This is a genomic window from Clostridium vincentii, assembly GCF_002995745.1.
Classification (GTDB): domain Bacteria; phylum Bacillota; class Clostridia; order Clostridiales; family Clostridiaceae; genus Clostridium; species Clostridium vincentii.
Map to the genome: position 1 here is coordinate 1 of NZ_PVXQ01000028.1, position 45,373 is coordinate 45,373.

Annotated in this window: 37 protein-coding genes and 1 pseudogene; 34 read left to right on the forward strand and 4 right to left on the reverse strand. The window is 30.6% G+C overall.

All coding sequences use genetic code 11. From position 1 onward, the window contains the following. Nucleotides 1-122: 122 nt before the first annotated feature. A complete protein-coding gene (locus CLVI_RS18115) occupies nt 123-347 on the reverse strand; it encodes a DUF2922 domain-containing protein (protein ID WP_106060364.1) in 225 nt (74 codons plus the stop codon). A 149-nt stretch (nt 348-496) separates the two neighbouring features. On the opposite strand from CLVI_RS18115, the gene CLVI_RS11980 reads away from it, so the two are divergent. The 10 genes and pseudogenes from CLVI_RS11980 to CLVI_RS12025 all read left to right on the forward strand — a co-directional run bounded on the left by CLVI_RS11980 (nt 497) and on the right by CLVI_RS12025 (nt 11,725). Then, entirely contained in the window at nt 497-1,147 is a 651-nt protein-coding gene (locus tag CLVI_RS11980) for an FMN-dependent NADH-azoreductase (protein WP_106060365.1), read from the forward strand. A 62-nt stretch (nt 1,148-1,209) separates the two neighbouring features. After that, nucleotides 1,210-1,341: pseudogene (locus CLVI_RS11985) on the forward strand (ACT domain-containing protein); the annotation flags it as partial. Nucleotides 1,342-1,642: 301 nt separating this feature from the next. Continuing rightward, complete coding sequence (locus CLVI_RS11990; protein WP_106060366.1) at nt 1,643-3,544, forward strand: sigma-54-dependent Fis family transcriptional regulator; 1,902 nt, start codon at nt 1,643-1,645, stop codon at nt 3,542-3,544. 250 nt (nt 3,545-3,794) lie between these two features. After that, nucleotides 3,795-4,850, forward strand: a complete 1,056-nt coding sequence (locus CLVI_RS11995) for an NAD(P)-dependent alcohol dehydrogenase (RefSeq protein WP_106060367.1) — start codon at nt 3,795-3,797, stop codon at nt 4,848-4,850. A gap of 241 nt (nt 4,851-5,091) precedes the next feature. Then, nucleotides 5,092-5,853 carry a DeoR/GlpR family DNA-binding transcription regulator gene (locus tag CLVI_RS12000; protein WP_170065657.1) on the forward strand — a complete coding sequence of 254 codons (762 nt, stop codon included), beginning with the start codon at nt 5,092-5,094 and terminating at the stop codon, nt 5,851-5,853. 257 nt (nt 5,854-6,110) lie between these two features. Continuing rightward, complete coding sequence (locus CLVI_RS12005) at nt 6,111-6,860, forward strand: N-acetylmannosamine-6-phosphate 2-epimerase (protein WP_106060369.1); 750 nt, start codon at nt 6,111-6,113, stop codon at nt 6,858-6,860. A gap of 1 nt (nt 6,861) precedes the next feature. Beyond that, nucleotides 6,862-9,141 (forward strand): pyruvate formate lyase family protein, encoded by a 2,280-nt coding sequence (locus CLVI_RS12010; RefSeq protein WP_106060370.1) that lies wholly within the window; start codon nt 6,862-6,864, stop codon nt 9,139-9,141. Between the two features lie 62 nt (nt 9,142-9,203). Then, nucleotides 9,204-10,103, forward strand: coding sequence for a glycyl-radical enzyme activating protein (locus CLVI_RS12015; RefSeq protein ID WP_106060371.1), 900 nt, complete (start codon nt 9,204-9,206; stop codon nt 10,101-10,103). A gap of 187 nt (nt 10,104-10,290) precedes the next feature. Next, entirely contained in the window at nt 10,291-10,899 is a 609-nt protein-coding gene (locus CLVI_RS12020; protein ID WP_106060372.1) for a metalloprotease family protein, read from the forward strand. Nucleotides 10,900-10,927: 28 nt separating this feature from the next. Continuing rightward, entirely contained in the window at nt 10,928-11,725 is a 798-nt protein-coding gene (locus CLVI_RS12025; RefSeq protein ID WP_106060373.1) for a nitroreductase family protein, read from the forward strand. 130 nt (nt 11,726-11,855) lie between these two features. On the opposite strand, the gene CLVI_RS12030 is transcribed toward CLVI_RS12025, so the two are convergent. Then, nucleotides 11,856-12,818 carry a glycoside hydrolase family 73 protein gene (locus CLVI_RS12030; protein WP_242980684.1) on the reverse strand — a complete coding sequence of 321 codons (963 nt, stop codon included), beginning with the start codon at nt 12,816-12,818 and terminating at the stop codon, nt 11,856-11,858. A gap of 193 nt (nt 12,819-13,011) precedes the next feature. Then, nucleotides 13,012-13,929: a metallophosphoesterase family protein gene (locus CLVI_RS12035; protein WP_106060374.1), complete on the reverse strand. Its 918-nt coding sequence runs from the start codon at nt 13,927-13,929 to the stop codon at nt 13,012-13,014. 500 nt (nt 13,930-14,429) lie between these two features. Between CLVI_RS12035 and CLVI_RS12040 the strand changes: the two genes are divergently transcribed. The 14 genes from CLVI_RS12040 to CLVI_RS12105 all read left to right on the forward strand — a co-directional run bounded on the left by CLVI_RS12040 (nt 14,430) and on the right by CLVI_RS12105 (nt 33,746). Then, complete coding sequence (locus CLVI_RS12040) at nt 14,430-15,155, forward strand: amino acid ABC transporter ATP-binding protein (RefSeq protein ID WP_106060375.1); 726 nt, start codon at nt 14,430-14,432, stop codon at nt 15,153-15,155. A gap of 52 nt (nt 15,156-15,207) precedes the next feature. After that, on the forward strand, nt 15,208-16,065 hold the full coding sequence (locus CLVI_RS12045; protein WP_106060376.1) for a substrate-binding periplasmic protein: 858 nt from the start codon (nt 15,208-15,210) through the stop codon (nt 16,063-16,065). A 53-nt stretch (nt 16,066-16,118) separates the two neighbouring features. Beyond that, entirely contained in the window at nt 16,119-16,826 is a 708-nt protein-coding gene (locus tag CLVI_RS12050; protein ID WP_106060377.1) for an amino acid ABC transporter permease, read from the forward strand. Between the two features lie 48 nt (nt 16,827-16,874). Further along, the gene (gabT, locus tag CLVI_RS12055) at nt 16,875-18,215 is read left to right on the forward strand and encodes a 4-aminobutyrate--2-oxoglutarate transaminase (protein ID WP_106060378.1); all 1,341 of its coding nucleotides are present in this window, start codon (nt 16,875-16,877) and stop codon (nt 18,213-18,215) included. A 73-nt stretch (nt 18,216-18,288) separates the two neighbouring features. Next, nucleotides 18,289-19,380: an Ldh family oxidoreductase gene (locus CLVI_RS12060; RefSeq protein ID WP_106060379.1), complete on the forward strand. Its 1,092-nt coding sequence runs from the start codon at nt 18,289-18,291 to the stop codon at nt 19,378-19,380. A 339-nt stretch (nt 19,381-19,719) separates the two neighbouring features. Next, a complete protein-coding gene (locus tag CLVI_RS12065; protein ID WP_106060380.1) occupies nt 19,720-21,435 on the forward strand; it encodes a methyl-accepting chemotaxis protein in 1,716 nt (571 codons plus the stop codon). A 231-nt stretch (nt 21,436-21,666) separates the two neighbouring features. Continuing rightward, nucleotides 21,667-22,236: a TetR/AcrR family transcriptional regulator gene (locus tag CLVI_RS12070; RefSeq protein ID WP_106060381.1), complete on the forward strand. Its 570-nt coding sequence runs from the start codon at nt 21,667-21,669 to the stop codon at nt 22,234-22,236. Nucleotides 22,237-22,337: 101 nt separating this feature from the next. Further along, entirely contained in the window at nt 22,338-23,783 is a 1,446-nt protein-coding gene (locus tag CLVI_RS12075; protein WP_106060382.1) for an MDR family MFS transporter, read from the forward strand. 194 nt (nt 23,784-23,977) lie between these two features. Continuing rightward, on the forward strand, nt 23,978-26,026 hold the full coding sequence (locus CLVI_RS12080) for a methyl-accepting chemotaxis protein (protein WP_170065658.1): 2,049 nt from the start codon (nt 23,978-23,980) through the stop codon (nt 26,024-26,026). A gap of 51 nt (nt 26,027-26,077) precedes the next feature. Then, nucleotides 26,078-26,779 carry a hypothetical protein gene (locus CLVI_RS12085; RefSeq protein ID WP_106060384.1) on the forward strand — a complete coding sequence of 234 codons (702 nt, stop codon included), beginning with the start codon at nt 26,078-26,080 and terminating at the stop codon, nt 26,777-26,779. A gap of 194 nt (nt 26,780-26,973) precedes the next feature. After that, nucleotides 26,974-27,819, forward strand: coding sequence for a BglG family transcription antiterminator LicT (gene licT / locus CLVI_RS12090; protein WP_106060385.1), 846 nt, complete (start codon nt 26,974-26,976; stop codon nt 27,817-27,819). A gap of 118 nt (nt 27,820-27,937) precedes the next feature. Continuing rightward, the gene (locus CLVI_RS12095) at nt 27,938-29,311 is read left to right on the forward strand and encodes a sucrose-specific PTS transporter subunit IIBC (RefSeq protein ID WP_106060386.1); all 1,374 of its coding nucleotides are present in this window, start codon (nt 27,938-27,940) and stop codon (nt 29,309-29,311) included. Nucleotides 29,312-29,360: 49 nt separating this feature from the next. Beyond that, nucleotides 29,361-31,229 carry a sucrose-specific PTS transporter subunit IIBC gene (locus tag CLVI_RS12100; RefSeq protein ID WP_106060387.1) on the forward strand — a complete coding sequence of 623 codons (1,869 nt, stop codon included), beginning with the start codon at nt 29,361-29,363 and terminating at the stop codon, nt 31,227-31,229. Nucleotides 31,230-31,556: 327 nt separating this feature from the next. Further along, on the forward strand, nt 31,557-33,746 hold the full coding sequence (locus tag CLVI_RS12105; protein WP_106060388.1) for a sensor domain-containing protein: 2,190 nt from the start codon (nt 31,557-31,559) through the stop codon (nt 33,744-33,746). A gap of 121 nt (nt 33,747-33,867) precedes the next feature. Here the strand turns inward: CLVI_RS12105 and CLVI_RS12110 are convergent, their stop codons facing one another. Beyond that, nucleotides 33,868-34,470, reverse strand: coding sequence for a CHAP domain-containing protein (locus CLVI_RS12110; RefSeq protein WP_106060389.1), 603 nt, complete (start codon nt 34,468-34,470; stop codon nt 33,868-33,870). A 200-nt stretch (nt 34,471-34,670) separates the two neighbouring features. On the opposite strand from CLVI_RS12110, the gene CLVI_RS12115 reads away from it, so the two are divergent. The 10 genes from CLVI_RS12115 (at nt 34,671) to CLVI_RS12160 (ending at nt 45,236) form a co-directional block, all read left to right on the forward strand. Then, nucleotides 34,671-35,516 (forward strand): hydrogenase small subunit, encoded by an 846-nt coding sequence (locus CLVI_RS12115; protein ID WP_106060390.1) that lies wholly within the window; start codon nt 34,671-34,673, stop codon nt 35,514-35,516. Nucleotides 35,517-35,532: 16 nt separating this feature from the next. Further along, the gene (locus tag CLVI_RS12120) at nt 35,533-36,939 is read left to right on the forward strand and encodes a nickel-dependent hydrogenase large subunit (RefSeq protein ID WP_106060399.1); all 1,407 of its coding nucleotides are present in this window, start codon (nt 35,533-35,535) and stop codon (nt 36,937-36,939) included. After that, on the forward strand, nt 36,939-37,418 hold the full coding sequence (locus CLVI_RS12125) for a hydrogenase maturation protease (RefSeq protein ID WP_106060391.1): 480 nt from the start codon (nt 36,939-36,941) through the stop codon (nt 37,416-37,418). Before CLVI_RS12120 ends, CLVI_RS12125 begins: the two co-directional genes overlap by 1 nt. Further along, complete coding sequence (locus CLVI_RS12130) at nt 37,402-37,653, forward strand: hydrogenase maturation nickel metallochaperone HypA (protein WP_242980685.1); 252 nt, start codon at nt 37,402-37,404, stop codon at nt 37,651-37,653. The genes CLVI_RS12125 and CLVI_RS12130 overlap by 17 nt, the downstream gene beginning before the upstream one ends. A 1-nt stretch (nt 37,654) precedes the next feature. Continuing rightward, nucleotides 37,655-38,305 carry a hydrogenase nickel incorporation protein HypB gene (gene hypB / locus CLVI_RS12135; RefSeq protein WP_106060393.1) on the forward strand — a complete coding sequence of 217 codons (651 nt, stop codon included), beginning with the start codon at nt 37,655-37,657 and terminating at the stop codon, nt 38,303-38,305. Between the two features lie 24 nt (nt 38,306-38,329). Further along, entirely contained in the window at nt 38,330-40,609 is a 2,280-nt protein-coding gene (gene hypF / locus CLVI_RS12140) for a carbamoyltransferase HypF (RefSeq protein WP_106060394.1), read from the forward strand. A 141-nt stretch (nt 40,610-40,750) separates the two neighbouring features. Continuing rightward, on the forward strand, nt 40,751-41,269 hold the full coding sequence (nuoE, locus tag CLVI_RS12145; protein ID WP_242980686.1) for an NADH-quinone oxidoreductase subunit NuoE: 519 nt from the start codon (nt 40,751-40,753) through the stop codon (nt 41,267-41,269). Further along, nucleotides 41,266-41,667, forward strand: coding sequence for a (2Fe-2S) ferredoxin domain-containing protein (locus tag CLVI_RS12150; protein WP_106060395.1), 402 nt, complete (start codon nt 41,266-41,268; stop codon nt 41,665-41,667). The genes nuoE and CLVI_RS12150 overlap by 4 nt, the downstream gene beginning before the upstream one ends. Nucleotides 41,668-41,681: 14 nt before the next feature. Further along, nucleotides 41,682-43,475 (forward strand): NADH-quinone oxidoreductase subunit NuoF, encoded by a 1,794-nt coding sequence (gene nuoF, locus CLVI_RS12155; RefSeq protein WP_106060396.1) that lies wholly within the window; start codon nt 41,682-41,684, stop codon nt 43,473-43,475. A 24-nt stretch (nt 43,476-43,499) separates the two neighbouring features. Further along, on the forward strand, nt 43,500-45,236 hold the full coding sequence (locus CLVI_RS12160) for an NADH-dependent [FeFe] hydrogenase, group A6 (protein WP_106060397.1): 1,737 nt from the start codon (nt 43,500-43,502) through the stop codon (nt 45,234-45,236). The last annotated feature ends 137 nt before the right edge of the window (nt 45,237-45,373 follow it).

Sequence of the window (45,373 nt, forward strand, 5' to 3'; positions counted from 1 at the left end):
CCAGATTTATTTAAATCACTATTTCCATGGAGTAATCTTCCTGCTGAATGCTATTTAAATAAAAAGGATTGAAAATAAGCGGTTAATGACTGTCAACGTGACGAGTTATTAACCGCTTACTTTTAAAACTTAATAATAGTAAATTTAGTACCTTGCTTCTGAGTCAAGTAAGCATTATACTTGCCGGTTAACAAACCATTTGTAGTCTTGACTACATTTTTTCCGATTACAGTGTCCATTAGAGTAGTAACCTCTTCTGCGGAAATAGTTGGACTAACGGAATCTATGCTAATTGAAGACGTTTTTCCATTATCACAAAGAAAAACTAGGGTTAATATATAATCCATGATATATCCGCCTTTATAGTATTTAATCTTATATATATGTATTCATTAGAATAATTAGATGAATTATCAAAAATAAATATAAATAGAAAGAGTAAGTAATTAAATGAGTGGAATACTAATAAGTGAAGTAACTATTAGAGGTGAAAGAAATGAAAAAATTATTGTATATAACAGTAAATTCAAAACCAGAAGAAATGTCAGCAAGTAAAACAGTAGGAAGGGCTTTTGTAAACAGATTTATAGAGATACATAGTGATTTTAAATTAGAGGAATTAGATCTTTATGATTGTCATATACCACGTTTAGAATATCAGTATTTTGAAAAAAGAAATGCAATGATTAATGAAGAAGATTTTAATAAGCTAGATAAAAAGCAGCAAGAAGAAGTACATAAAATAGTTAAGCTTACTGATCAATTTAAAGAGGCTGACATGTATGTTATTGCAGCTCCTATGTGGAGTTTATCATTTCCAGCACCACTTAAAGAATATATAGATTGTATTGTTATGGATGGAAAAACTATAAGTATTAAAGAAAATAAAATAGAAGGATTATTAAATGATAAGCCAAGAGGAATGGTATATATTCAATCTTCTGGAGGAAATATACCTTGGATTTTAAGAATGGTGCTTAATAAGGGCTTAAACTATGTACATGATATAATGAGTACAATGGGTATAAAGAGAATTGAAGAGTTACTAGTTGATGGAACTGGTTTTACAGAAGAAGAAAAAAATGAGGCTATAGAAAAAGCTAAAGATAAGATAGATAATGTAATAGATGAAGTTTGGAGAGAATAAAAATAATTGCATTGGAACTGAAGAGAAGTATATTATTATGATATTGACAAGGATAATAAATTTTGTTATTCCAGATGGGAATAAGTATATTTGCTATTTCTACATATGATACGGATTATATACTTGTTAAAGATAAAGATATAGAAAATGCAATAAAAGCATTATCTAATGAAAGATATGAAATTATAGATTAATTATCAATATAAAAAAGTGTTGCACAACATTATTATAAAAATACAAAAGTCAGTAATGAATTCATTCATTACTGACTCCAGGACATACTCCGGGTTCTGTGTCATACTTGGTTAATGATAGTATTCTATTTACTGGAGATACATTGACTATACGAAATGGTAAAGTGAAACCATTCTTTATGTTGCAAAATATGAATACAAGATTGCAGAAAGAATCAATTAAGAAGATTTTAAAAATAGAAAACATAGAATTTATATGTACAGGTAATACTGGATATTTGAATTAGGGAGGTAATATTAAATGTTTCAGATAGATATATATCATGAAATAATCAATAGTTCCCATAATAGATGTAGTAAATATGGTGTAGAAAAAAATATATCATGTCCTTCAAGGATACTTGAAAAGAAAGAATTTAATATAACTACAAGAAGAAATAGCCAACTAATAAAAATAGCTAGACCATTTATGGAAATACTTTATGATTTTTTAAAAGGATCAGGATTTTCATTGTATCTTACAGATAAAAATGGGGTTGTTCTTACTATTATAGGTGATGAAGATATAATAGAAGACCAGACCAAAATGGGAATTGTAGAAGGGTCAGATATGAGTGAAAAAAGTGCGGGTACTAATGGCATTGGCACTGCTATTTATGAAAATTGCTCGCTTCAGATTGTTGGAGAAGAGCATTTTATAAAGGTTTTTCATGTGTGGACATGCTCCTCAGCTATTATCCATAGTGAAGAAGGGGATATAATTGGATGTCTTAATCTAACTGGAGGGCGTCAATTAGCACATCCTCATACTTTAGGACTTGTTGTGGCAGGTGTAAAATCCATAGAAAATCACTTGAAGGTTGAAAAGACTCAAAAGGAGCTCTTTAAGGCCCATCAATATTTAAATAAAGTTATGAACTCCTTAAATCTAGGAATTTTTACTGTTGATACTGAAGGAATAGTAAAAGCTATAAATAATAGCGCCTGTGATATGATGAACATTAAAGAAGAAGAGGTTATAAATAAAAATGTAGATATTGTATTAGATAACTGGAAATATATACTCGGGCAACTTAAGAGTGGACAATCATATGAAGACAGGGAGATTATATACTCGGATAAAAAGAAAAGGTTTAACTTAAATGTATATCCTATAAAAGATAAGGATGAAAATATAACTGGTATGGTAGGGATATTTAAGGATATGCAAAATATATATAATTTGGTTAACAAGTATATAGGTAGAACAGCTAAGTATACATTTAAGGATATAATTGGCGGCAGTGAAGAAGTTTTAAGATTAAAAGAACAATCAAAGAATATAGCTAATAGCCCATCTACGGTACTTATTCAGGGAGAAAGTGGAACAGGAAAAGAACTTATTGCTCAGTCTATTCACAATAATAGTGATAGACGCAACAATAGTTTTGTAGCAATAAATTGCGGAGCTATACCTAAGAGCCTAATAGAAAGTGAACTCTTTGGATATGAGGAAGGCGCTTTTACTGGTGCAAAACGAGGGGGTTGTGCAGGGAAATTTGAACTTGCAAGTGGAGGAACATTGTTTTTAGATGAGATAGGTGAGATGCCACTAGACATGCAGGTAAACCTCTTAAGAGTACTTCAGGAAGGGTGTATAACTAGAATAGGTGGCAATAAGTGTATTAATGTAAATGTAAGAATTATTGCTTCTACTAATAAGAATTTGAAAAAAGAAGTGGAAAAGGGAACTTTTAGGGATGATCTATATTACAGATTAAGTGTAATTCCAATATATATACCACCGCTAAGAGAAAGATTGGGAGATATAGAAATTCTTATACAGCATTTTTTGAAAATTAAAGCAATTAAACTAGGAAAATCTATTCCAAGAATAAGAGAAAATATATATGAACAGCTTTTAAATTATAATTGGCCAGGAAATGTTAGAGAACTAGAAAATTGCATTGAAAACATCGTAAATATGGATGGAAATACTTCCTTTAGTTTTGATAATAAAGCTTTAGTAAGAGAACGAAACAATTCTAGTAGTATAAACTTAGAATATGATATGTGTTCACTTGAAGAATTAGAAAAAAGAGCAATAGTAGTTTGCATAGATAACTGTGAAGGGAATATTACTAAATCTTGTAGAATATTAGGAATAAATAGAAGTACTTTGTATGCAAAAATAAAGAAATATAAGATTACGCACAGTGTATGAAAACACAACAGTGTTGTAAAATAAAACAATATTTATTCTAGAAGTGTTGTTTTTTACAACACTTTTTTTAAAAATTGTAACCTTAGAAAAATATAATAAAGATTGAAATTTATATTATATTTCTAATTATGGTACTTGCTTGTATAGAAAATATGTAAAGCCAAAAATAAGTTTTAAAAGGATATCTGGCATGATAGTTGCTTATATATATAACAAGTCAGTATTCCTAAATTAGAAGGAGGCTTTTATTATGAAAGGTTTTGCAATGTTAAGTATTAATAATGTAGGGTGGATTGAAAAGGAAAGTCCAGTTGCAGGTCCGTATGATGCAATTGTACGTCCTTTAGCTATATCTCCATGTACATCGGATATACATACTGTTTTTGAAGGTGCAATTGGAGATAGGCATGATATGATTTTAGGCCATGAAGCAGTGGGTGAAATTGTTGAAATTGGTAGTGAAGTTAAGGATTTCAAAGTTGGAGATAGAGTTATAGTTCCTGCGATTACTCCTGATTGGAGGTCATTAGAAGCTCAAGCAGGTTTTCACCAACATTCAAATGGTATGCTTGCAGGATGGAAATTCTCGAATTTCAAGGATGGAGTATTTGCTGAGTATTTCCATGTGAATGATGCAGATATGAATCTTGCATTTTTACCAAAGGAAATATCTTTATCAAGTGCAGTTATGATAACGGATATGATGACAACTGGTTTTCATGGGGCAGAATTGGCAGAGATACAAATGGGATCCAGCGTTGTAGTAATAGGTATTGGACCAGTTGGATTGATGGCAGTGACAGGTGCTAAATTACGTGGAGCAGGTAGAATTATAGGGGTAGGAAGCAGAACAGCTTGTGTTGAAGCAGCTAAATTTTATGGAGCAACAGATATTGTAAATTACAAAGATGGTGATATAGTTAAACAAATTATGGCGTTAACTAATGGACATGGTGTTGACCGTGTAATCATGGCAGGTGGCGGTACTGAAACGTTAGGACAAGCAGTAGCTATGGTTAGACCTGGTGGAGTAATTGCAAATATTAATTATCACGGTAGTGGAGAATATCTCCAAATACCTCGTGTAGAATGGGGATGTGGTATGGCACATAAGACTATAAAAGGTGGACTTTGTCCTGGGGGACGTCTTAGAATGGAAATGTTAAGAGATTTAGTATTATATAATCGTGTTGACTTAAGTAGATTAGTTACACATGAATTTAAAGGTATTGAAAATGTAGAAAAAGCTCTTTTATTAATGAAGGATAAACCAAAGGATTTAATTAAAGCAGTAGTTATTGTATAAAAATACAGTTTGGTAAAACAAATGTATAAGGCAAAAAAACAAATAATATATAAGGAACAATTTATAATATATATAAATTGTTCCTTTTTTGTAAGATGATGGACCTAATTGGAATTTCAAATTATTCTACTTAAGATCTCTTTCATTAGTGAGATGATAAAGGTAATTGAAAATATAATACAAAAAAATGTTTGCCTTTGATAAAATTATAAATTATAATTTTATCAAAGGGAGTGTTTATATGATAGCTTCAGAGCGAAGAATGTATATAATGAAAGTTTTAAATGAAAAAGGAATAGCTAATTTAAAAGAAATAGCAATTACATTAAATATATCAGAAGCTACTGTAAGAAGAGATTTTGAAACACTTGAGAAAGCTGGCAAATTAAAACGGGTTCTTGGAGGAGCAACTTTATCAGAGGATTTACTTTATTCAGAAGATAGTGCAGAACTTACAATGAAAGAAAAAATGCTATCTAATATAAATATGGATAAAAAAAATCAAGTGGCACAATATGCTTCACAATATGTTAAAGATGGAGATTGTGTTTTTATAGATGGAGGAACAACATTAGTTCCGTTAATTAATTATTTAGCTTGTAAAAAAGTTAAAATTGTTACTTATAATCATTTAATTATTAATAAAATAAAAAATCCGATTGCAGAAATTTTTATTGTTGGAGGCGTATACTTACCTTATTATAGTATGAGTGTAGGGCCCATTGCACAAGATGTATTAAACCATTTTCACTTTGATCATGCCTTCATTGGATGTGCAGGAATTGATTTAAATGAAAACACTGCGTATACTACAGAAATTGAAAGTCTTACTATGAAAAACATAGCTATGAAAAACGCAAAACATAGCTATTTATTAATAGATTCAACTAAATTTGAAGCAAGAGGATTTTATAAATTTAAAACTCTAGATTCTTTTGATTATGTTATCTGTAATGATTTTTCAAATGAGAAAAATATTCCGGGAAATTTTATATTAGTATAGCAGTAGATATTATAATAAATTACTAAAGGTAAATACTTCGATTTGATAAAACAAATGTGAGTATTTACCTTTATTTTCTGTATAATGGAATTTTTAACTTTATTAAGCCAAACTGTGGTAACATTTAAAAAAATGTTTAAAAATGATAAAAAATGATTACAAATGAAAATAAAGCTGATATAATTAAGACAAGAACAAATTAATTATGAAATTGCTTTGAGATATATTCAAGATTATTAATAAGGGAGAGATGTTAAATGAAAACAGTAAATAAGAGAAAAAGAGAACTTATTGAATCACTAAAAGATGGACTAATAGTATCTTGTCAAGTACAAAAAGATGATCCAATATATACTGATGATATAGTAGTGAAAATGGCAGAGGCTGCTAAATGGGCTGGCGCAGTAGGCATTAGAGCAAATTCACCAGAACAAATTAAAGCAATTAAAGAAAAAGTAGATTTACCGATTATAGGATTATATAAAATATGGAATGATGATACAGATGTATTTATCACTCCCACATTAGAATCAGCAAAACAAGTTTGGGAAGCAGGAGCAGATATTATAGCACTTGATTGTACAAGCCAAATAACTCATGAAAAAACAAAGGCTTTTGAATTATTACAAATAGTAAAAAAGGAAATTCCAGAGGCTATAATTTTTGCAGATGTTTCAAATTATGATGAAGCAAAAAGAGCAGTAGAATTAGGGGCTGATATAGTAGCACCGACTTTATATGGATATACAGAGGAAACAAAAAATATAGAAGAACCTAATTTAAGAGAATTTGCAAGAATGTGCAGGGATTTTAAAGATGATGCATATGTCATGATGGAAGGTCATTTATATACACCGGAAGATGCAATGAAATGTATATATTTAGGCGCTCATTCGGTAGTTGTTGGTAGTGCTATAACAAGACCACATTTAACTGCTAAACGTTTTGTTGATTTATTAAATGGATATCAATCAAATTGGAGAGAGGCAGAAAGGAGCAAACATTAATATGGTGAAATTCAATGTAGATGGAATTCAGAATGTTGAAGTTAGCAAAAAATTACCTTGTGAAAAATCTTTGGTAAAGCAATTAGAAATTATGGAAAAATACACAGAGACTCATAAAAATACATTAAATATGCCAAAGGAAATTAGAGAGATAGAATGTCTGAAAGTATTATATCCAACACTTTTCCGCCAAATAGAGGATAATGACAGAATTATAGGTAGAATAGATTTTTTACCAATAGGTTTTGGATGTGTAACATCTATAGGGGGAGTAGGTCATTACTGTGTTTTTAATAAATTAAGAGAATTTCAAAAACAATTTGATGATGAAAGTATGAAAAAACGTATTGATGATTTATATAACTATTGGTTAGATCATGATGTGAAAACGTTATATTGTAAAGATGTTTTAACTGAGGACACAATAGGGAGATTTATAGATTGTGAATATCCACTAATAGCAACTGCAAGACTTAGTGGAATGATGTTAGATTATCCTAAATTATTAGATTTAGGAATTGGTGGATTAAGAAAATTAATTAATGAAAAATTAGAAAATGACAAAGAAAATAATTTCTATATTGCTTCTTTGCAAAGTTTGGAATTATTTGTGAAGTCAGCAAGTTATCTTCAAGTTATGTTGCAAAGCCATATGGAAACTGCTGATGAAAAAAGAAAGAAAGAATTAGAAACTATTTATAATAGTTTAGAAAATATAAAAGATAATAAACCAAAAACTTTCCATGAAGCACTTCAGCTATTTTGGTTATATGCATTATTAGCTGGTGTTATTAACTATGGCAGATTAGACGATTATTTAGGACCATATTTGAAAAATGATTTAGAAAATAATGTAATTACTGAAGATGATGCTTATGAATATTTAAAATCCTTATGGACCATGATTGAAAACAGAAGAACTACAGTAAATGGAAGAATAATTACTGGTGGAAAAGGAAGAAAGAATCCTGAAGCAGCAGATTTATTTACAAGAATTGCACTTAATGTAACCAAAGATTGTAAGTATGTTGAACCACAATTTACATTAAGGATTTATAAAGATACTCCAGAGGATATTTTTGATTTAGCCTTAGATTCATTAGGACAAGGTGCAACTTATCCTACTTTGTATAATGATGATGTAAATATACCCGCAGTTATGCATTCAATGAATGTTGATGAGAAAACTGCAGAACAATATGTTCCTTTTGGATGTGGAGAATTTGTAATTCAAGGTCAAAGTACGGGAACACCAAACGCTTGCATAAATTTGCTGAAACTTTTAACTATTGCATTAAATGAAGGTGTTGATCCTGTAGATAATAAAAAGAAAAGTGGAGCAATAAAAATAAAACCACTATCAGAATACAAAACATTTGAAGATTTATATAGTCAGTATTTAGAATTATTAGACTATTATTTTGACTTATCAATAAAAGCACAAAAATATTCTTATAGATTAATGAATAAAGAAATATCATTTTTATTTACAAGTATTTTAATGGATGACTGTATAAAAAGGGGAAAAGCAGTCCTTGATGGAGGTATAAAATATTTAGGAGGAACAAATGAAACTTATGGTAATATCAATACTTCTGATTCATTATATGCAATAAAACATTTAGTATATGAAAAGAAAAAATATACCCTTGAGGAATTGCACAAAGCAGCTTTGGCTAACTTTGTAGGATATGAAGAAATTAGAAAAGACTTATTGGATTGTGATAAGTATGGTAATGATTTGGAAACAGTAGATAGTTTAGCTATTGATTTCTATGAATATGTAGCAAAGGGAATTAGAGATAGAGGGCTTAAAAATGAAATGGATTATTACTTAATTGTTATAAGTAATAATCAATTAAATACTGAATGGGGTAGTAGAACTGGGGCCTCCTTAGATGGAAGATTAGAAGGTATGTATATGAATCCAGCTAACAATCCCCAAGGTGGTGCTGATAAATCTGGACCAACAGCTACATTAAATTCATTAACAAAGTTTAATGCAAAATATCATGGTGGGTCAGTTCAAAATATTAAATTTACACCAACTATGTTTAATGACGATAGAGAAAAAATAAAATTTCTACTTAGGACATATTTTAAAAAAGGTGGATGTCAACTGATGGTAACTGTTGTTGATAAAGGAATTTTAGAAGATGCAGTAATTCACCCAGAATTATATCCGAATTTAATTGTTAGAGTTAGTGGGTTTAGTGCGATTTTCGTAAATTTAGGTGCAGATATACAGCAAGAATTATTAAGTCGTGTTTTATATGGATGAAACAATATAACAATAGAAGTTTTAAATTCAAAACTATCCTTTAAATAAGGGGATGATTTACCATGTTAAGAGTTATGGAAATTGAGAGGTTTGCGCTTCATGACGGACCAGGAATAAGAACAGTAGTATTTTTGCAAGGCTGTCCTTTATTTTGTCCTTGGTGTGCTAATCCTGAATCACAAATTATTAGAAAACAATTGATGTATTTTGAAGATAAATGTGCGAAATGTAAAACATGTTTAGTAAATTGTCCTAAAAAAGCAATTGAATTTATAGACAATGAGTTAGTTTTTAACCAAAATCTGTGTGGAGAATGCCAGGTATGTGGAGATGTATGTCCTAAAAATGCTATACACTTCTCTGGACAAAACAAAAGTATAGATGAAATTATGCTTGAAGTTATGAAAGACAAAGATTATTATGATGATTCTAATGGGGGGATAACAATTTCTGGTGGGGAACCATTTGTTCAATATGAAGGTTTCTTAAATTTGTTAAAAGAAAGTAAAAGAAAAGGGCTGAATATTGCAGTAGAAACAACAGGAAATGTAGATCTTAGCAAAATAATAGAAGCAGAACCATATATAGATTTGTTTCTATTTGATATTAAACATGTTGATAAGAAAAAGTTATTTAAAATTACAGGGGGGGACTTAGAAAAAATCCTTAGTAATTTGGAGTATATATCATCAAAAAATCCAAATAAAGTTATTATAAGAGTTCCGGTAGTTCCTAAATTTAATTATAATGATAAAACATTAAATGAGATTATTGATTTAGCATGTAAATATAAAATAAAGGAACTCCATCTGTTACCTTTTCATAATCTAGGTAAAAATAAATATGAGCAAATAGATAGAAAATATCAATTTGCTGATATGAAAATGTTAGATAAGAAGGAATTAAATAAGTATTTAGGTATTGGAGAAAATAAAGGAATCACTATAAAAATCGGAGGCTAGCATAATATAAATGTAAAGGCATTAACTAATATAAAGTTAATGCCTTTTTTCTAAGTGAAAAAACATGGGAAATATAATTTAACAAATGGAAAAATATGCTACAATAAGGATATGTATTTGAAAATTAATTCACAAGTTTACTAGAGTTTAAATATTTTTAGTAATCCTATAATAAAGGAGTAAGAATATGAAATTTGTTAGAAAAATTCCAGCCACAGATAAGAGATTATCAGAAAAATTAGTAGCTGATGGTTGGACAAAAATAAAAGAGCCTAAAAATCTATTTACTGCTATTTTAGCTTCTATACCATTTATGATTATAAATGGTATACTTGCGATATTCATTACTATTCAATTTTACAATCCTATAGCAAATATTTTTGCTAATGATTCTTTTTCTATAGTCATAGACCTTTTGGATATAATATATTTTATTGTAGCATCATTTATATTGATTATAGTACATGAATTAATTCATATGATATTTATTCCGAACTTCATAAAATCAGATAAAGTTTGTTGGGGGATTACATTGAATGGTGGGTTTGTGGCTACTACAGAAAAGATATCAAAGACTAGATTTATCATAATTTCAATTATGCCACTAATTATATTATCTATTCTTTTACCAATTATCTTAGGAGGTTGTAACGTTTTAAATGGATTCATTGTGTTTCTAATTATATTTAATGCAATGGCTTCCTCTGTAGATATTTTAAACTTATTTCTTATTGTGTTCCAAGCTCCTAAAAATAGTTATATTTTGAACAATGGCTTTGAAACATATGTTACATAAAATATTTTTTACCAAGGGGATGAAGAAAATGAGTATTATAACTGTAAATGAAGAAAAATGTATTAAATGTCAGATCTGCATTAAGGAATGTCCATCATATGTTCTTGAAATGGGAGAAAAGGGACCAGAAGAAGTAAAGGGAGCATCTTGCATTGCATGTGGACATTGTGTAGCTATATGTCCTACAAAAGCTATAGATAATAGCCGAACACCTTTAGTAAATCAAGTTGATATAAAAGATTCTGAAATACTAGATGAGAATCAGGCTGAACAGTTTTTAAGAACACGTCGTTCTATACGAACTTATAAGGAAAAATCAGTATCTAGGGAAGAGTTAACTAAATTAGTTAATATAGCTAGATTCGCTCCTACTGGAAGTAATATGCAAGGTATATCTTTTGTGATAGTTGAGGATAAAGAATTAGTTGAAAAAGCTATTGAACTCACTATTAAGCTTATGGAAGATTCCCCTTTTAGTGATAAATTTAAAAAACTTATAAGTAGTTATAGAGAAGATGGAGTTGATGTGGTTTTGCGTGGTGCTCCAAACATTATTTTAACTATTGCCGATAAAAACTTTTCAAAAGGAAGAGAGAATTCTATTTTTTCTTTGGCTTATCTAGAATTATATGCTCCATCATTGGGCCTTGGATCCTGTTGGGCTGGCTTTTTTGAAGTTTTTGCATTACTTAAAAATTCTCCAATGATTAAATTATTCAATATACCAGACGGAAAGAAGATAACAGGTGCTGTTATGGTCGGATATCCTAAGTATAGCTATAAGAGGTTGGTAGATAGAGATCCATTAGAAGTTACTTTTATATAGTAATAAGCTCACATCATAATATGAAAATTATGATGTGAGCTTATTTATATAGAATAGAAGATATAAGATATAAGATATAAGATAAAAGAGATCATGAATGAACAGCTGAAAATCCTCCTTTTAGTTACTATTATTGACCTTGGGCTTTATTGTCAAGAAGTTGCAAATCATTTTCTTGTATTATGTCAATCAATAAATCAGCATAGGTAGTATTTCCATGTTGGTCTTGATCGGTGCTATATCCTGCATCTTCAAGAGATTGAGCTTGATCTATATATTGAGAAGCATTAAAAACCCCATGTTCTGTATATCGTTTATTACTTGAAATAAATGCTCCATAGTCATCTAAAGAGTCTACTTTATTTTCATAGCTTCTAAAATTACTTATTATAACATCGTCATAATATTCTGATGTAGTCATAGTTACAAATTTCCCTTTCCAACTAGTATCAGCTTTGATTCCAAATAAGTTATTTGCTTTAACGCTTAAATCTGATTTTCCCCAACTAGATTCTAAAACAGCTTGAGATATTGTTATAGAAGGAAGAATTCCATATTTATTATATAATTTAATGGCTTCTGGTGAAATTTCATCAATAAACTTTTTAGATGATGAATCTGTTTCTAAATTATCTTCAACTAAACCTATAAATTCTAATTGATCTATATATTTATAAGTATGTTTTTTTTCAGAATTACTAAAGGTCAAGTCATTTAGTATATTCTCTAAACTTACAAGTATATATTTATCTTCTGAATCATTTTTATCTAAAAATGTTTGTCCCAATTCTTGTATATTATTATCATCTAATTGCGAAAGATCTTTATCATTTCTAACCCAATCAATTGCAGCTAAGTATTTCCAATTAACTTGAAGTTTTCCTTTACTTACATTGTCAGCTGAATCTATATATAGCTTTATTTGTGAATCATTTAATTTGATAATGTCATCCTTACTTAAATAAGCTATTAATGCATATCCAATACATGCAAGGACAAGTAATAAAAATATCGTTTTAAATAGCTTTATTATCTTTCTTTTTAGTATTCCATATATTGTGTTATTGTTTCTGGAGTTCATTTTTTTCGCCATAGTGTCCCCTTTTTCATAAGTAATTAATTGATATTATTTATTAAGTGAATTAATTATTATATTAATATCAAATGTATATATATAATAATATCATAATATATTTTCTATTTGTAAGTATTAGAGTAATATTAAGATATTCTTAAATAATAAAAAAATACCGCGAATCCATTTCTGAATAATGCGGTATTTGAGCTTATTTATCGGATAAAAATTCATTAGTCTTAAAATCATAATTCTCAATGGGCTCTGGCCCTCTCATCACATTTCTTTTAATTTGAAGAACTCCTATTTCATCAGCTCTGATTATCCATTCTACCATCAGTATTTTACCTTCTAAAATTTCAATACCGGATATGCCTTTGGTATGTATACAGCATCCAGTATTGAAATATGGAACCTCTTCACGTTTTGCGAACCTTGGTCTGTGGGTATGACCACAGATAAGCATCATTTTATGCTTCTGTATCCATTTTCTAAAGTTTTTTTCGATTTTATGCCTTTTATATAGGTTTTTAGCAGGGCTTGAAGGGTTATGAAAACCAATTACATGCATGTATCTCCAGAAATACCTCATTAATAACATTGATACAATCCAAAGCTGGTCATTTATAAAATCTCCCTGATGCCCATGAACTGTAAGAATTTCCTGCCCGGTACTTTTGTGTTTCAATACCAGTGCCTCATATGGAATAATTTCCTTGAAAAGATCATGTATATCCTGATTATATTCATCATAAAAACTGTAATAGTGTTTACTAACATAATCTTTGGTCTTTAAATATATATTATGATTGCCATAGAGCATGATTAATCTTTTATCATCAAAAAATTTTTTAAGGAGCAAAAATATATCACTATGAGCTGATCTTATATGCTTAAATTTGGAATATTCCCAAAGTTCGTCTCCGTCGCCAGCCTCCACATAAACATAGTCATTATTGAAATAGTAGTCTAGGGCATGCAAGTAAATATTTTGATTTCTAGAAAACTCATCAGAAACACTTCCATCTCCTCGATGAGAATCACTAAAAAATATGTATCTTGAATTTTCATCAAAGTATTCTACTTTGGCATTATTATAAGCTTCCATCAATCTTTTATCTGTAAACATCTGAATCACCTCATAATTTATATTATATATATATGTAACTATGTTATTCAAGTAATATATTCCATAATAAGATGTGAGCTTATATTACAAGGAAGCATAAAAAGGAGGATATTATAATAATTGTGCATTGAGCACTATGTATTGTGCACTATGCACTAAAATATTGTCCGTAGGGTACTAGCTTTATAAATTACAATATAATATTATAAATTTAGACAAAGGTGTCTTTATTGAAAAATAAAGACGCCTTTTAATTCGTTAATGACTATAAATTAGATTCTTAGTATAGAATTTATTATCAATAGCTAAGAAAAAGTAAAATTATATATTAAAATTACTCGTGGGCACTGGCGCCTAAGAGTGTATGAAAGTTTGAAAAGCAAGTATCAGTAATATATTAATATTAGACAAGCGAATAATTTAATAGTAAATGCAAAGGCGCACTGAAATAAAAAACAGTGCGTCTTTTTGTTATATTACTAGGAAATGGAGTTGAGAGTATGTATGACGTGTATCAATTATCAAAAAAGTTTGGTGATTTAGAAGTTCTAAAAAATATAAGTTTAAATGTGCAAGAAGGGGAAGTTGTATGTATTATTGGACCATCTGGTTCTGGTAAAAGTACATTTCTAAGGTGCTTAAATCTATTTGAAATTCCAACAAGCGGCAAAATGTATTATAAGGGCACTAGCATTCTTGATGCTACTGTGGATATTAGAGTAATAAGAGAAGAAATCGGAATGGTATTTCAACAATACAATCTATTTCCACTACATACAGTGTTAGAAAATGTTATGCTTGCACCTTTGCTTACAAAGAAGAAAAATAAAAAAGAAGCAGAGATTCTTGCTCTAGAACTTCTTGATAAAGTGGGGTTAAAAGACAAGGCTCATGTTTATCCTATAACTTTATCAGGTGGACAACAACAAAGAGTTGCTATAGCAAGAGCATTAGCAATGCAACCTAAAATGCTTTTGTTCGATGAGCCAACATCGGCTTTAGATCCAGAGTTAGTTGGGGATGTATTAGATGTTATGAAACAGTTAGCAAAAGATGGCATGACTATGGTAGTTGTTACTCATGAAATGGGCTTTGCTCGCGATGTAGCTGACCGAGTTATATTTATGGACAAGGGGTATATCGTCGAAGAAGGAGCTCCAAAAGAAATTTTTACCAATCCTAAAAATGAAAGAACAAAAGAATTTTTGGCAAGAGTATTAAATTAGTTATTATAATATGTTCTATAAAAATAAATAATTATGAAAAGGGGAGATTAATATGAAAAAAATGTATAAAAAATTATTAGTTTTAGTTGTTGTTGTTGTGAGTTGTCTTGGAATAATAGCTGGGTGTGGTTCAGGCTCTAGTGATAAGGAAAAAGATACATTAGAAACAGCAAAAGAAAAAGGGGTACTAACTGTTGCTTCATCAAATGATGCGCCATTTGCTTTTATAGATACTAAAACAAATGAGTTTTCAGGAATTGATGCAGAAATTATAGGTGAGGTTGCAAAACGACTTGGTATTGCAAACGTTGAAATGAAACAGATTCCATTTGAAAACTTATTGGTTGAATTAAATAATGGTAGTGTAGATATTGTAACAGATGGAATGTATGTTAAAGAGGAACGTAAAAAAATAGCTCAGTTTACCAACATATGGTACAAAGAGGGAGAAGCTATTATCATCCCTACTAATTCAAAGATCACGAGTAAAGATGATTTAAAAAATGCAGTATTAGGGGGACAAAAAGGAACCGCTTTCTTAGAAACAGCACAAAAATGGCAAGCAGAGGGTTTAGTAAAAGAGGTAACGATATTTGGAAGTCAATCTGATTTAATGTTAGCTGTAAATACTGGAAAAGTTGACGCATGCATAACTGATGGTATGGTTGCAGGATACACATTAGCACAAGATAGTAGTCTTGATTTGAAAATATTAGCTCCTTATGTATCTGAATCTTCTGGTATGATAGCAGCTGCTGTTAGACAAAGTGATACTACTTTATTGGATGCAGTAAATGAACAAATTGATGCAATGAAAGAAGATGGAACAATCCTTAAACTTCTTGAGAAATATGGAATGAATGAAGACTATTTCGTTTCAATTGAAGAAGGTAATAGTTCAGATAAATAAGAATATAAAAAGAATCCATTTGGATTCTTTTTAAAAAAAAGGAGGCAACTTATATGAACATTTTAGCTAACTTAGATTTTAGCACTGCATTTAAATATCTAGTGCCTTCATTAATTGATGGTCTTTGGATTGTAATACAAACAACAATATTGGGATTCTTATTAGCAATTGTTTTAGGACTTTTTATGGCAATTGGTCGTACTAGTAAAGTTAAAATGATAAGAGGCATTTTAGTAGTTTTCTTAGAATTCATTCGGGGTACACCCTTATTGGTTCAATTAGTATATATGTATTATGTAGTTCCACTTTTAATATCTATAATAGGACAGCTATGGAATCCAGGATACCAATTTAAAATAAGTTCAGTGGTTGCAGGTACAATAGGTCTTGGAATTAATTATGGCTGCTATATATCAGAAGTTATTCGTTCTTCAATGCTATCAATAGATGCTGGACAAACAGAAGCGGCATTAGCACTTGGACTTACTAATAATCAAGTATTATCTAGAATAATTATCCCACAAGCACTACGTAATGTAGTCCCTGTTTTTGGAAATTACTTGGTGATGATGTTAAAGGATACTTCACTTTTGGCATATATTTCAGTTAATGAAATATTATTACGTACACAAAGTTATGCGTCACAATCATTTTTAACAATTGAATCATATACACTTTTAGCGATATTCTATCTTATGTTAAGCTTACCGCTTTCACAATTAGTAAAATTAGTTGAGAAGAAGATGCAAAAATTCAACTAGTTTATAATAAAAAATTTTAATAACAAAATTAAATTAGGGGGCTTCAAAATGATAGAAGAAACAAATGTAAAATTAGTAACTTCAATACCAGGACCAAAGTCAAAGGCAATTATAGAAGAGAGAAAGAAATATGTAGCAAATGGAGTATCTGTATCAACAGAGATTGCTATTTCTGAAGCAAAAGGAGCTTTAATTAAAGATGTTGATGGCAATGTATTTTTAGATTTCGCAGCAGCAATTGGTGTTCAAAATGTTGGTCATTGTGATGATGAAATAGTTAAAGCAATAAAGGAACAAACAGAAAAATATATTCATCCAGGATATAATGTAGTGACATATGAATCATATGGAGCTCTAGCTAAGAAATTAACGGAAATAACAGCTGGAAATTATGAAAAGAAAGTTATGCTTGCAAATAGTGGAGCAGAGGCTGTAGAAAATGCAATAAAAATAGCTAGAACTTATACTAAGAAGACTGGAATTCTTTCAGCAACAGGATCTTTCCATGGACGTACAAATATGACTATGTCAATAACAAGTAAGTATGTACCTTATAAAAAAGGTTTTGGACCATTTGTACCAGATACTTATAAATTTGATTATCCATATTCATATAGAGCTCCAAGTGGAATGTCAGAAGATGAATATGCAGATGAATGTATTAACAAATTAAAAACAATGCTAAAAACAACAATTTCTCCAGACATGATAGCATGTTTAATAGTTGAACCATTACAAGGGGAAGGTGGATTTGTAGTTCCAACAGCAAAGTATATGCAAGAATTACAAAAAATCTGTAATGAAAATAACATATTGTTTATAGTAGATGAAATACAAGCTGGATTTGCAAGAACTGGTAAGATGTTTGCACATGAACACTATGGTATAGAACCAGATATTATTACATTATCAAAATCTATAGCGGCAGGATTACCATTAAGTGCTGTAGTTGCGAAAAAAGAAATAATGGATTCAGCATGTGTTGGTGGAATTGGTGGCACCTATTGTGGAAGCCCACTTGGATGTGTAGCAGCGCTTAAAGTAATTGAAAAAATTGAAAAAGAAGATTTGTGTGAAAAATCACTTAAACTTGGAGAATATATTACTGGACGGCTTAATAATATGAAAGAAAAATATGATGTAATTGGTGAAGTAAGAGGTCTTGGTTCTATGATTGGTGTAGAACTTGTTAAAGATAGAAGAACTAAAGAACCAGCAGCAGATATTGTAAAAATAATAATTAATAAATACTATAAAAAAGGAGTTATATTATTAAATGCTGGATTATTTGGGAATGTAATTAGATTTTTACCACCATTAGTTATGACGCAAGAACAAGTGAAATATGGAATGGATACATTAGAAGAGGCATTTAAAGAGTGTATATAAGAAATAACTGTTTTTTTCACCTGAATATTGATATAATATTAGTAGTTTTTAGTAATTTAGGAGGAAAAAAAGAATGGGATATTTAAAATATAATTATAAGGATTTAAAAAATCTATGTAACACATCTTTCAAGGAATTTGGTTTTAATTCTGAGGAAAGCGAAACTATTACTGAGGTGTTGTTATTATCAGATTTATTTGGTATAGAATCACACGGGGTTCAAAGATTAGTGCGTTATTATAATGGAATAAAGAATGGAATTATGAAGGTAGATGCAGAAATTGAAACCGTTCATGAAACTTTAGTATCTGCTGTTTTAGATGCTCATGGAGCTATGGGACAAATAGTAGGTAAAAAAGCAATGGAGATGGCCATAGAAAAAGCTAAAGTTACTGGTATGGGAATGGTTACTGTAAGAAATTCTAATCATTACGGTATTGCAGGGTATTATGCAAGAATGGCAGAACAAGAAGGTTTACTTGGAATGTCTATGACAAACACAGAAGCTATAACTGTACCAACCTTTGGTCGTGAAGCTATGATGGGGAGCAATCCTATAGCAATTTCAATGCCGGCAGAACCATATCCATTTCTTCTAGATATGTCAACAAGTGTTGTAACTAGAGGTAAAGTTGAAATTTATAATAAGCGTAAAGAACCACTTCCTATTGGTTGGACTTTAGATGGAGATGGTAAAGATACGGATAATGCAAAAGATGTTTTATATAATATTATAAATAAAATTGGTGGAGGCATAGTTCCATTAGGTGGTTCAGGCGAAGGATTTAGCGGGCATAAAGGTTATGGCCTAGCAGCCGCAGTTGATATGTTTACTGGTATTTTTTCTGGAGGAATAACTTCAAATCATATTAATGGGGGAAAAGCCAGCGGAACTTGTCATTTTTTCTTTGCAGTTGATTATGGCATATTTGGAGATAAAGATACAATTAAGAATAATATGTCTAAATATTTAACTGAATTAAGAGAATCTAAAAAAGCTGTTGGAGCCACTAGAATTTATACTCATGGTGAAAAAGAAATTGAAGCATATAAAGATAGAATAGAAAACGGAATACTAGTCAATGAGAATACTTTAAAAGAAATTGAAGATATGTGTAACTACCTTGATATAAAAGTATCTGATTACTTAACAGAAATAAAATAAGCAGATATTATTAGCCTGAAATCAATAGATTGCGGAGCGCTTAAGAAGAGTTAATAGTATATTGTAAAATCCCTCAGGCATTAGCTTGGGGGATTTTTTGGACTGCCTAGAATGCTTGTTGCTTACTTTAATATAATTAAAAATTATGCATGTAAAAAATATATGCTGACAGCTAATAGATACTGAAGTATTATATATATATAGTTAAGCGAAGAATAACAAAATATTACAAAAAAGAACAAAAAAATTATCAGGTAATAATTTTAGGAAATTACTTTTAAGGAAGAAGTCTTAATGACTATGTAGAATATATTATGAATAAAGAGGGGAGTGGGTAGAATGAAACTTTTTATAAATTTAAGTGTAAGAAAAAAGCTTGTATCAGTATTTTCAATGATTTGTATTTTTATGATCCTAATAGGAGTAGAGGGTATAATAAGTTCAGCAAAGATTAATGAGGGGTCTAAGTCTATATATAGTACAAACCTAATATCCATTAGGAATTTGGAAGGAATTAAAGCAAATATAAATGCCATGAGAGCCGAGATGAGTAGAATGATTTTTGAAAGAGATAAATTAAAATTAGATGAGCAAATAAATACTATAACTGATTTAACTAATGAAGATATAATCTGGGACAAGGAATATGAAAGTCTACCTAAAACTTCAGAAGAACTTAAAATTTATGCTGATTTTAAGAATGACTTAGTAAAAAACAGAGAAGGACGAGCTAAGGTCTATGAATTTGTTCAGTCTAATAACTATGAGGATGCAATTAAAGTTTATAATTCAGAGCTAGAGGTGTTAAGAATTTCTATGCTTGAAAAATTAGAAACATGTATTCAAATAAATAATAAATCCGCTGAAGAAGCAAATGCAAATAATATAGATGAATTTAACACGGCTAAAAATACAATTTTAATTTATACCGCAATAGGATTTCTTGTTATAATTTTTATGGGATACATATTAAACAAAAATATAATGGATCCATTGAATAAGATAAAAGAGTTTGCAGCTAGGTTTGCTAACTATGATTTTTCTGAGGTAATTATTATTACAAGGAAAGATGAATTCGGACAAACTGGAACTGCGCTAAATACCGCACAAGAAAATATTAAAAAGCTAGTAAAGGAAATAATGAGCAATGCTTCTGATATGAGTGCATCTTCAGAAGAACTTTCAGCTACAGCTGAAGAAATAACATCTCGAATAAAAATTATAGACAGTTCAACAGTAGAAATAGATAAAGCTGTTCAAGATATCAGTGCTACATCAGAGGAGATAACTGCCTCGGTTGAAGAAGTTAACTCAAGTATGGAGGAACTATCTTCAAAGGCTATGGAGGGTAGCGGTAATGCTGCTAAAATTAAAGAAAAAGCCAAAGTTGTTCAGATAGAGGCTAGGAATGCATTGAAAAAAAGTGAAATCATCTATAAAGAAAAAGAAAAAACAATATTAAAAGCTATAGAAGATGGCAAGGTTGTAGATGAAATAAAACTTATGGCAGATGGAATTGCAGAAATAGCAGAGCAAACTAATTTGCTAGCATTAAATGCAGCCATTGAAGCGGCAAGAGCAGGAGATCAGGGAAAAGGTTTTGCAGTAGTTGCAGATGAAGTAAGAAAGCTTGCAGAACAATCCGCAGAAACAGTAAATACAATTCAAGGTACTATAGTAAAAGTTCAAGATGCATTTAAGAATTTATCGGAAAATAGCAACGACATACTTAAATTCATTATAGAAAATATTGCACCTATTTTAGAACAATATACAGAATCAGGAAAACAATATGGTGAAGATGGAGAATTTGTAAGCTCCATGTCAGAAGAAATTGCATCTATGTCTGAAGAGGTGGAAGCCACAGTAGGTCAAGTTGCCACAGCTGTTCAAATTTTGGCAGAAAATTCACATCTTTCTGCAGAACATATAGGAGATATTCAAATTAGTATTGATGAAACCTCTAAAGCTATGGATGAAGTAGCAGAAACCTCACAAAGTCAAGCAGAACTTGCACAAAAGCTTAATGAATTGGTAGAGAAGTTTAAGATCTAATAATGTATTCTATCCTAAAGCACTAAGAACTCTTTTAATGTTCCCTCAGGCAGTAGCTTGGGGGAATTTTTATTTTAGGGGGTAAAAGTGTGTATCATTTTAAAAAAATTATCTATGGTAAGATTGGAAGGCTACAACATAAATATAGAGTTAAATAATTGACATTTGTTTTAGTCGTGAGTATAATACATGTAGACTAGTCACTATAATTATATTAAGAGGTATATTGAAATGAAGAAGAAATTAAATACAAAAGAAAAATTTATAGAAACTGCATCAAGACTTTTTGAAATTAAGGGATATAATGCAACAGGATTAAATGAAATTTTAGAAAAAAGTGGAGCTCCAAAGGGTTCATTATATTATCATTTTCCTAAAGGAAAAGAGCAGCTTGCCTTGGAATCTATACATTTAGCAGGGGAGAAAATAAAAAAAAATATAAGTGAATCTTTAAATAGTATTGAAAATCCAGTTGAAGCAATTATATTTAATATAGAAAATATAGCAACAATTATTGATAATGAACAAAAAACTGGAGATATTTCTATAAGTTTAATAGCTTTAGAAACATATATAACAAATGAACTTTTAAGAGAAGCTTGCGAAAAGATTTTTACTTCAATAGAAGATATATATGCTGGGAAATTAATTGAATCTGGAATTAATAAAGATAAGGCATATGACTTAGGTAGTTCAATAGCTGCAATGATAGAAGGTGGAATTACTATATCATTGACTAAGAAAAATGGTGATTCACTTAGAGTAATAGCTAAACAAATACATAATTTAATAAATATGTAGTGATTTTGATAAATTATTTTAAATACCTATTTTAATAATAGGTGTTTTTTTATGATAGTAATATATAGACTGGTCTAATATTAAGGAGGAAAAGAAATTTAATGGAAGAGATAAAAATAACAACATCTAAAAAAACAATCAATACAAATGTTATAGTAGCGGTATTAGTATTTAGTGCTTTTTTAGCATTATTTAATGAAACTATACTAAATGTTGCATTAACCCCACTTATGGGAGAAATGAATGTTACAGCAGGAACTATACAATGGTTAATTACTGGATATATGATAGTTGTATCAGTTATGGTACCAGTTACAGCTTTTTTAATTAAAACATTTGAAACAAAGCCATTATATTTAGGGGCTATGACATTAATATTAATTGGAACCATATGTGCAGCTCTTTCTGGATCCTTTACAATGTTGCTTATTTCAAGAATGTTACAAGCTTCAGGAACTGGAATGATGATTCCTATTATGATGAATACAGTGTTATTAGTAACACCACCAGAAAAACATGGAACAGCTATGGGAATATGTGGCTCAGCCATTTGCCTAGGGCCAGCCCTTGGACCAACGGTTTCAGGAATTGTATTACAATTTTTTAGTTGGCATGCATTATTTATAATATTAATTCCACTTATAGTCTTAGCTATGATTTTAGGATATTTTAATTTAGTTAATGTATCAATTATTACAAAACCTAAGATTGATGTTACATCAATTATATTATCAAGCTTAGGAATTGGAGGCATTATATATGGCATAAGTAGTTTTAGTGGGGATGGAAATGTAAAAATTATTGCTATAATATTTATTGTTGGAATAGTATCATTAGTTTTATTCTGTATGCGTCAATTATCTTTAAAAGAACCAATGCTAGAGATGCGTATATTTAAGTATTATAAATTTTCAATTGGGGTAGTGCTTGTTATGATTGCTATGATGACAATATTCACAATGGGAATAATGTTACCTATGTTTCTTCAAGGAGCGCTTAAAACAACGACTTTTGTGGCAGCGATGGTATTACTTCCAGGAGCACTTGCTAACGGAATTGCAACACCTATAGGAGGGAAGCTTTATGATAAAATTGGGATAAAAGTTTTAGTTCCGGTAGGATTTACTATAATATTTGTAGCATTATTTATTTTATCTCGATCAAATAGTGAGACGCCTCTTATAAATATTATAGTAACATACATAGTAGTATGTATGGGAATTGGTCTTATAATGTCACCTTGTCAAACAAATTCACTTAAACAATTACCAAAGGAAGATTATCCTCATGGTGTAGCTATAATGAATACCCTTCAACAAATATCAGCAGCAGTTGGCTCATCGTTATTTATAGGTATTATGTCAGCTTCACAGTTGAAATCCTTAAACAATGCTGTTCCACAAGAACTGGCTGTAGCTAATGGATTTAATTCAGCAGCATTAGTTGTTGTAATATTTGTTTTAGTAGGATTTTGCTTATCCTTTACTTTAGGATTAGGAAATAAAAAACTTGGGGTAGCATCTGATTTAATATTAGAGAATGAATAAGTAAGTAATATTTTTAAATATAGATAAATTAAATGTGAATAGTACATGCAGTAGTTAAAAATAATAAAAAACTACAGTATGTACTTTTTTTATTTATAAAAGATCAAATAAATTTCTTATGTTAATGTTTTCATGAAAAATAATGAATTGTGAAAAATATGTCAATTGTGATAAAATATTATTGGGGTGAAGATATGAAAATCAAAAGTATTAAGAGCAAAATATTAATTTCTATCTTACCAGTAGTAATTGGAGTAATGTGTACATTAACAATTATTAGTGGCATTAGTTCAAAAGAATTAATTGATAAAGAAATTGATGAAAAAATGTCTTATCAATTAGGAAAAACAGAAGAAAGTATTAAAAATAGTTTGTATAAACATAGTAAAGTCACAGAAAGTCTAGGTAGGACAGTAGAGACCTTAGGAGATAATTTAACAGAAGAGCAGTATAAAAATTTAATTGGAAATTTGATCAAATCAAATAATGAAACTTTTGGTGGAGGAGTTTTTTATGAACAGAATAAGTATAAGGTTGATCGAAAATTCTTTGGACCATATGTATTTAAAGATAATGGGGATTTAACAATTTCCGATGATTATAGTAAAGATGATGCAAATTATGATGAGGAAGCTTGGTACACTATAGGTAAAGATACCAAGAATGCTGTAGTTTGGTCAGATGTATATGTAGATGGCATAACAAATAAGACTATGGTTACATCTACGGTACCTTTTAATGATAAATCCGGAAACTTTTTAGGGGTTGCTACTGGAGATATAGATATGGAAGGTATTCAGACAATGGTTAAGGATGTGAAAATAGGAGATACTGGACGAGCTATTCTTATTGATAAAAATGGATCATACTTGGCGGGTGTAGAGGACGATAAAATAATGAATAGTAAAGTTTCAGAAGATGAGACCTTAGGTTTAATGTCACTAGCTAAAGATTTATTTAGTGGTAAAGAAGGCAAAAGTCAATTTGAAAATGCGGATGGGCTAAACTGGCTTTATTATAAAACTATTCCAGAAACAGAGTGGGTTATTTTAATGACTATTTCTGAAAAAGAATTAAATGCACCTATAGCAGAATTGAATTCAAAACTTTATTTAACAATCGTAATTGCAATAATATTACTAATATTTTTAATAGTGTTATTTAGCAAATCATTAGTAAAAAATATAAAAAAGGTAAATGACTTAACGGAACTAGTAAAAGATGGGGAACTATCACATTCCATAGAAGTCAATACAGAAGATGAATTAGGGCAAATGAGCAATAATATAAATGAAATGATTAAAAATATTAGAGTGATAGTAAAAAATATATCAGAAAATTTACAAAGTTTAGTTGCTACATCAGAAGAGCTTACTGCTAGTGCAGAACAAACAGATAGCGCTGCAGAAGAAATAGCAATATCCATACAAGACGTTGCGACAGGCTCAAATGAACAAACCTTGCTGGCAAATAGTATAGTGTCAGAATCAAATGATATGGGGTTGCAGATGAATGGGCTTATAAAAAGTCTACATAATGTTACTGAATCATCAACAGAGGCTGTAAAAACATCTCAAGATGGAAAAAATGTAATCAATGAGGCTGTAAATCAAATAAATTTAATTAAAGGAAAAGTGAGTCAATCATCAGAAATTGTAAATGAATTAGGGACAAAGTCCAATGAAATTGGACAAATTGTTTCAATAATAACTTCTATTGCAGAACAAACTAATCTTTTAGCTTTAAATGCAGCAATTGAAGCAGCTAGAGCAGGAGAACAAGGAAAAGGATTCTCAGTGGTAGCGGATGAAGTTAGACTTCTTGCAGAACAATCAAGCGAGGCTGCGAATGAAATTTCTAAGCTTATAAAAGAAATTCAAAGTAATATAGTTTATGCAGTAGAAGCTATGAATGATGGAGATGAAGCTGTTATAGTTGGTATAAAAAGAGTTGAAAATGCTGGACAATCTTTTGATGGAATAAATTCTGCAATTTCTAAAGTTTCCAATCAAATGACCAATATGACTGAAGTAATAAATAATATGATGGGAAATTTTGGACATATGGTTACTTCCATTGAAAAAATTTCAACAATATCAGAAAATAATGCAGATAATACACAAGGAGTAGCGGCTGCATCGCAAGAACAGACTGCTATCATGAAAGAAGTAGTTGAAGCTACAAAGGGACTAGTAGAAATGGCTGAAAGTCTTGAAAGTAGTATCAGTTTTTTTAAGAATTGATGAGAGGGTAAATTAAAGTTTATATACAAATTTATTTCTAAAGGAGTAAACATGAAAAATTTAAAACATAATGTATTAGTTCCATCTATTTTAATTTTCTTATCAATTTTAATGTTTTTATGTCATTATGTAATATTCGGGCAATTAGAAAATACAATATATTATTCGTTTATGAGTCTTTCTTTTATTCCAATAAATATACTTGCAGTTACTCTTGTCTTTGATAAACTTGTGGAAAGACGTGCTCGTCTTGAACGTGTAAGCAAGCTAAATATGTTAGTTGGATTGTTTTTTAGTGATATTGGATTTGTTCTATTAAAATTAATAGTAGTTGGGGATGAAAAGATTAAATCTTTAGGACTTGATTTTAATGACTTGAAATATTGTAGAAATAAATTGAATAGTCATGATCATCATATTGATTTTGAAAAAATCGATTATACTCAGCTTAAAGATCTTGTTATTTCCGGTAGAGATATTTTATCTAGCCTCATAAGTAATGAAAATATTTTAGAGCATGAAACATTTGCAGATTTACTTATGTCATTAATGCATTTAAGAGATGAAATTATATTTATGGAGCATAAGGAATTAATCCAAGAGGATTGGATTCATATTAAAGGTGATCTTATTAGAGTATATAAAAATTTAACTTTCCAATGGATAAATTACCTTGAGCACTTAAAGATTTTTTATCCTTATCAATATAGTGGAGCTATTAAATTTAATCCTTTTACGATTGCTAATAAATAGATGGAATTTTTATGAATATGACAAAGATTGTTAAAAAACAATTGACACAACAATAAAAACTTGATAATATGATAATATAATAATTATTATATTTAGGATTGTTACTGATATGCAGGCAAAACCTAATCTGAAATCATTGATTTTCAGATTGGTTTTTTTTTATTTCATAATAAAGCTGTAGGTGGTTTGATAGAATGAAAATAGAAAAAATATTGAATAACAACGTGATCACTGTTATTGATGAAGTTACTAAGTTAGAAAAAGTAATTATGGGTAGAGGCTTATCATTTAATAAAAAGATTGGTGAAGAAATCGATGAAACAAAAATTGAAAAGGTATTCAAAATCTCAAATCCAAATGAAAATTTATTGTTTCAACAATTAATTAATGAAATTCCAATGGAGTATTTAAAAATATCTGAAAAAATTATTAGTTATGCAAAGGAAAAATTAAATGTTGAATTTGATGAACATATTTATATATCTTTAACTGATCATTTAACTTTTGCAATTAAGAGATTGCAATCTCAAGAAATTATAAAAAATAATTTATTATGGGAAATTCAGAGGATATATTCTAAAGAGTATGAAATTGGACTATGGGCAATAGATTTCATTGAAAAAGAATTAGATATTAAAATGGGAAAAGATGAGGCAGGGTTTATTGCACTGCATATAATAAATGCATCTATTTTTGAAAGTATGCCAAACACTATGAACCTAACTGAAATAGTACAAGATATATTAAATATAGTTAAATATTATTTTACTATAGAATTTAATGAAAATAGTATATCCTTTGATAGATTAATTACACATTTAAAGTTCTTTGCAAAAAGAGTGGTTACTAAAGCCAAAGTTAATTATGAAGAACTTCCCTTTATCCATATGGTAAAAGAGAATTATAAATCAGAATATAATTGTGCATTAAAGATTAAAACTTATGTAGAAAAATATCATGATTATAAAATAGATGATTCAGAATTAATATATTTAAGTTTACATTTGCATAGAGTTTTAAGTAGTTTTGAAAATGAATAATAAAGGATTGTTACTGGTAAAGCAGGCAAAACCTAAGGTGATAAAATATATTTGTATTTTATCAACTTAGGTTTTTTTTATAAAAAATTATCAAAATAAATATTTTAGGAGGCAGATCATGGATTATAACAAAGTAGCAAAAGAAATACTAAATCAAATTGGCGGAGAAGGAAATGTGGAAAGTGCAACACACTGTGCCACTAGGTTAAGACTTGTTCTTAAAGATGAAAAAAAGGCAAATAAAGAAACATTAGAGAAAATGGATGCAGTAAAAGGAGTTTTTTCAACTTCAGGACAATTTCAAATCATTTTAGGTCAAGGTACTGTAAATAAAGTTTATAAAGCCTTGATAGAAAATAATAATATTAAATCATCAAATTTAAGTGAAACTAAAAAAGAGGCTATGAAAAAGTTGAACCCAGTTCAAAGATTTGCTAGGGTATTATCAAATATATTTGTACCAATCATTCCTGCAATAGTTGCTAGTGGTCTTTTAATGGGATTACTAGGAATGTGCAAAACCTTTGGATGGGTAAGCGGAGACAGTGGAGTTTTTGTACTATTAGATATGTTCTCAAATGCAGCCTTTGTATTTTTACCTGTTCTTATAGCCTTTAGTGCAGCTAAGGAATTTGATGTAAATCCATTTTTAGCGGCAACATTAGGTGGTATTTTGATCCATCCTGCATTGCAAAATGGTTGGACTGTAGGTGGAGGTATTACAAATAATATATCAGTATTTGGATTAAATGTAGGTATGGTTGGATATCAAGGTACAGTTTTACCTATACTAATTGCAGTTTGGGTAATGGGTTATATTGAAAGAGGAATAAGAAAAATAGTTCCAGACATTTTAGATATAATAGTAACTCCATTCTTAACTTTAATGAGTACAGCTTTTATAGCTTTACTAGTAATAGGACCATTAGGAAGACTGTTAGGAGATGGAATTTCCTTTGGACTTCAAGGACTTTACAGTACTGCAGGACCTGTAGCAGGAGTAGTATTTGGAGGACTATATTCATTAATAGTTATCACAGGAGTACATCATAGTTTCCATGCAATTGAAGCAGGATTATTAACAAATCCTGAAATCGGAGTAAACTTTTTATTACCAATATGGGCAATGGCAAATATCGGACAAGGTGGAGCTTCCCTTGCTGTATATTTTAAAACTAAAAGTACAAAATTAAAATCTATAGCTGCTCCAGCATCACTATCTTGTATGCTAGGAATTACTGAAGCCGCAATATTCGGAGTAAATTTAAAACTTGTTAGACCATTTATTGCAGCTGCTATTGGTGGAGCTGTAGGTGGTGGATTTGTAGTATTAATGAAGGTTTCCATGACTGCTGTAGGAGTAACTGGAATACCAGGTATTGCAATTGTTAAACAAGGATCTATGATGCAATATATAATTGGAATGGCTATTGCATTTGGTACAGCATTTGTTATGACTTATGTTCTAGGATTTAAAGACGAAGAAAACTAAAATAAAGAAACTGAAAATCTATAAAATAAATGTTTTAGGGGGAAAGATTATGGATTACAACAAGGTAGCAAAAGAAATACTAAATCATATTGGTGGAGAAAGAAATGTGGAAAGTGCAACACATTGTGCCACTAGGCTAAGGCTTGTGCTTAAGGATGAAAAAAAGGCAAATGAAAAAGCCTTAGAGCAGATGGAGGAAGTAAAAGGAGTTTTCTCAAGTTCAGGACAGTTACAAATTATTATAGGGCAAGGTACAGTAAATAAAGTTTATAAAGCTTTGATAGAAAATAATAATATTAAAGCATCAAATTTAAGTGAAGCAAAAAAAGAGGCAATGAAAAAGTTGAACCCAGTTCAAAGATTTGCTAGGGTATTATCAAATATATTTGTACCAATAATTCCTGCAATAGTTGCTAGTGGTCTATTAATGGGATTACTAGGAATGTGTAAAACTTTTGGATGGGTAAGCGGAGACAGTGGAATTTTTGTATTATTAGATATGTTCTCAAATGCAGCCTTTGTATTTTTACCTGTTCTTATAGCGTTTAGTGCAGCTAAGGAATTTGATGTAAATCCATTTTTAGCGGCAACATTAGGTGGTATTTTAATCCATCCTGCATTGCAAAATGGTTGGACTGTAGGTGGAGGTATTACAAATAATATATCAGTATTTGGATTAAATGTAGGTATGGTTGGATATCAAGGTACAGTTTTACCTATATTAATTGCAGTTTGGGTAATGGGTTATATTGAAAGAGGAATAAGAAAAATAGTTCCAGACATTTTAGATATAATAGTAACTCCATTCTTAACTTTAATGAGTACAGCTTTTATAGCTTTACTAGTAATAGGACCATTAGGAAGACTGTTAGGAGATGGAATTTCCTTTGGACTTCAAGGACTTTACAGTACTGCAGGACCTGTAGCAGGAGTAGTATTTGGAGGACTATATTCATTAATAGTTATCACAGGAGTACATCATAGTTTCCATGCAATTGAAGCAGGATTATTAACAAATCCTGAAATCGGAGTAAACTTTTTATTACCAATATGGGCAATGGCAAATATCGGACAAGGTGGAGCTTCCCTTGCTGTATATTTTAAAACTAAAAGTACAAAATTAAAATCTATAGCTGCTCCAGCATCACTATCTTGTATGCTAGGAATTACTGAAGCTGCAATATTCGGAGTAAATTTAAAACTTGTTAGACCATTTATTGCAGCTGCTATTGGTGGAGCTGTAGGTGGTGGATTTGTAGTATTAATGAAGGTTTCCATGACTGCTGTAGGAGTAACTGGAATACCAGGTATTGCAATTGTTAAACAAGGATCTATGATGCAATATATAATTGGAATGGTTATTGCTTTCGGTACAGCTTTTATTATGACTTATGTTTTAGGCTTTAAAGATGAAGAAAGCCAAAGTGAAAAAACTGAAAATACAATTATAAAAACAAAAGGAAGCGAAGTATTATTTGCACCAATGAAAGGTGAAGCAGTATCTATTGAAGATATGCCAGATAAAACTTTTGCTGATAAATTATTAGGGGATGGTATAGCAATTAATCCAACAGATGGAACTGTCGTTTCACCTGTAGATGGAACTATAGCATTAGTTTATGAGACAAAACATGCTATTGCAATAATTACTGAATCAGGTGTTGAAGTATTACTTCATATTGGTATTGATACAGTGAAAATGAATGGTGAAGGTTTTAAATCTTTTGTTAATTGTGGAGATAAGGTTAAGGCAGGAGATAAGCTGCTAGAGGTTGATTTAGATTTAATAGAAGAGAAGGCTACATCAAAGATAACTGCTATGGTAATAACTAATACAGATAATTTTAAATCAATAAAACAATTAAAATTTGGTTCTGTAAATTTAAATGAAAAAGTTGTTGAAGTTAATTTTAATTAATAAATAGATAAAGATTAATGACTTTCCTTAAAGTGAATAAAAAGAACTCTTTCTAGCAATAATTGAAATATCAATATATTACTAGAAGGAGTTTTTTTATGTCAAAAATGTAGAAAGAATTAAATGTAATAAATGAAAATTTTAAATTATAGTCTTACTTAGGTAGAATAAACTGTAAATTCGCAATTTTTTTGTAGAGTTTTAGAAAGATATGAATTATACTATAATTGCATTAGTTTAGGCTATTGCAATTGAAGAAGGGATTTTTTCGTAGAGTTTTAGAAAGATTAAAATCTAAATAAGTTATAGGGGAGAGAGATATATATAATGGGGTATTTTGGTGAATTTGATAAATCTATCATAGAAAATATGATAAGTGCTTTTATTTATTGTAAAATTATAACGGATGAAAAGGGAACCCCCATTGATTATAAATACATTAAAGTAAATAAATATTATGAAAGCTATACTGGTTTGAGTGGCAAGAATGTTATTGGGAAAAGGTTTAAAGAGGTTGTTCCTAAAAGCGAAGATGAAAAATTTAATTGGGTAGAATTTTATGGCAATGTGGCATTAACTGGAAAATCGGCTTATACTGAGCAATTTTCAAAAACTTATGATAAGTGGCTTCAAGTAAAGGCATATTGTCCTAGAGAAGGATTTTTTGTTGCAATATATACAGATATAACAGACTTTAAGCAAAAAGAACAGGATCTTATAGAAAAAAATCATAAATTCTCACAATTATACGAAAAAATTGTTGATTCTGAGGAAGAACTACGCCAGCAAGTTGAAGAAGTCAATAAAATGTATACTATAGTTACTGAAAGTGAAAATAAACTTAAACGTTCTCAAGAACTAGGGCAAATAGGCAACTGGGAAATAGATTTAAATACAGGTCTCTCTTGGGGTTCAGAGGTCTGTGATAGGCTGAATGGTTTTAATGAAAAACAACAGAAGTTAAAACATAAAGACTTCCTGCGTTATGTTCATAAGGAAGATCGAGAAAATCTAGATAAAGCATTCAATATTCTAGTTAAAGGAAATAAGAAGATGGACGTGGAATATAGACTGATCAGAGCTGATAATAATAAAGTAATATATATAAATTCTATTGCAGAGCTAGAATTAGATTCTAAAGGTAAGCCTACTAGAATCTTAGGAATATCAAGAGATATAACAAACGTTAAGGAAAAGGAATTAACAATAATACATATGGCATATCATGATTTTTTGACTGATTTACCAAATAGAAGTTTTTTCATTGATAAATTAAAAAATGCTTTATCATTGTCGGGTTCAAAGAACTCAAAAGTAGCTGTGATTTTTCTTGATTTAGATAATTTCAAAAAAATAAATGATACTCTTGGTCATTCAATTGGAGATAAATTACTTATTAAAGTCGCAGAAAGAATCTCTTCTTGTATGAGAAAAGATGATATATTGGCAAGATTAGGAGGAGATGAATTTTCAGTATTGATTGAAAATGTAAAAAATAAGGATGAAATAATTCCTTTGATTGAAAAAATTAATACTGTTTTTGAAGACCCTTTCAATATTAATAATAATTTGATTAATCTGACAGTAAGTATGGGCATTTCAGTGTATCCTGATGATGGACAAACTGTTGGAGCACTTCTGAAAAATGCAGATATGGCAATGTACAAGGCTAAATATTTAGGTAAAGATACTTTCATGTTGTTTAATATAAAAATGAAAGAAGAATTGACAAGAAAAGTAAAGATAGAAAGTATGATACCTATTGCTTTAAAAAATAATGAGTTCATATTATATTATCAACCTCAGTATGAAACTAAAACTGGTAAGCTTAGAGGATTTGAAGCTTTAATAAGATGGAATAGCCCTGAACTTGGATTCTTAAACCCTCTTGAATTTATATCCATAGCTGAAGAGTCAGGATTAATAGTTCAAATAGGGGAATGGGTTTTAAAAACAGCGGCGATAATGGGTAAAAAAATAAGTGAGATTTATGATACTCAGGTTATGATGAGTGTGAATATTTCACCTATACAATTGAAACAAAAAAACTTTGTAAATTTAGTTATTGAGGCAATTAGTAACTCTGGTATAAATCCTAAATTATTAGAATTAGAAGTAACAGAAGGGGTTTTAATTGATAGCTATGATAATTCTATAGAAATTTTAAATAAATTAAAGGAAATTGGAATCAGTATAGCACTTGATGATTTCGGTACAGGATACTCTTCCTTAAGTTATTTAAAAAAACTCCCAATAAATGTGCTTAAAATAGATAAATGTTTTATTGATGAAATAGAATCAAGGGACAATGAAAATACATTTGTTGAAACAATAGTTTCTTTGGCACATAAACTCAACATTGAAACCTTAGCAGAAGGTGTTGAAAATGAAGAACAGTTAAAATATCTTGAAAAAGCTCAATGTTATACTATACAGGGATACTATTTCAGTAAACCTGTACCTGAAAGTATGATCGAAGGAATTATAAAAAGAAATAATGATTTATTAAAGGCATAAATTAATATAGTATTGTGTAGTGTTTCTTCAAATAGGTAGTGATATATGTAGGATCTAGTCACCTCTATCAATGAAACCCTACACAATATTTATATACTCCTTACCAAGGAGTAGTTCTTCATTAAACTTTTCTTAACCATCCTGCTGGAATTCTTTTTCCACCAACAAAATATTTACCGTCTCTATACTCCAGTTCGAATCTATCTCTTGATGATTCTCCCATATTTTGTTGAATTATTTCTATATAATTATCTCCGACTTCTGTAATTATTACTATATGTCCATATGTAGTATCCGTAAATACTAAAATATCATCTATTTCAGGCTTTTCATCTTCTCCATTTTTGTATTGAATTAATCCTCTTTTTTCATTTAGCGTTCCGTGTTCTACATCAGCATCAAAGAAATCTTTAGCATTACCATATACATCAGGCATTTTATGATCTTTGGCCTCATAATAAAATCTTTTTATATATTCAACGCATTGCCACTTATAGCCATAATAATAGGAAGACCCATCTTTACTATAATTTTTCCCGTGATTTTCTGAATAATCGCCACCATTATAAAATACATCTACTCCCTTGTAACTATCCAACATTTTACTTATGCCGTTCTTTTTATCAGTAATTTTTTGCTGAATCTTAGTCGAAACAAAAACTCCTCCAGCTATAAGTAAAATAATCATAAATAAAAATATTAATTTCTTATAGACACTTTTCATAAATTCCTCTCTTTCATCTTATAAATACAATATTTACTAAATTATACCATGTAAAATGGACGTATATAATTAACTTATTATGAAGGTAGCTTCTAGTTTAAAGATTAGAGGGCTACCTTTTGAGCTTCTGAGAATTTCAAGTATAAAGCCGCTATTACAATAATATAATTAATGAAGCACTAAAATATGAAGAGGTTACATTGTCAAAAAAAAGATGTCCAAGAGGGATAATAAATTCTACATTTAAGAGAATAGAAAATAATAGCTTGAAGAAAATAAACCTTATTTGGTTAGAGGCTTGCGGTTGTTCTGGTAATATTATTGCACTTTTAGATGCTGATACTCCTGATGTTCCATATTTTCTAACACAAATGGTGAACATGACCTATAACAACAGTATCATGGGGGCAGAAGGGGAAAGGGCTTTTGAAAAATTCCTTGAAACACTAGATACTGAATTTATTTTGATTGTAGAAGGGGCGGTAACTTCAAGGGATAATGGCTTGTATAATATTGTAGCTGAATATAATGGAAAACCTATTTCGGGCGCAGAGGCAATAACTCTTGCAGCTGGGAAAGCAAAGTATGTTTTAGCAGTTGGTACTTGTGCATCTTATGGTGGGATTTCTGCAGCAAAACCTAATCCGTCTTTAAGTAAGAGTATTCCAGACTTTTTGACTACAAAGGTTATAAGAATTCCAGGATGTCCTGCAAATCCTCATTGGGTAATTAGCACTATAGCCCATTTAATTTCATATGGATTACCAGAATTAGATTCAGATGGGAGACCCTTATTTCTATATGAAGAAACAATACACACCAATTGCTCTAGAAGATCCTTTTTTGATAAAAAAATTTTTGCAACTAAGTTAGGAGATAAGGAGTGTATGTTTAACCTAGGATGTAGGGGGCCGATAACAAGGTCAGATTGCGCTCTTAGAAAATGGAATGATAGGGTGAATTGGCCTGTGGAAGATAATACACCATGTATCGGTTGTGTAAATAAGGGATTCCCTGATGAAATGGAAAAGTTCATTAATCTATAGGTTTGGAGAGAAAGATATGAAAGAAAAAATTATAATAAATCCTATTACAAGAATAAGTGGTTTTTTACAAATTGAGGTTACCATAGAAAAAAATATTGTTATTGATGCTAGAAATAATGGATTTCTGTTTAGGGGATTTGAAGAAATGCTAAGGGGGAGATCCCCTTTAGATGCTATTTACTTTACTGAAAGAATATGTGGTATATGCTCAACTGCTCACGGATTTGTGGCCGCTAAAGCCTTGGAAGATGCTTTAAAGATTGAACCAGATGAAAATGGAAGTATACTTAGACAAATAATGCATGGATGTGAATTTTTGCAAAATCATATAAGGCATTTTTATCAATTCACAATACCAGACTATGCAAAATTAGATGTTAATCCGGCTAATGATGGAGAGACGAGAAAATATAAATTACCCAAGGATATTAATACACGATTAAATGATCATTATATTGAATCCTTTAAATATAGCAGGGCTGCCCACAAGATGTTAGCTCTTTTAGGGGGGAAGGCTCCACATAATCATGGGATTTTTGTTGGAGGTGTAACTGTTAATATTGATACTTCAAAGATAATTGAACTTAAATCCATATTATATTCCATTAAGAATTTTGTGAATAATATAATGATTGAGGATATAAATCTAATTTCAAAATATTATCCGGAAGATTTTAAAAATGGAAGAGGCTATGGCAATTTTTTGAGCTATGGAGCTTTTGATAGTACCTTTAATAACCCAGATCCTTATGTAAAAAGTGGAGTGCTTATAAATAATGTAAGGCAGGATCTTGATATTACTAAAATAAGTGAGGATATTATGCATTCTTATTACTCAAATCCTAAGAATGTTCTCAATTCTGAGGATAGCAACTGGCAGCCAGATGCAAATAAAAAGGATGCACATACATGGGTTAAGGCCGCCAGGTATAACGGGCTTCCTATGGAAGTAGGCCCATTAGCTAGGTTGTGGATAAACGGTGAATATACTAAAGGAAGATCAACATTGGATAGAACTATGGCGAGAGTTATAGAGGTTAAGAAAATATGTGATATAATGGAAAATCTTATAAATAAAGTTAAGCTCATGCCATCTGGACAAAAAGAATGGCAGATTCCAGAAAATGCTAAGGGGGCTGGACTTAGGGATACAACAAGAGGAGCATTGGGACACTGGATAACAATTGAGGGGAAAAAGATTAAAAATTATAATATAATAACGCCATCAGGCTGGAATATATCGCCTGAAGATTCTAATGGAAATAAAGGAGTTGTTGAGAAGGCTTTAATCGGAACCTATGTAGAAGATTCTAAAAATCCTTTTGAGGTAGGCAGAATAATAAGATCCTTTGATCCTTGTGTTTCCTGTGCAACTCATATCATAAGTGATAAATTCAAGGATTTCACTATGAGGGTTGTCTAATGATTAAGGTTATTGGAATAGGAAATTCACTAATGGGTGATGATAGTATAGCTCTTAAGGTAATTGACTCTATTGAAAGAGAAATAGAAAAATTGAATTTAGAGATAAAGTGCTTAAAAGCAGAAACAGATTTTAATTTTGCTTTAGATAATATAGAAGATGGAGATTATTTATTTATTTTAGATAGTACAATATTAGGTTTAGATTGTGGACAAGTAACTCAAATACATTTGGAAGATGTGGATAAATATCCAAACAATTCACTTTCAATACACAATATGAACTTACTTTCATTAATTAATCATTTTAAGATAAATATAAATGGTTTTGTTATTGGAATAGAGGCGGCAGAGGTGAAGTTTAGTTTGGAAATTTCTAAGGAGCTGAAAGTCAGATTTGAAGAAATATGCCAGGAGATTTATATAATTATTAAAGAGAAGAGTTTAGAATATAGACAAAAGTGTGACAGTAGTGCATGAAGCATCTATAGCCTCAGAAATATATGACATAGTAAAAGAAAATATCAAGAACTATAAAATTAAATGGGTAACATTAATCATCATTAATGTTGGTAATTTTAATGGAATAAATGAGGAATCACTTAAATTTGCATTTAGAGCTATAAGCAAAGGATCAAAGTGTGAAAATGCAAAAATAATAATGGTTCCAGTACAGGGCTTTGAATTATTAGTGGAAAGGATAGAGGGGGAATAATATGAAAAGCATATCGATACAGAAAAGGATACTACAATCTAACACTGATTTTGCAGAGAAAAACAGAAAATTGTTAAAGGAAAATGGTATAGTCACTGTAAATATATTTGGATCGCCAGGGGCAGGGAAAACTTCAATTCTTGAAAAAGTAATAAAAAATATGAAAGATAGAATCTCTATTGGTGTCATAGAAGGGGATTTATACACAACAAAGGATGGAGAGAGAATAGAAGGTCAAGGAATTCCTGTTGTTCAAATAAACACTTGCGGAGCATGCCATTTAGATGCTGCTATGATAGAAAAATCTATAGAAACTATGGAGATAGAGGATATAGATTTAATTTTCATAGAAAATATAGGGAATTTAGTGTGTCCTGCTTCTTATGATTTAGGAGAGGATAGCAGAATAACGGTATTGAGTATCGCTGAAGGAAATGATAAACCACTTAAATATCCCTTTATATTTCTGCAATCAGAGGCTGTTGTTTTAAATAAAATGGATATTATTAATTTTACGAATTTTGATCTAGAGGAATTCTATAAAGACATTTATTCATTAGATAAAAATATTAAGGTGTTTTTGGTATCTGCTAGAGATGGAGATGGTATAGAGGAATTATGTGATTATTTTACACAGAAAGTTAAAAAGTAGTGGGATATTTTTTTAGAAGATACTATGATTAGAAAATATATATTAGTAAAGGGTTTGGTACAAGGCATTGGTTTTCGACCCTTTGTGTATAAAATAGCATTGGAAAATAATTTAAAGGGGTATATAAAAAATAGCAGTATTGGTGTAATTATTGATACTGAAGGAGAGAAAAAGTCCATAGATATTTTTATAGATGATTTGAAGAAAAGAGGACCGGAGATTTTAAGAATTGAGGAAATAATCCAACAGGATAGGCCGATAGTAAACTATAAAACCTTTGAGATAGAGAAAAGTATTCATGAAAATCAAGGTATTACATTTATACCTCCAGATTTAGGGGTTTGCAATAAATGCCAGGAAGATATTAAAGATGAAAATAATAATAGATATAAATATCCATTTACGAACTGTACAAATTGTGGTCCGCGATACTCAATAATAAAAGCACTTCCTTATGATAGAGGGGCTACAACTATGAGTTCTTTTAAAATCTGCAGGTTTTGCAATGAAGAATATAATAGTCTATCAAGTAGAAGATTTCATGCACAGCCTAATTCTTGTCCTGATTGTGGACCAGAGATAGAACTAGTTGATAAACTAGGAAATAAAGTAGATACACAGGAGCCTATAAAGGAAACAATAAGACTAATAAAAGAGGGTAAAATATTATCAATTAAGGGGATAGGGGGATTTCATCTGGTTTGTAATGGGAAAAGCCAAGATGCAATTAGACTTCTTAGAGAAAAAAAGCATAGAAAAACAAAGCCTTTTGCTCTAATGATGAAGGATATTGAAACTATAAAAAAATATTGTCTTTTATCTAGTGAAGAAGAAAAAGTATTATTGAGCAATAAAAGACCTATAGTGATTCTTAATAAAATTGGAGATGTTTTACCTGAGAATATAGCTCCAGGTAACTTAACTCTAGGGGTGATGTTACCTTATACTCCATTGCATTACCTTCTTTTTGAAGATGATATAGATGTACTTATTATGACAAGTGCAAATCTTAATGGTATGCCCATAATATATGAAAATAAAGAAGTTGTAGATAAGCTAGTTAGTATAGTAGATTATCATCTTATGAATAATAGGGACATATATACTTCTGTAGATGATTCTGTAAGTAGAGTTATCTTAGGGAATGAAATAGTTATTAGGAGAGGAAGAGGATATTCGCCAACATATTTCAAATGTGAAAATTTTAAGGAAAGTTTAAGCCTTGGCTCTCACTTGAAAAATAGTTTTTGTTTTTGTAAGGATGGAAATCTGATTTTAAGTGAATATATAGGTAATTTAGATAATGTGGAAACTCTAAATAGATATGATAGGGCTATGGAGACATTGAGAAGGATTTATAATATAAATCCAGAACTAGTAGTTTATGATTTTCATCCAAATATTTTTTCTAAGGATTATTTAAATAAACTAAAGGGAAAAAAGGTAGGGGTGTATCATCATCATGCACATATTGCTAGTGTTCTTTTTGAAAATAAAGAAAAGGATAAAGTTATTGGAGTTGCCTATGATGGCTCTGGATATGGAAGGGATGGAACCATATGGGGAGGAGAATTTTTAATATCTAATTGCAGAGATTTCAACAGAGTTGGGCACTTAAATTCAGTCTATATGCCTGGAGGAGATATGGCTGCTAGAGAACCTATGAGAATGGCTATTTCTTATCTTTATAAGGTTTATAAAGACCGTGATAAAATTAAAAATCTAGGTCTTATTCTTAATTCAAGTCAGGATTCAGATGATAAATCGAAAACAAAAATGTATATTGAAATGATAGAAAAGGAGATAAATTCTCCTAAAACATCAAGCATGGGAAGATTTTTTGATGCAGTTGCCTATCTTTTAGGTTTTAATAAAAAAGTTACATTTGAAGGAGAAGCAGCAATTTACTTAGAAAATATAGCTTCACTTGGGGATAGGGGTAGTTATGATTTTGACATAGATGTAATTAATGGAATGTATATTATAAATACAGATAAAATTCTTATTGGAATAATTAAGAATTTAAAAGAGAAAATCTCAAAGTGCGTTATTTCTATGAGTTTTCATAATACCATAATCAAATTTACAGTTGATTTGTGTGTAAAGATATCAGAGGATTATGGAATAAAAAAGGTTGCCCTTAGTGGAGGAGTATTTCAAAATAAAATTCTACTTGAGGAGATATATAATAGATTAAAGAGAAGGGGTTTTATTGTTTATATTAATAGAGAAATACCGTGCAATGATGGGGGTATTGCTCTAGGGCAGTTGGTAATAGCAAATGAAAGAATTGTATATTGGTGATGATTTTGTTATAATTGAGTTGTTAAACATTTATGAAATTGTCCTTAGTTATGTTGTGCTTAGTAACTTAATTATAATAGGAAATTACATAAATGTTTTTTTGTTTATCAGTATAATGATAAAAATGTAGGAGGGATTGAATTGTCAAATAATGAAAAATGTACTTGTGTTGAATGTGGTAATACAGATGAAAGAATGGATAAATTAAAAGATATTCTAGAGGAGTATAGATCTATAAAGGGTAATTTAATTCCTATATTACATTCTGTGCAGAAGATATACGGATATCTGCCAGAAGATATTCTTCAGGTTGTTTCTGAGAAAATAAATATTCCAATGACAGAAATATATGGGGTGGCATCTTTCTATCATCTATTTTCCCTTGAGCCAAAGGGAGAACATATTATAAAAGTGTGTCTTGGTACTGCGTGTTATGTTAAAGGTGGACAAATTATACTTAATAGATTGGAACAGGAATTAAATTTAGAAGTGGGTAAAACTTCGCTTGATGGTAAATTTACACTGGAAGCTACTAGATGTCTGGGGGCTTGTGGACTTTCACCTGTAATGACTGTAGATGACAAAATATATGCAAAGGTAACCCTTGATGATGTTAGAAGAATTCTTGATGAGTATACAAAAGTGGAGGTAGATAAATGAAGACTATAGAGGAATTAGATGAAATAAGAAATAAGAATTTGGATAGAGTTAATCAAGGAAGAGATAGAAAAAACCCTAGAATAGTAGTTGGAATGGCTACTTGTGGAATTGCAGCAGGAGCAAAATCAGTAATGGCAGCTATACTAGATGAACTTAAAAAATTAGGAAATGATAATGTAGTGGTAGTTCAAACTGGATGTATTGGAATATGCAGGTTGGAGCCTGTAGTAGAGGTTATTATGCCTGGTGAGGAGAAAGTTACTTATGTGAAGATGACTGCTACCATGTCTAGAAGAATGGTTAGAGAACATATAAAAGATGGCAATGTAATGGATGAATACACTATGCATGTGGTAGATGGTAAGGTGTTAAATGATTATACAGTACTAAATAACTAATAGGAGGGGTTGCAATGAATTTATTTAGTTCTCAGGTGTTAGTTTGCGGAGGTACTGGGTGTGCTATGGAAGGGGCTATGGATATTGCAAACACCATAAAAAATGAGCTTAAGAGACATAGAATAGATAATGAAATTGAGGTAATAAGAACAGGTTGTCTTGGACTTTGTGATCTTGGACCTATAGTAATTGTTTATCCTGAAGGAACATTTTACAGCAAGGTAGATGTAAAGGATATCTCTGAAATTGTTGAAGAGCATCTAGTAAATGGTAGAGTGGTAAAAAGATTGGCATACTATGAATCTGTTGATGATTATAATATAAGATCCTTAAATAATGTAGAATTTTATAAGAAACAGATAAGAATAGCCCTTAAAAATTGTGGAGTGATAGATCCAGAAGATATAGATGAATATCTTGCAGTTGATGGATATAAGGCTCTTGAAAAGGTTTTAACTAAGTTAACTCCACAAGAGGTAATTGAAATAATCAAAAAATCTGGTCTGAGAGGAAGAGGTGGCGGTGGATTTTCTACTGGGATGAAGTGGGAGTTAGCAGGGAAACAGGTAAAGGACCAGAAATATATAATTTGCAATGCAGATGAAGGAGATCCCGGTGCTTTTATGGATCGTTCAGTTCTTGAAGGAGACCCACATTCAGTTCTTGAGGCAATGATTATTGGAGGTTATGCTATAGGAGCTAGTCAAGGGTTTATATATGTAAGGGCTGAGTATCCTTTAGCTGTTGAAAGATTAAAGCTTACTATAAAGCAAGCAAAAGAATATGGTCTTTTAGGGGAAAATATTTTAGGCTTAGGATTTAAATTTAATGTTGAAATAAGATTAGGTGCTGGAGCTTTTGTTTGTGGAGAGGAGACTGCTCTTATGAACTCCATAGAGGGAAAAAGAGGTATGCCAAATCCCAAGCCGCCATTTCCAGTAGTAAGTGGATTATGGGATAACCCAACTGTTATAAACAATGTTGAAACCTATGCCAATATACCTCAAATTATATTGAAAGGTGCTGAGTGGTTCTCAAGCATTGGTACTGTCAAAAGTAAGGGTACAAAAGTTTTTGCTCTAGGTGGAAAAATTACCAATACTGGCCTGGTAGAAGTTCCAATGGGAACTACTCTCAGAGAAATTATCTATGATATAGGAGGGGGTATACCTAATGGAAAAGAATTTAAGGCAGTTCAAACTGGGGGACCATCTGGAGGCTGTATCACTGCAGAAAATTTAGATACTCCAATTGATTATGACAATTTAACAGCTCTAGGATCTATGATGGGATCTGGTGGGATGATTGTACTAGACGAAGATAACTGTATGGTAGATATGGCAAGATTCTATCTTGATTTCGTAAAGGATGAATCATGTGGCAAGTGTACACCTTGTAGGATAGGTACCAAACGAATGCTTGAAATATTAGAAAAAATAACTGCTGGTAATGGAACAGTAAAGGATTTAGAAAAATTAGAAGAACTAGCAAAGCAAATTAAGGTTACAGCTCTTTGTGGACTTGGGCAAACAGCTCCAAACCCAGTATTATCTACATTAAAGTATTTTAGAGATGAATATATTGAACATATTGTTGATAAAAAGTGTCTTTCAGGAGTTTGTAGTGCATTGGTAGAATACAGCATAAATCCTGATAAGTGTAGAGGTTGCAGTTTATGTGCTAGACAATGCCCTGTTAATGCAATAAGTGGTGAGATTAGACAACCATATATTATAGATCAAAGTAAATGTATAAAGTGCGGATCCTGTGCAAATAAGTGTCCATTTAAGGCAATTGAGAAAAAATAATTTTATCGTGTAGAGGTGAATAATATGGATATGATTAATTTTAAGATAGATAAAAAAGAGATACAGGTTGCCAAGGGAACTACTGTGCTAGAAGCTGCCAGAAGTATAGGTATCAAAATACCAAGTCTTTGTTATTTGAAGGATGTTAACAAGTGTTCAGCCTGTAGGATATGTGTGGTGGAAGTAGAGGCAAAGCTTATTGCATCTTGCACTCTTGAGGCAGAAGAAGGTATGGAAGTAAAGACAAATACTCCTGCAGTAAGAGATGCAAGACGGATGGTATTAGAACTTTTGCTGTCAAATCATAAACGAGAGTGTACCATTTGCAGTAGAAGTCAGAATTGTGAACTTCAAACTTATTCTAAAGAACTTAATGTTAGGGATATAAAGTATGAAGGAGAAAAAATTTCGAAAGCAATGGATTTTTCGTCTTGTTCCATAGTAAGGGACATGGAAAAATGTATACTCTGTGGCAGATGTATAAGTACCTGTAGTAATATACAAACTGTAAATGCTATAGGCTATGCTAAAAGAGGATTTAACACTATGGTCGAAACACCTTATGATAAGGATCTGGGAGATACTGTATGTGTTAATTGCGGACAATGTATAATGGCTTGTCCGGTAGGTGCTTTAAGTGAAAAGAATAATGTAGATGATGTATGGAATGTATTAGCTGATAAGGATAAGTATGTGATAGTTCAGACAGCTCCTGCAGTAAGAGTAGCCCTAGGAGAAGAATTTAATATGCCAATAGGTACAAGAGTTACAGGAAAGATGGTTACATCATTAAAAAATATTGGATTCTATAAGGTGTTTGATACAGATTTTGCAGCAGATCTTACTATAATGGAGGAGGGAACAGAGTTATTAAGTAGACTGGGAAGTGGAGAAAATCTTCCTCTTATGACATCTTGTTGCCCAGCTTGGGTTAAGTTTGTGGAACATTTCTACCCAGATATGCTTAAAAATTTATCTACCTGTAAATCTCCACATGAGATGGCAGGAGCATTAATTAAAACTTATTTTGCAAAAAAGATGGGAATAGATCCACAAAAAATTGTGGTAATATCTATAATGCCTTGTGTAGCAAAGAAATTTGAGAATAAAAGAGAAGAACTTTCTAATAACAACTTGCTGGATGTTGACTATGTCTTGACTACCAGAGAGTTAGCTCAAATGATTAAGGAAGCAGGGATAGATTTTGCAAGTCTTGAGGATGATGTCTTTGACAATCCAATGGGAGAATCTACAGGTGCTGCTGTAATATTTGGTGCCACAGGCGGGGTGGCAGAAGCTGCTTTAAGAACCATTTTTGAAATTACCGGAGATAAGGAATTAGACAATATTGATTTTGAAGTGGTTAGAGGAACTGATGACATAAAAATAGCTAAAATTGAGCTTCCAAATGGTAAAAAAATTACCGCGGCAGTTGCTCATGGACTTGGTAATGCAAGGGTTCTTCTTGAAATGGTGAAAAAAGGAGAACAGAAGATTGATTTTATTGAAGTTATGGCGTGTCCAGGTGGTTGTGTAACCGGTGGAGGGCAGCCTATATTAAGTGCTAATGATCTAGCAAATGTAGATGTGAAGGCTAAAAGAGCTAGCGCAATTTATGAAGAAGATAAAGAAATGCCTATAAGAAAGTCACATAAGAATCCAGATATAAATAAAATCTATAAAGAATTTCTGGGAAAACCTAATGGAGATGTAAGTCATGAGCTTCTTCATACTCACTATATAAAAAGAAATAAGTTTTAAATATAATATTTTTGGTCATTTTAAAATAAAATCCTTCTCGGTTGAATATATATTAACCTAGAAGGATTTTATTTTTTTATGATAATAAGAAAATACCTTGTAATTATGGGGGGGGGGGGGGGGGGTTTTTTCTTGAG

What these genes read in the sequence shown, in the direction of transcription:
- CLVI_RS18115 (WP_106060364.1), bottom strand. Translation starts at nt 347, where the DNA reads ATGGATTATATATTAACCCTAGTTTTTCTTTGTGATAATGGAAAAACG.
- CLVI_RS11980 (WP_106060365.1), top strand. Translation starts at nt 497, where the DNA reads ATGAAAAAATTATTGTATATAACAGTAAATTCAAAACCAGAAGAAATG.
- CLVI_RS11990 (WP_106060366.1), top strand. Translation starts at nt 1,643, where the DNA reads ATGTTTCAGATAGATATATATCATGAAATAATCAATAGTTCCCATAAT.
- CLVI_RS11995 (WP_106060367.1), top strand. Translation starts at nt 3,795, where the DNA reads ATGAAAGGTTTTGCAATGTTAAGTATTAATAATGTAGGGTGGATTGAA.
- CLVI_RS12000 (WP_170065657.1), top strand. Translation starts at nt 5,092, where the DNA reads ATGATAGCTTCAGAGCGAAGAATGTATATAATGAAAGTTTTAAATGAA.
- CLVI_RS12005 (WP_106060369.1), top strand. Translation starts at nt 6,111, where the DNA reads ATGAAAACAGTAAATAAGAGAAAAAGAGAACTTATTGAATCACTAAAA.
- CLVI_RS12010 (WP_106060370.1), top strand. Translation starts at nt 6,862, where the DNA reads ATGGTGAAATTCAATGTAGATGGAATTCAGAATGTTGAAGTTAGCAAA.
- CLVI_RS12015 (WP_106060371.1), top strand. Translation starts at nt 9,204, where the DNA reads ATGTTAAGAGTTATGGAAATTGAGAGGTTTGCGCTTCATGACGGACCA.
- CLVI_RS12020 (WP_106060372.1), top strand. Translation starts at nt 10,291, where the DNA reads ATGAAATTTGTTAGAAAAATTCCAGCCACAGATAAGAGATTATCAGAA.
- CLVI_RS12025 (WP_106060373.1), top strand. Translation starts at nt 10,928, where the DNA reads ATGAGTATTATAACTGTAAATGAAGAAAAATGTATTAAATGTCAGATC.
- CLVI_RS12030 (WP_242980684.1), bottom strand. Translation starts at nt 12,818, where the DNA reads ATGGCGAAAAAAATGAACTCCAGAAACAATAACACAATATATGGAATA.
- CLVI_RS12035 (WP_106060374.1), bottom strand. Translation starts at nt 13,929, where the DNA reads ATGTTTACAGATAAAAGATTGATGGAAGCTTATAATAATGCCAAAGTA.
- CLVI_RS12040 (WP_106060375.1), top strand. Translation starts at nt 14,430, where the DNA reads ATGTATGACGTGTATCAATTATCAAAAAAGTTTGGTGATTTAGAAGTT.
- CLVI_RS12045 (WP_106060376.1), top strand. Translation starts at nt 15,208, where the DNA reads ATGAAAAAAATGTATAAAAAATTATTAGTTTTAGTTGTTGTTGTTGTG.
- CLVI_RS12050 (WP_106060377.1), top strand. Translation starts at nt 16,119, where the DNA reads ATGAACATTTTAGCTAACTTAGATTTTAGCACTGCATTTAAATATCTA.
- gabT (WP_106060378.1), top strand. Translation starts at nt 16,875, where the DNA reads ATGATAGAAGAAACAAATGTAAAATTAGTAACTTCAATACCAGGACCA.
- CLVI_RS12060 (WP_106060379.1), top strand. Translation starts at nt 18,289, where the DNA reads ATGGGATATTTAAAATATAATTATAAGGATTTAAAAAATCTATGTAAC.
- CLVI_RS12065 (WP_106060380.1), top strand. Translation starts at nt 19,720, where the DNA reads ATGAAACTTTTTATAAATTTAAGTGTAAGAAAAAAGCTTGTATCAGTA.
- CLVI_RS12070 (WP_106060381.1), top strand. Translation starts at nt 21,667, where the DNA reads ATGAAGAAGAAATTAAATACAAAAGAAAAATTTATAGAAACTGCATCA.
- CLVI_RS12075 (WP_106060382.1), top strand. Translation starts at nt 22,338, where the DNA reads ATGGAAGAGATAAAAATAACAACATCTAAAAAAACAATCAATACAAAT.
- CLVI_RS12080 (WP_170065658.1), top strand. Translation starts at nt 23,978, where the DNA reads ATGAAAATCAAAAGTATTAAGAGCAAAATATTAATTTCTATCTTACCA.
- CLVI_RS12085 (WP_106060384.1), top strand. Translation starts at nt 26,078, where the DNA reads ATGAAAAATTTAAAACATAATGTATTAGTTCCATCTATTTTAATTTTC.
- licT (WP_106060385.1), top strand. Translation starts at nt 26,974, where the DNA reads ATGAAAATAGAAAAAATATTGAATAACAACGTGATCACTGTTATTGAT.
- CLVI_RS12095 (WP_106060386.1), top strand. Translation starts at nt 27,938, where the DNA reads ATGGATTATAACAAAGTAGCAAAAGAAATACTAAATCAAATTGGCGGA.
- CLVI_RS12100 (WP_106060387.1), top strand. Translation starts at nt 29,361, where the DNA reads ATGGATTACAACAAGGTAGCAAAAGAAATACTAAATCATATTGGTGGA.
- CLVI_RS12105 (WP_106060388.1), top strand. Translation starts at nt 31,557, where the DNA reads ATGGGGTATTTTGGTGAATTTGATAAATCTATCATAGAAAATATGATA.
- CLVI_RS12110 (WP_106060389.1), bottom strand. Translation starts at nt 34,470, where the DNA reads ATGAAAAGTGTCTATAAGAAATTAATATTTTTATTTATGATTATTTTA.
- CLVI_RS12120 (WP_106060399.1), top strand. Translation starts at nt 35,533, where the DNA reads ATGAAAGAAAAAATTATAATAAATCCTATTACAAGAATAAGTGGTTTT.
- CLVI_RS12125 (WP_106060391.1), top strand. Translation starts at nt 36,939, where the DNA reads ATGATTAAGGTTATTGGAATAGGAAATTCACTAATGGGTGATGATAGT.
- hypB (WP_106060393.1), top strand. Translation starts at nt 37,655, where the DNA reads ATGAAAAGCATATCGATACAGAAAAGGATACTACAATCTAACACTGAT.
- hypF (WP_106060394.1), top strand. Translation starts at nt 38,330, where the DNA reads ATGATTAGAAAATATATATTAGTAAAGGGTTTGGTACAAGGCATTGGT.
- CLVI_RS12150 (WP_106060395.1), top strand. Translation starts at nt 41,266, where the DNA reads ATGAAGACTATAGAGGAATTAGATGAAATAAGAAATAAGAATTTGGAT.
- nuoF (WP_106060396.1), top strand. Translation starts at nt 41,682, where the DNA reads ATGAATTTATTTAGTTCTCAGGTGTTAGTTTGCGGAGGTACTGGGTGT.
- CLVI_RS12160 (WP_106060397.1), top strand. Translation starts at nt 43,500, where the DNA reads ATGGATATGATTAATTTTAAGATAGATAAAAAAGAGATACAGGTTGCC.